31 protein-coding genes are annotated in these 43,318 nt (G+C 40.1%); 15 read left to right on the top strand and 16 right to left on the bottom strand.

Going from position 1 to position 43,318, the window contains the following annotated elements; all coding sequences use genetic code 11:
• The first annotated feature begins 387 nt into the window (after nucleotides 1–387).
• The gene (locus CW745_RS07090; RefSeq protein WP_101107968.1) at nucleotides 388–726 is read left to right on the top strand and encodes a hypothetical protein; all 339 of its coding nucleotides are present in this window, start codon (nucleotides 388–390) and stop codon (nucleotides 724–726) included.
• An 839-nt stretch (nucleotides 727–1,565) separates the two neighbouring features.
• Here the strand turns inward: CW745_RS07090 and priA are convergent.
• Nucleotides 1,566–3,806, bottom strand: a complete 2,241-nt coding sequence (priA, locus tag CW745_RS07085) for a primosomal protein N' (RefSeq protein ID WP_101107967.1) — start codon at nucleotides 3,804–3,806, stop codon at nucleotides 1,566–1,568.
• 90 nt (nucleotides 3,807–3,896) lie between these two features.
• Complete coding sequence (locus CW745_RS07080) at nucleotides 3,897–5,093, bottom strand: sugar efflux transporter (protein WP_101107966.1); 1,197 nt, start codon at nucleotides 5,091–5,093, stop codon at nucleotides 3,897–3,899.
• Nucleotides 5,094–5,212: 119 nt separating this feature from the next.
• On the opposite strand from CW745_RS07080, the gene CW745_RS07075 reads away from it, so the two are divergent.
• Complete coding sequence (locus CW745_RS07075; protein ID WP_101107965.1) at nucleotides 5,213–6,073, top strand: AraC family transcriptional regulator; 861 nt, start codon at nucleotides 5,213–5,215, stop codon at nucleotides 6,071–6,073.
• A 40-nt stretch (nucleotides 6,074–6,113) separates the two neighbouring features.
• Here the strand turns inward: CW745_RS07075 and udp are convergent, their stop codons facing one another.
• From udp to CW745_RS07005, 14 genes are all read right to left on the bottom strand, one after another.
• Nucleotides 6,114–6,869: a uridine phosphorylase gene (udp, locus tag CW745_RS07070; RefSeq protein WP_101107964.1), complete on the bottom strand. Its 756-nt coding sequence runs from the start codon at nucleotides 6,867–6,869 to the stop codon at nucleotides 6,114–6,116.
• Nucleotides 6,870–6,983: 114 nt separating this feature from the next.
• The gene (tkt, locus tag CW745_RS07065) at nucleotides 6,984–8,972 is read right to left on the bottom strand and encodes a transketolase (RefSeq protein ID WP_101107963.1); all 1,989 of its coding nucleotides are present in this window, start codon (nucleotides 8,970–8,972) and stop codon (nucleotides 6,984–6,986) included.
• A gap of 184 nt (nucleotides 8,973–9,156) precedes the next feature.
• Nucleotides 9,157–9,558, bottom strand: coding sequence for a cytidine deaminase (gene cdd / locus CW745_RS07060; RefSeq protein WP_101107962.1), 402 nt, complete (start codon nucleotides 9,556–9,558; stop codon nucleotides 9,157–9,159).
• Nucleotides 9,559–9,568: 10 nt separating this feature from the next.
• Nucleotides 9,569–10,192: a YgjV family protein gene (locus tag CW745_RS07055; RefSeq protein ID WP_101107961.1), complete on the bottom strand. Its 624-nt coding sequence runs from the start codon at nucleotides 10,190–10,192 to the stop codon at nucleotides 9,569–9,571.
• Between the two features lie 16 nt (nucleotides 10,193–10,208).
• Nucleotides 10,209–11,537 carry a thymidine phosphorylase gene (gene deoA, locus CW745_RS07050; RefSeq protein ID WP_101107960.1) on the bottom strand — a complete coding sequence of 443 codons (1,329 nt, stop codon included), beginning with the start codon at nucleotides 11,535–11,537 and terminating at the stop codon, nucleotides 10,209–10,211.
• Between the two features lie 87 nt (nucleotides 11,538–11,624).
• Nucleotides 11,625–12,416 carry an outer membrane protein OmpK gene (locus CW745_RS07045; protein ID WP_101107959.1) on the bottom strand — a complete coding sequence of 264 codons (792 nt, stop codon included), beginning with the start codon at nucleotides 12,414–12,416 and terminating at the stop codon, nucleotides 11,625–11,627.
• 95 nt (nucleotides 12,417–12,511) lie between these two features.
• The gene (gene deoD, locus CW745_RS07040) at nucleotides 12,512–13,222 is read right to left on the bottom strand and encodes a purine-nucleoside phosphorylase (protein ID WP_101107958.1); all 711 of its coding nucleotides are present in this window, start codon (nucleotides 13,220–13,222) and stop codon (nucleotides 12,512–12,514) included.
• Between the two features lie 106 nt (nucleotides 13,223–13,328).
• The gene (locus CW745_RS07035; RefSeq protein WP_101107957.1) at nucleotides 13,329–14,576 is read right to left on the bottom strand and encodes a phosphopentomutase; all 1,248 of its coding nucleotides are present in this window, start codon (nucleotides 14,574–14,576) and stop codon (nucleotides 13,329–13,331) included.
• Nucleotides 14,576–15,349, bottom strand: a complete 774-nt coding sequence (gene deoC / locus CW745_RS07030) for a deoxyribose-phosphate aldolase (protein ID WP_101107956.1) — start codon at nucleotides 15,347–15,349, stop codon at nucleotides 14,576–14,578. Before deoC ends, CW745_RS07035 begins: the two co-directional genes overlap by 1 nt.
• Nucleotides 15,350–15,428: 79 nt before the next feature.
• Nucleotides 15,429–16,694 carry a NupC/NupG family nucleoside CNT transporter gene (locus CW745_RS07025; RefSeq protein WP_101107955.1) on the bottom strand — a complete coding sequence of 422 codons (1,266 nt, stop codon included), beginning with the start codon at nucleotides 16,692–16,694 and terminating at the stop codon, nucleotides 15,429–15,431.
• A gap of 41 nt (nucleotides 16,695–16,735) precedes the next feature.
• Nucleotides 16,736–17,686, bottom strand: a complete 951-nt coding sequence (gene tal, locus CW745_RS07020) for a transaldolase (RefSeq protein WP_101107954.1) — start codon at nucleotides 17,684–17,686, stop codon at nucleotides 16,736–16,738.
• Between the two features lie 328 nt (nucleotides 17,687–18,014).
• Complete coding sequence (locus CW745_RS07015; RefSeq protein ID WP_101107953.1) at nucleotides 18,015–19,922, bottom strand: methyl-accepting chemotaxis protein; 1,908 nt, start codon at nucleotides 19,920–19,922, stop codon at nucleotides 18,015–18,017.
• A gap of 325 nt (nucleotides 19,923–20,247) precedes the next feature.
• Complete coding sequence (gene ushA / locus CW745_RS07010) at nucleotides 20,248–21,933, bottom strand: bifunctional UDP-sugar hydrolase/5'-nucleotidase UshA (RefSeq protein ID WP_101107952.1); 1,686 nt, start codon at nucleotides 21,931–21,933, stop codon at nucleotides 20,248–20,250.
• A 220-nt stretch (nucleotides 21,934–22,153) separates the two neighbouring features.
• On the bottom strand, nucleotides 22,154–22,846 hold the full coding sequence (locus tag CW745_RS07005; RefSeq protein WP_101107951.1) for a hypothetical protein: 693 nt from the start codon (nucleotides 22,844–22,846) through the stop codon (nucleotides 22,154–22,156).
• A gap of 164 nt (nucleotides 22,847–23,010) precedes the next feature.
• Here CW745_RS07005 and CW745_RS07000 point away from each other — a divergent pair, with 164 nt between their 5' ends.
• The 13 genes from CW745_RS07000 (at nucleotide 23,011) to CW745_RS06940 (ending at nucleotide 42,814) form a co-directional block, all read left to right on the top strand.
• Complete coding sequence (locus CW745_RS07000) at nucleotides 23,011–24,369, top strand: hypothetical protein (RefSeq protein WP_101107950.1); 1,359 nt, start codon at nucleotides 23,011–23,013, stop codon at nucleotides 24,367–24,369.
• Nucleotides 24,370–24,502: 133 nt separating this feature from the next.
• On the top strand, nucleotides 24,503–24,715 hold the full coding sequence (rpmE, locus tag CW745_RS06995; protein WP_101107949.1) for a 50S ribosomal protein L31: 213 nt from the start codon (nucleotides 24,503–24,505) through the stop codon (nucleotides 24,713–24,715).
• 180 nt (nucleotides 24,716–24,895) lie between these two features.
• Nucleotides 24,896–26,455, top strand: a complete 1,560-nt coding sequence (locus tag CW745_RS06990) for an AbgT family transporter (protein ID WP_101107948.1) — start codon at nucleotides 24,896–24,898, stop codon at nucleotides 26,453–26,455.
• A gap of 302 nt (nucleotides 26,456–26,757) precedes the next feature.
• Nucleotides 26,758–28,080 (top strand): hypothetical protein, encoded by a 1,323-nt coding sequence (locus CW745_RS06985; RefSeq protein ID WP_101107947.1) that lies wholly within the window; start codon nucleotides 26,758–26,760, stop codon nucleotides 28,078–28,080.
• Nucleotides 28,081–28,119: 39 nt separating this feature from the next.
• Nucleotides 28,120–28,863: a thermonuclease family protein gene (locus CW745_RS06980; protein WP_101107946.1), complete on the top strand. Its 744-nt coding sequence runs from the start codon at nucleotides 28,120–28,122 to the stop codon at nucleotides 28,861–28,863.
• A 92-nt stretch (nucleotides 28,864–28,955) separates the two neighbouring features.
• Entirely contained in the window at nucleotides 28,956–30,197 is a 1,242-nt protein-coding gene (locus CW745_RS06975) for a malic enzyme-like NAD(P)-binding protein (protein WP_101107945.1), read from the top strand.
• Between the two features lie 207 nt (nucleotides 30,198–30,404).
• Entirely contained in the window at nucleotides 30,405–34,967 is a 4,563-nt protein-coding gene (locus CW745_RS06970) for a biotin carboxylase N-terminal domain-containing protein (protein WP_101107944.1), read from the top strand.
• A 109-nt stretch (nucleotides 34,968–35,076) separates the two neighbouring features.
• Nucleotides 35,077–38,259, top strand: a complete 3,183-nt coding sequence (locus CW745_RS06965) for an ABC transporter substrate binding protein (protein ID WP_101107943.1) — start codon at nucleotides 35,077–35,079, stop codon at nucleotides 38,257–38,259.
• A gap of 5 nt (nucleotides 38,260–38,264) precedes the next feature.
• Nucleotides 38,265–39,023, top strand: a complete 759-nt coding sequence (locus CW745_RS06960) for a class I SAM-dependent methyltransferase (RefSeq protein ID WP_101107942.1) — start codon at nucleotides 38,265–38,267, stop codon at nucleotides 39,021–39,023.
• A gap of 375 nt (nucleotides 39,024–39,398) precedes the next feature.
• Nucleotides 39,399–39,743, top strand: a complete 345-nt coding sequence (locus CW745_RS06955) for a hypothetical protein (protein ID WP_101107941.1) — start codon at nucleotides 39,399–39,401, stop codon at nucleotides 39,741–39,743.
• 72 nt (nucleotides 39,744–39,815) lie between these two features.
• The gene (locus CW745_RS06950; RefSeq protein ID WP_101107940.1) at nucleotides 39,816–40,733 is read left to right on the top strand and encodes a manganese-dependent inorganic pyrophosphatase; all 918 of its coding nucleotides are present in this window, start codon (nucleotides 39,816–39,818) and stop codon (nucleotides 40,731–40,733) included.
• 114 nt (nucleotides 40,734–40,847) lie between these two features.
• Entirely contained in the window at nucleotides 40,848–42,200 is a 1,353-nt protein-coding gene (mpl, locus tag CW745_RS06945) for a UDP-N-acetylmuramate:L-alanyl-gamma-D-glutamyl-meso-diaminopimelate ligase (protein WP_101107939.1), read from the top strand.
• Nucleotides 42,201–42,208: 8 nt separating this feature from the next.
• Nucleotides 42,209–42,814 carry a flavin prenyltransferase UbiX gene (locus CW745_RS06940; protein ID WP_101107938.1) on the top strand — a complete coding sequence of 202 codons (606 nt, stop codon included), beginning with the start codon at nucleotides 42,209–42,211 and terminating at the stop codon, nucleotides 42,812–42,814.
• Nucleotides 42,815–43,318 lie beyond the last annotated feature (504 nt).

Genomic DNA, 43,318 nt, shown 5'->3' with positions numbered 1-43,318 from the left:
CTCCGCTGTGCTTCGTGTCGACACCGATGGTGATTTCTTTTTGATTGTTTGTGCAATTCATAATAAGCTGACTCCGCCTTGCTATTCGGGCTCGAGGCCCAGTTGACTATTCGAGTTTAATGCTTGGAGTCCTATACAACGTTCTCACTTGTTAACGGTCTCTCAAATGAGGAGCCTGCAATTTACCGAACTGTTGTATAAGAAGGCTTTGGTTGCAGCCAAAGCTTGGGCCTCACTTTACCTAAACGGGTTTAAAAGGTAACTATTGGGTGGGGTAATTATCCATACAAGTTATTTAAGAGAAAATTAACAGTTGCTATCGCTTGGTGATTATAACCAGCCATTTTCGTAGTTTAACAGGTGTTAGTTGTTTTAGAGGTTTATTGTATGATTCAGTTATCAGGTGAAAATTGGTATGGGAATTTACTGTTTGACACACAGTCGAAAGCCCGTGGAAGAGTACATGGATATTCGTGGTATTTACAGTCGAAAAATAATTCATTAATAATCGAGATTTCTGAAGATCCTTCTATTCCTCCTGAAGAGCTTCCACTAGTTGGCTATGGCTGTGGTGGTTGGTTATTTGAATGTGAGCAAATTAGTTTGGCTAATAATAAAATAGACTTTGTTAATTATATTAATGAAAAACTGTCGTTTGTATTTGAGCAGTTTAGCCAAAATAAGCTCAAGTATCTTGCGCCTGTAAGCTGCCCATGTAGTGAATAGATAAGCAACAAAAGTTAATGGGGTACTTAAACAGAATTAAAAAAGTGGGTTATGTTTCGCTTCTTCATTTGCTATTACTTTTTCTTGCTGGTGAGAGAAAGTAATACCAATTCCGCTAATATAGTGATCAAATATTACGCAGGAAAAAGGAGTTAGTTCAAGGCGAAAATTGATGCAAATGGTTGTTTCCTTTGCGAAATTTTTAACGCTGAAATAGCTTCTTTTAACCAGTAAGATTGATCAGTTATTTAGTGGAGTTGGTATAAGGTCGCCGATAAGGTGAAACCTCTGTATTTTAAGTTTAAATATCGACTGGATGACCGCAGACGAACAGTAAGTATTTCGCCCTTGGCGAGTAAGCGTTTTAGACTCGAAACATGTTTCGAAGGATAAATAAGCATGCTCTTTGAATGGCCGAAAGAAAAGAAACAAAAGAAAGGCCACCCCTACATTTTCTGATTTGCACGTCCTGATTGCACATAACGCACTTTCAAATAGTAAAACCTAGAATCATTTCCGGTATAAAAGCTCAATACGGATAAACAAAGTTTCCGTTTACGTTTTTCTTGATAAATCAATTTCTTTAGCAAGTTGAGGCATGGATGCCTCGACTAAATTCGGTTCCGCACATGGATGTGCGGTCCGATCTGGTGCGTATAAAGGAATTTATTTAGCAAGACAAAAACGTTTCGGAACGGCACTCTTTGCTTACTTTCTCTTGCTGTTGAGAGAAAGTAATGTCGCCGATAAGGCGAAACCACTGCAAAGTAAGTTTAACTACCGACAGGATGAGTGCAGACGAATGAGGTATTCAGATAATGAAAGATCTGGACACACTATCAAACAAAATCAATCGGATCAACATCGATTGACCATCTTACCTTTCGCCCTTCGGGCAATTTATCTAATGCAGGTAATGCTTGCTGTAACGTATTACTGATTAAAGCGCGGTTATCTGCTTGTAATAATAGTTGAAAGCGATATTTTCCGGCGCGTCGCTCCATTGAAGCAGGTATCGGACCTAATACAAATAGACGTGTCTCTATTTTATTAAGTGAGCTAATCTGTTCAATAATCTGCTTACACAAACCTAAAAAACTTTCCGCTAAAGTAGCGTTTTCAGATTCCGCGCGTAATAACGCTTGGAAAGAGTAAGGTGGCAGTTGCGCAAGTTGACGTTCGGTTAATGCATGACGTGAAAATTCGCTATAACCACTATTTACTAACTCTTGCAGTAAACTATGCTCAGGGTGATGGGTTTGTAATAACACTTGCCCACGTTTTTCAGCACGACCAGCACGACCCGATACCTGTGTGTAAAGTTGTGCTAAACGTTCACTTGCGCGATAGTCATTACAAAATAGCGCACCGTCGACATCAATTAATGCCACCAGTGTGACATCGGGGAAATGATGTCCTTTAGCGAGCATTTGCGTGCCTAACAATATTTTGTATTTACCGTTGTTAATATCGGTTAAATATTGATTAAAACTCTCTTTCTTGCGGGTATTATCGCGATCAATGCGTACTGTTGGATATTGCGGAAAAAGTTGTTTTAATGTTTCCTCTAACTGCTCTGTACCCACCCCGGTTGACATCAGTTGTGTTGAACCACAATCATGGCATTGATGTGGAATAGGGTGTGTTGATGCACAGTGGTGGCAGTGCAGGTAGTTTGCGGATTTATGGTAGGTATAAAACGCATCACAGCGACCACATTTTACTAGCCAACCACACTCATGACACATTAAAACAGGGGCATACCCACGACGATTAAGAAACAGAATTACCTGATTGTTTTTCTCAAGATGTTTAGTCATTAATTCAATTAATTGTGGCGATAGCCCTGATTGAAGCGGTAAACCGGCTAGATTAATTAAACTACTGCTTGGTGGCTTGGCATTACCAGGACGCTGCGTCAGATGCAGGTGCTGATATTTCCCTTGTAAGGCATTGTGCAGGGTTTCAAAAGCGGGCGTTGCGGAGCCTAATAAAATGGGGACCTGTTCAACATGAGCGCGTTTTATCGCAAAGTCACGCGCATGGTAACGAAACCCATCCTGCTGTTTAAAAGAGGCATCATGCTCTTCATCTAAAATAATTAACCCGAGATCTTTAAAGTCACTAAAAATAGCACTGCGCGTACCAATGATAATAGCGGCGCTACCCATTTTGGCATGACACCAACTGTCCAATTGTTCACGTGAGTTAAGCGCTGAATGTTTAAGAAAAACAGGCACATTAAAGCGATCTTGAAAGCGCTGTATCGTTTGTGGGGTGAGGCCAATTTCAGGGACAATCACTAATACTTGCTTACCCTGCTGTAAAATGGGTTTAATAATATTAAGATAAACCTCGGTTTTACCACTCCCTGTTATCCCCTCTAACAAGAAACAGTTAAAAGTATCGTTTTGTTGATTCACGGATGTGATGGCTAGCGCTTGCTCAGAAGTTAAATTAGGTTTTTCGTTGCTCTCTGTAAAATTATCTGCCCAGCTTAAGTTCACCTTCGGCTGTTTATCCAACGTCTCTATAATGCCTTTATCGTGCAATGCCTTCAGCGTAACACGCGTAATACCTTGAACTTTTAAATCGCTGGTGGATAAACATTGGTCGCCCAATAACGTCAATGCTTGATGTTGTTTTTTAGCGCGCTTTAGCTCATCAAGGTCGATATCACTCGCTGTACGTTGCCAATGTTCACTGCCTTTAAAGGTCGCCTCTTTGCCCTGGCGAAGGGCGGTAGGAATCGCTTGTTGGTAAACATCGCCAAAGGGGTGTTGATAATAAAACGCAGCCCAACGCAGTAATGACCAAAGCTTGTCGCTTAATAGTGGTTGTTGATCAATCAGTTGGGTGACTTTTTTTAGTTTCTCGATATCGTAATCAAGCGTTGGATTTACCTCACAAATCACGCCTACCATTTGTCGTTTCCCACCAAAGGGCACACGTACTCGGCAGCCGACTAACTGCGCTTCTGGCATACTGAGTTTTTCTGCTAGGTAGTCAGGTAATAAGTAATCAAATGCTTTATGTAGTGGAATCGCTAATGCGACACGGCAAATTATTGCTTTAGTCATCGGCTTTCATCAAAACGAAAAAAGACATTGTAGCGTTTTTCAGAAGGCCGATAATAGCTATTTTTTCTTAAAGCAATACTCAAGTGCCTATTAGGGATAAGCTTCACTGTTATCGGCTGAAGTTATCTGTTTTTCAGCTAAGACTAAAAATAGGATAGCCATGGCACAAAATGCAGATGAAACAATAAAAATAGCGTAATAACTAAAGTATTGTGCAATCAAACCAACCATTAAACTGCTCAGTAATATGCTTAACATTTGGCTATTGCTAAATAGCGTGGATGCGAGGCCCATCTGTTTTTTCATCAGGTCTTGCACTACGACCATACCTAAACAGGCATTAATGCCAATAAACAAGCCATTAAACAGCTGCAAAACCATAAACTGCCACGGCGCAGTGGCGATTAATAAGCCACCATGGAAAATAAGGCCACTAATACAAGCCACAAAAATAAGCTGCTGTGAGCCAAATCGGCGCGATAAATATCCGGCACTGAGCATGATAGGTATCTCAATAAAGGCCGCTATCCCCATAAAATATCCCGCCCACTTAGAGGCGAACTGTAGCTCTTGGGTGACATAAAGGCTAATCGAGGTGATGTACATACTATTCGCGCTGAAGGCAAAAAAGATACACAGTAAAAAGAATAGGACACCCGGAATCTGTTGCCATCGCACTAATTTCTCTGGGCGTTTAGAAACTTCAAGGTGCAGGTTGGGTAGCCCTGCAAAAACAATGATAAATACCATCGCCCCACAACTCGCTGCAATCAGGAAGGTTTGTGTAAATCCAAACAGATCATTGACTAAAAATGCTAAGGGTGGCGCAACAACCCAAGCAACAGCAATCGAAGCACGCATCATGGTGACAAAAAATACCGCTTTTTCACCTAAATACTTATCGGCATAGTTACGTCCCATGGCAAATATTTGCGGTAATGAGCAGGCACTAAAGGACATAAAGAAGATAACCGAAGCCAGTGCAATATAATAATTACGGGTCAGCGCCAAAATAACCGTCGACACCACAAAGCCAAGTTGGCCCATTAAAATAATGCCTTTTCGGCTTGCGCCTTGGTCTGATTTTTTTGCAAAGTATTGCGAAACGGCAACGCCACTTATTATCATCACTGCAATAAGGATACCCATACTAATCGGCGATACTTTTAACTCGTCGATAAGGTATAAGCTAAGCAGTGGCGAGATAAAGGCCGAGCTAAAGCCATTAAATAAACAGGCACATAAATAGATTAATGGGTGTCGGCGTAATAAGACCTTAAATGACATGATGTTTCCTCAGCGTTTTTGTTGCTTGCTAAGTTACGCCTTAATTGCCAGACAAGTGATAAATAAACACCATTTTCTGATACTATTGTTTCATTGTTAAGCCATTAAAAGAAGTTTTCATGAAACCAAGCATTGAGAAAATCAGTCATAAGCCTGACTTTGGTTGGCGAATTCAATATTATCATGGCTGTGATTCTCAGTTTGATTGGCACTATCATTTTGAGTATGAGCTGGCTTTACATCGGAATTTTAGTGGCCAAAAATTTGTTGGGGATTATATTGGCCCGATTGAACATAACGACCTTTCTCTTTATGGCCCTAAACTGCCACACACCGTGACTTTTGAAAACTGCCCTGAAAATGCAGATAACGAAACCTATATTATTTGGTTTAGTCAGAGCTGGGTGAATAGCTTAATAAATACTTTTCCTGAGATGCAACCATTAAAGGCGATGCTAGATGGAGCATTGCAGGGCATTCAATTTAGTAGCGAGTTATCCGAACGGGTCTTCTCATTATTAGTTAATCATCAGCGGCTTAGCCCTGCCTTAGCGGTCGCAAATATTATTGAGATACTGGTACTGTTGAGTGAGTCGCCACAGAGCAAACGCTTAAACAGCTATCACCAGCAAGGTTTACAAGAGCAGGGAGATAAAGAGTTAAAACTGGTAGAAAAAATTTCGTTATATATTGAAAAAAACTATCGCAATGATATTAAATTAGTTGATTTATGTAACCATATTCATGTCAGTAAAAGTACCGTATCACGCCTTTTTGAACGCCATTTTTTAAGTTCATTTTCGCAACACTTAGCAGAGTATCGCTTAGGAAAAGCCTGCGAGTTGTTGGTGAATAGTGATACCAGCATTGCAGTGATCGCTGATATGGTCGGTTTTAATAATATCTCTAACTTTAACCGCCACTTTAAAGTGAAAAAGCAGATGAGCCCTAAACAGTTTAGAAATTTATTTTCACAATAACTGGCTATTAACTGATTAGGGCTATTTTTAAGTTGCTTATCTAAAGCATCTTTTTCGCGGCTGCCACAACAATGGCAATGGCATTCACTTCGGTTTTCTTCATAGTTGCTTCATCCGGAATCTCCTGCTGGGTGCGGTTTACAATCACCCCTGCCACACAAGCTGCTTTCCAACCTTGTGATGCACACATAGTAAACAGAGTTGAGGACTCCATTTCGTAGTTTAGTACACCGAGATCTTGCCACTCTTGCATCGAACCTTTAAAGCGACGTGTTACTCGGCCAGATACCGTGTCGTATCGTTCTTGGCCAGGATAAAAAGTATCAGAAGAAGCCGTTATACCAACATGTGGCTCAATACCAGCATCGCGACAAGCCGCTACCATTGCGGTTGTCGCTTCAAAGTTTGCGACTGCCGGAAATTCCATTGGTGCAAAATGTAAACTCGCTCCATCAAGGCGAACAGCTGCTTGTGTAACAATGACATCACCGGGGTTAATATGCGATTGTATTGCGCCTGTTGTCCCGATGCGCAAGAAGCTGCGTACACCTAATTGTGCTAACTCTTCTACTGCAATTGAGGTAGATGGACCGCCAATGCCGGTAGAACAAACCACTACTGCTTTACCATCAATGTATGCAAGGTAGCTGGTATATTCACGATGACTGGCAAGGAAGGTTGCATTGTCCATTAGCTCTGCAATTCGTTTTACTCGCTCAGGGTCGCCCGGTACGATTGCAACGGTTGCACCATCTAACATTGCTTTTGTTAAACCTAAGTGAAATACATCTGACATATCAATATCCTTTTTCATTTTTGTAAATGTCCAAACTGCTGTATTAAAGTCTGCGCATTTACAATTTTTTGTATATAAAAGCACCGCAAGTATCGGTGCTGATTAAGTTACTATTTATAAACTATTTGCGTTATTAACAATATTTTCGACAGTAAAACCAAATATTTCAAAGAGTTGCTCTGCTGGAGCTGATTCGCCAAAGGTAGTCATACCAATCACTTTGCCGTTTAAGCCAACATATTTGTACCAGTAGTCTGCAATGCCTGCTTCAATTGCGATTCGTTTGGTAACTGTTGGTGGTAATACTGCATCTTTATATTCAGTGCTTTGCTTATCAAATTCATCAGTACATGGCATTGAAACAACCCTTACTGCTTTGCCTTTGGCTGTTAATTGTTGATGTGCTTGCACTGCTAATTGCACTTCAGAGCCCGTTGCAATTAAGATAATTTCTGGCGCGATTGATGAATCTAATAATATATATCCCCCTTTAGCTACATTCGCTAAGGTAGCTGCATCTCGTGGTTGAGGTTGCAGATTTTGGCGACTAAAAATTAATGAGGTGGGGCCATCTTCACGCTCAATTGCGCTTTTCCATGCAACGGCTGATTCCACGCTGTCACAGGGTCTCCAGCTATTCATGTTAGGCGTTAATCGTAAACTTGCAATTTGCTCAACGGGTTGGTGAGTAGGACCATCTTCACCAAGACCGATAGAGTCATGGGTGAATACTTGAATTGCTCGAATCTTCATGAGTGCCGACATACGTAATGCGTTACGTGCATATTCCATAAACATTAAAAATGTTGCACCGAAGGGTACAAAGCCTCTATGTAGCGAAATACCGTTAATGATGGCAGCCATGGCAAATTCGCGGACGCCATAGTGTAAGTAGTTACCTGATGCATCATCGGCTGTGATGGCTTTTGTACCTGACCACATGGTTAGGTTCGATGGTGCTAAATCTGCAGAGCCACCTAACAGCTCTGGTAAGATTTTAGCGAACTCTTCGATACAGTTTTGTGATGCTTTACGGGTGGCGATATTTGCTGAGTTTGCTTGTAATGCTTCGATATAATTGGTTGATTTCTCTTCCCACTCTTTCGGAAGTTGTTCATTAATACGGCGTGTGTATTGCGTAGCTAGTTCCGGATAAGCTTGCTCATAAGCAGCGAATTTTTCATTCCAGCTTTGCTCTAACCTTTGCCCTTTTTGCGTCGCATCCCAAGCTGCATAAATATCCTCTGGGATTTCAAAAGCTTGGTAATTCCAACCTAAGGCTTCACGAGTAGCAATGACCTCATCAGCGCCTAATGGTGCACCGTGGCAGTCATGTGTACCTTGCTTATTTGGAGAGCCAAAACCAATCACTGTTTTACAGCAGATCATGCTCGGCTTTTCTGTTTCAGCTTTAGCGCTAATAATGGCGGCTTTAATCTGCTCTGCATCATGGCCATCGACTTCAATAACTTGCCAGCCATATGAACGGAATCGAGCTGGTGTGTCGTCGCTAAACCACCCCTCCACTTCACCATCAATTGAGATGCCGTTATCGTCCCAAAAAGCGATTAATTTACCTAATCCCAGTGTACCTGCTAGCGAACATGCTTCGTGAGAGATCCCCTCCATTAAGCATCCATCTCCTAAAAAAGCATAGGTGTAATGATCCACTATTTGATGATCTGGTTTATTAAATTGTGCGGCTAAACTGTTTTCGGCAATCGCCATACCTACTGCATTAGCAATACCTTGTCCGAGTGGACCTGTTGTTGTTTCGACACCTGCAGTGTAGCCATATTCTGGGTGACCCGGAGTGCGCGAGTGTAATTGACGAAAGGCTTTAATATCTTCAATTGATAGCGAGTAGCCACTTAGGTGTAGGAGTGAATAGATAAGCATTGAGCCGTGGCCATTGGATAAAATAAAGCGATCACGATTAGCCCAATCTGGGTTATTTGGGTTGTGTTGTAAAAAGTCAGACCATAGCACTTGGGCAATATCAGCCATGCCCATCGGGGCTCCTGGGTGGCCTGAATTTGATTGTTGTATTGCATCCATGCTTAAAGCGCGGATTGCATTTGCTTGTTGTTGTCGCGTGGTCATTGTTCGCTCCTGAAATAAATGATGCAAGTAGTTTATTTATTGTTCAGGCTTGAAAATGAGATCTTGATCGAGGCTAGGGCGAATAAAGTTAAGATATTAATTACGCTTACAAAATGTGGTGTTTTAGACCTAACAGAAAAGAAAAGACTGTATTTAAATTGTTTAAATACAGTCACCTATGATTTTAAAGCTCAGCGCCCAAAAAGCCAAATGGCAGGAGTTCTGCAATTGTATGCTCTTTAACATCGCTTTCTGATGCGTAACAATAAATACGCGTATCGTTTAGTGATTGTTCTGCAATAACCTGTCGACATGGTCCGCAAGGGTAAGCTTGAACCAACTGTTTTGCTGCATTACGCGCCAAAATATGCACCTCCTGCAGATCGCCTATTTTAGCGCCCTCAGTGACGGCTGTTTGGATTGCGTTTCTCTCTGCGCAGTTTGTTGGTGAGTAGGCTGCAGACTCTACATTAACTCCCTTAAAGGTTCGTCCATCTTTTAATACTACGATTGAAGCAACATTAAAGCCTGAGTAGGGGGCGCATGATGCATCGAGTAATGTGTTTAATTGCTGAAAGTAGTTCATCTGAAGCCTCTTATAGTCTTTTTTGATAAAGTTGTTTGTCGTCGCGATTTTCACAGGTAAAGCCCATTTTCTGTAAATAGAAGCAGTGATCTTTATCGGTCGCGTAGGTTTTTAATCGGGTAATACCTTTCTCTTTTAAAAATGCTGGATGCTGATTAAAATAGTAATCTCCCAGTTTGTAATCACGATACTTGGTTGGTACAAAATCCACAAAAATAGTAAACGTCCCATCTTCCTCTTTAAAGCCCGCTAAAATACCGGCGATGTTGTCATCACGCAGCATGTAAAAAGAGGTGTTTACCTCGCTTAATGCTTTGATACTGACTTGTTTATTTATCTCTGTTTGATTAATCGCGATAAAGTGCTGGTAATAAGCTGAATCAATCTCTGCATCTAGCAATTTAAACTGCTCTTTAGTTTTATAGATTTGATATAAATAATAGACGTTAATCAGTGCAATACTGCCATTGGCGACGGCTACTGGCCATAATCCAGTGAGCATGCCGTAGTGTGCAAAAATGAGACATCCAAGAAAGTTAAAAATTCTTAGTTTGATAATCGAGCTCATGGTGAGTGAAATAAAGACCACTAACGATGCAAGATATCCGTACCACTCAATCCAATTTAATTCCATTTTTTCGTCCTATTTTTTATGATGCGCGTATGTGTTGATAAATTTGTGTTTCAGCTAATGGTTTCACTGCGCTGTAACTTACCGCTTGCTGAATAATGTTTGCCGAAGCTTGCCATTGTGCTTCATTGTTTGCATGGATCATCGCTAATGGCTTGTGTTCATCGACCTGTGCGCCAAGGCTGATGAAATCACTAAAGCCAACTGCATAATCGATGCTGTCAGTTGACTTCATTCGCCCACCTCCCATTTTGACGACTCCCATTCCTATTGCACGCGTATCCATCGCGTTGACATAACCTTGCTCAGTGGCATAAACAGGGCGGATAATCTTCGCACGGGGTAGATAAATTTCACTTTTTTCGACAAAGTCGTGAGGCCCACCTAAGAGCGCTATCATCTTCGAAAAGGTTTCCGCTGCTTTTCCATTATCAAGTACGGCTTGAAGTTTAGTTGTTGCTTCTGTTTCACTCTTGGCTAACCCACCTAGTAATAACATTTCACTGCACAACGCCATGGTGATTTGATGTAAACGAGGATTAACCTGTTTACCCGTTAAAAAGTTAACGGCCTCTTGCACTTCAGTGGCATTACCGGCACTGCTGGCTAAAAGTTGGTTCATGTTGGTGAGTAGGGCGGTGGTTCTACAACCTGCACCATTGGCAACACTGGCGATGCTAGTTGCAAGATCGGTTGCGCTTTCATAGGTTGGCATAAAGGCGCCACTTCCAGTTTTAACATCCATGACTAAAGCGTCTAATCCTGCTGCTAACTTTTTTGATAGGATAGAAGCGGTGATCAATGGGATAGATTCTACAGTGGCTGTCGTATCGCGAGTTGCATAAAAACGCTTATCAGCAGGGGCTAAATCGCCACTTTGTGCAATAATAGCAACGCCAACTTGGCTAATCGTTTGTCTAAATTTATTGGTATCTACACTGGTTTGATAACCGGGGATAGCATCTAGTTTATCGAGTGTGCCACCAGTATGTCCAAGACCTCGACCAGAAATCATCGGTACATAGCCCCCGCAGGCAGCGACCATTGGACCGAGCATTAAAGAGATAACATCACCGACACCACCCGTTGAGTGCTTATCAACAATTGGGCCGTTGAGTTGCAATGATGACCAATCAAGGACTTGCCCTGAATCGCGCATGGCGCAGACAAGTAAAATGCGTTCATCCATGTTCATATCTTGAAAGTAGGTGGCCATTGCAAAGGCTGCAATTTGGCTTTCGGTGATGGTGTTGTTGGTTATACCTTGGATGAAAAAGTTGATTTCCTGCGCTGATAAAGCAAATCCATCACGCTTTTTGGCAATTATTTCCTGTGCTAAGAATGTCATTGCGTTAACTCCTCTTTTTAATTTTACCGGCCATTGACGACCGGTAAAATATGACCCTTTTTGCAGGGCAAAAAGGGTCTTTAGGGATTAGAATTTGTAAGTTGCAGCGATGTAATGGCTGAAACCACTTGTTTTGCCTGCTAAACCGCCATCTTTAAGTGCATACACATCGTTGTAAGCTTTTAGGCCGTAACCCAGTGCGAAGTTATCTGAATGCCAGTAGATACCGTTAAACATTGCACCACCACTTGATGAATGTAATGCGTCAAATGAGTCGTCGTAACCAAACTGGTAATCAAGGTAACCTTGGTATGCGATAAATGAGCCGTTTCCAAAGAAATAAACAGGTTTGAACCAGTTAGTTGAAATTTGGTAACCGTTCCACTCTTTTGCATTAACATCGTAGTAGCTGTATAGGTTTAAGCCAATTTTACCTAACCATGGCACCATCACATCTGATCCTAGGCCAATCGAGAAGTTATTCACGCTACTATCTCCGTTTACATTGTAAACTGAGGCAACGTACCATTCTTGTATAGGCCCTACAGAAAGGTCTGTGCTAAACAAACCATCTAACGAAATACGAGGAGCTAGTTTGGCAAACATTTTTGCTTCTCCAGCTTTATCTGAGCTATCACTGTTGGTTAAGTTAAATACGTCAACATAACCGTAGTAATCTAATACTCCAGCACGGCCACCAAACTCAAGCTCTAGGTAATCGTGCGAAGATTCGCCCGGTAATTCATCTACCGCATACATTAAGTTTGCTTGCATCCATTTGTAATCGTTTTTACTTCTATCACCATCTGAGTAATCAGCAGCCAAAGCAGGTGCTGAACCAAGAGCGAATAAACTTGCTGCAATTATTGTTTTTTTCATTGTTTCTTCCTTGTTTTCCATCGTTTTTTAGAATGTGTACTTGAGCAACATTGCCGTATACATCTTGTTGCTTTTAATTTTTTAATACCTACCAGTTAAAATGTCACTGCGGCATCAAGTGCAATTAAAATCATTTCGTTAAAGCTTGTTTGACGCTCATCTGAAGTGGTTTTTTCACCCGTTCTGATATGATCTGAAACAGTTAAAATACACATCGCTTTCGCGCCATTCTCAACGGCCACTGCATAAATACCAGCGGCTTCCATTTCCACACCTAGAATGTCGTATTTTTCTAGAACATCAAAAATTTCAGGCTCTGAGGTATAAAAAGTATCAGCAGAAAAAATGTTACCGACTTTTACATCAATCTTACGTGCGCGTGCTGCGTTAACTGTTTTTTCAAGTAGCCCATAATCTGCAATGGCAGAGTAGTCGTGACCACCAAAACGGATACGATTACATTTTGAGTCGGTCGATGCGCCCATACCAATCAGTACATCAAGTACTTTTACATCTAGACTTACTGCGCCACAGCTACCGACACGAATAATATTTTTCACACCGTATTCGGTGATCAGCTCATGTGCATAGATAGAGCAAGAAGGAATGCCCATACCATGGCCCATTACTGAGATACGTTTACCTTGATAGGTACCTGTAAAACCGAACATGTTTCTTACATCGGTGACTTGCACCACATCTTCTAAAAATGTTTCTGCAATGTACTTCGCGCGAAGTGGATCACCCGGCATTAAAACGGTTTCTGCAAATGCACCATCGGCAGCATTAATATGAGGTGTTGTCATGATATCTCTCCAAAATTTGTCTAAAAAGTAAGCTAAATAGGGTTTTTAGCGTGCGTTAATTTAGCGCGAGGTATTTCCCCCTCACGCGATTGACTGTTTAAAAAAATTATTTAAATATGCTGGTGCCGTAATCTAAAGCAGGTAATGCGTGATAATCGGCGATAGATTGACCAATATCAGCAAAGGTATCGCGTAAACCAAGCGAGCCCGCTTTGACCTTCGCACCATAAAATATAGCGGGAATATGCTCACGTGTATGATCGCTTCCTGGCCAAGTGGGATCACAACCATGATCTGCAGTTAACACTAAAAGATCATCTTCGCCCATTAACTCGAACATTTCAGGTAGGCGTGAGTCGAAATATTCTAAGGCAGATGCATAACCGGATATATTACGACGATGCCCAAAATCGGCATCAAAGTTAACAAAGTTAGTAAAGATGATGGTTTGATCTTGCGCTTGCTTAAGTTCGCTTAAGCTAGCATCAAATAATCCATCTACTCCAAATGCTTTCGTCGCTTTAGTGATTCCTTGGTCAGCAAAAATATCGGCAATTTTACCAATACTAACAACATGACCACCGCTGGCTTTCATATTATCCAGTAAGGTTGCAGAAGGCGGTGTCACCGAATAATCGTGGCGATTTACCGAGCGAGCAAAATTAGCTGACTCTGTGCCGATGAAAGGGCGAGCAATAACGCGACCAATATTATATTCATCCACTAATTCACGTGCTAATTCACAAAGCTTATATAAGCGCTCTAAACCAAAGCTTTCTTCGTGGCAGGCAATTTGGAAAACACTGTCAGCAGAAGTGTAAAAAATGGGCTTACCAGTTTTGATGTGCTCTTCACCTAGCTCTTCTAAAATAACCGTACCCGATGAATGGCAGTTACCTAAATAGCCAGGGAGATCAGCACGTTTTACTAACTCATCAAGTAGTGATTGTGGGAAACTATTTTGTTTATCTGAGAAGTATCCCCAATCGAATAATACTGGCACGCCGGCAATTTCCCAGTGGCCACTAGAGGTATCTTTACCGGTAGAAAGCTCTTTCGCATAACCATAGGCACCAATTGGTGTCACTGTTTGATCACAACCCGCTGGGAAAACACCTGAGCTTTCAAAGCAGGCTTGACCAAAGCCAAGTTTATTAAGGTTAGGGATATTAAGTGGCCCACTTCGGCCTTCTTCAGCTTTGCCCTCTGCACAAGCTTTGGCGATATGGCCTAAGGTATTAGAGCCTGTATCATTAAACGTACTACCATCGGCATTTGTACCAATAAAAGTATGTGCATCTGCAGCACCGCCAATGCCAAATGAATCAAGTAATAAAATAATAGTGCGCTTCATTAGTATGCTCCTTGTTCAACAACAGCATCGCTGAGGTTTAGCTCGTTCAGTAAACTCACTAAAAGGGTTGATGCGCCAAAACGGAAATGGTCGGTATTTACCCAATCATCGCCCATGATATCGCGGGCCATTTGAAGATATTGCAGTGCTGTTTGTGCATCTTTAACACCACCAGCAGCTTTAAAGCCTACCTGTTTACCAGAGTCTTTAATTGCTTCAAGCATGACTTTGGTTGCTGCTAGTGTTGCATTTACCGCAACTTTTCCCGTTGATGTTTTAATGAAGTCTGCACCCGCTGCAATACAGATATCACTGGCTTGTTTAATTAACGCATCGGTTTTTAATTCCCCTGATTCGATAATTACTTTTAATACTACTTTTGCACCACAGATTGCTCGACAACCTGCAATCATTTGTGCGCCTATCTCACTGTTACCTGCAATTAAAGCTTGGTATGGGAAAACCACATCAACTTCATCTGCGCCGTAAGCAACAGCTGCACGGGTTTCAGCAAATGCGATATCCAGATCATCATTGCCGTGTGGAAAGTTGGTTACAGTAGCAATTTTTATCGTTGCGCTGTTTTGTAGTGCTAATGTTTTACGTGCAATGGGGATAAAGCGTGGGTATATACAAACCGCTGCCGTATCACCTGCTGCTGTTTTTGCGTCCTTGCATAACTGAATTACTTTCGCATCGGTATCGTTATCATTTAATGTTGTTAAGTCCATTAGTGAAATTGCTTCTTTTGATACATTTTGTAGTGTATTCATTATGTTATACCTGTTTTTTTGGTTGCCACCACATCAGTGGTGGCGAGATGATTAAACGTTATATTTGTTAGTTCATCGATTATGAAACTATCGCTGCGCCACTTAGTGCGAAGAAAATACCAACCAGTGTTGCACTCATGAAGTTAGATAGCGTACCTGCAAGTACTGCTTTAACACCTAAGCGTGCAATATCAGCGCGACGAGAAGGGGCTAGTACACCTAATCCACCTAATAAAATAGCCAGTGAAGATAAGTTTGCAAAGCCACACAGTGCAACAGTTACGATAACCTGAGAATGTGCGCTTAAAGAGTCACGCATACCGATGAAATCGATGTAAGCAACGAATTCATTTACCACTAGTTTCTGACCTAATAAGCTACCTACTTGTGTTGCTTCAGACCATGGAATCCCGATCAGGAATGCTACTGGTGCAAAGAGGTAACCTAAAATTTGTTGTAGTGATAATGCTTCTAGACCAAATACGCCACCAAAAGCACCTAACATGCTGTTAATTAATGCAATTAGTGCGATGAATGCGATTAACATACCACCTACGTTTAGGGCTAGATGTAGGCCAGATGAAGCACCTGATGCGGCTGCATCAATCACGTTTACAGGTTTGGCTTCTGCTTCTGGTGAATCATCTGCAATGATATTGTTATTTACTTTCTCTGTTTCAGGTAGCAAAATCTTGGCCATTAATAGACCACCTGGTGCTGCCATGAATGACGCGGCAATAAGGTAATCTAGACTGACACCTAATGATGCATAACCGACTAATACTGAACCTGCAACGGATGCTAAGCCACCACACATCACAGCAAAAAGCTCTGATTGGGTCATATTTTTAATATAAGGCTTAACCACTAAAGGCGCTTCGGTTTGGCCGACAAAAACATTAGCGGCTGCCGACATTGATTCAGTTCGGCTTGTACCAAGCATTTTCTGTAGTGCGCCACCGAAAATCTTGATGATAAACTGCATAATACCAAGGTAATAAAGTACACCCATAAAGGCCGCAAAGAAGATAATGACGGGCAATACTCTAAAGGCAAAAACAAATCCGCCACCGCCAAATACTTCAAACATTTTGCCTGAGACTAACCCACCAAATAGAAAGTTAATCCCTTCGTTGGCACTATCAATGACAATTTGTACACCGCCTGAAATAGACCCAAGAATGCTCGCACCGAAAGGGGTGAGTATTACAAAGGCTGCGATCGCGGTCTGGATGGCAAAAGCGCCCCCTACAGTGCGTAAGTTGATTGCTTTACGATTACTGGAAAAAATAATCGCGATTAATAAAAGGGAAATAATCCCTACTAGTCCCATTACAATATGCATGTTAACTCTCCGTTGTTGATAATAGTTGTATAAAATGGTGTTTAAAGACGATCTTTGATCATCTCTTCTAAGGTGTTTTGGTCAATCGCAAAATTACGAATGCCCTCTGCTAGTTTTTCCACCGCCATCGCATCTTGGTTATGTGCCCACAAGAATTGTGCTTCCGTTAACGGGGCTGGTTTTTCATCTAGCGTGTTTGCTGCAGTGAGTTGTGTGATTACCTCTCCCTCTGATTCACTTAGCTCCTGTAAAAGCTGTGGGCTAATAGTGAGGCGATCACAGCCTGCTAATTGCAATATTTCACCTGCGTTTCGGAAACTTGCGCCCATTACAACGGTTTTGTAGCCATGTGTTTTGTAGTAGTTATAGATAGAGGTGACTGATTTTACGCCCGGATCATTTTCTGGGGTGAAATCTTTGCCTTCGCTTTTTTTGTACCAGTCCATAATTCGCCCAACGAAAGGTGAAATAAGGTACACGCCTGCCTCTGCGCAAGCTTGTGCTTGTGCAAAAGAAAACAGTAAGGTTAAGTTACAGTTGATTCCCTCTTTTTCTAAAATTTCAGCTGCCCGGATACCTTGCCATGTTGCTGCTAATTTAATCAGGATACGTTCATTACCAACGCCTGCATCGTTGTATAATTTGATCAGTTGGCGCGCTTTACGAACACTTGCTTGAGTATCGTATGAAAGCTTTGCATCGACTTCTGTTGATATACGCCCCGGTACAATCTTTAAAATCTCTTTACCAATGTTAACGGCCAACATATCGCAACTGTCATCAATCTGTTGAGATTGGTCATCGCTTTGTGTTTTTGCATATTGGATAGCATTTTCGATGAGTGGTGCGTAAGCGCTAATTTGTGCTGCTTTTAAAATAAGCGATGGATTCGTCGTTGCATCTTGTGGCTGATACAATTTAATTGCTTCAATATCACCAGTATCTGCTACCACGGTGGTTACTTTTCGTAATTGATCTAATTTACTTTCCATGAATATCGCCTTTTACTTTGTTTGTTGTTTTTGTTTTGTTGATGTAAAACCTATGTTCTTTTATAAAAAACGTCCACTAATGTATATATATTTATCAACATAATTAGCGCTCTGTGCCTTTAATCATGGGCATTGTTTCCCAGTGCGAAACATACCTACTGTTTTTTGAATTGGACGTTGTTTTTGAGATGCAATGATTTTAGGTAGTTATTGCTGTAGAAATTGTGAGCTAGATCGAGCGTGCTGAACTTCTTTTAATAATTATTCTTTAACTTACAAAATGTGTTGTTTGAGGGGAAGTAAAAAAGGGGGCAGGGCCCCCATGCGGTTATAGTTTAAATGACCGCACTAAGCGGTCTAAATCCTTTGCCATCAAGCTGAGTGACTCACTTGACGTTGCTATATTCGCCGCGCTATTTGCACTCTCCTCACTGCTGTCGCTAATGCTGTGCACATGTGTATTTATCTCATTAATAACGACGGATTGCTCTTCTGTGGCTGTTGCAACTTGCGTATTTAAATCAGATATTTGCTGAATGTTTTGCACAATTTCGTTTAATGCTTGGTCAGTTTTTTGTGCGGATTGAACGCCAACTTCGGCACTTTTTTTTGTGTCTGCAACACTCTCAACAGCTAGCTGTGATTCATTTTGGAGTTGAGTGATCATTTGATTTATTTCATCGGTTGAATCACTGGTACGTTTCGCGAGACTTCTTACTTCATCGGCAACAACAGCAAAGCCTCGGCCTTGCTCACCAGCACGCGCTGCTTCAATGGCTGCATTGAGTGCGAGTAGATTAGTTTGCTCTGATATTCCTCTGATCACATCAATGACACTGCTAATTGCACTGCTTTTCTGTGCTAGTGAGCTGATATTAGTCGAAACAGAGTCCATATTTTTTGCCATGGCAAGGATGCTTTGCGTCGATTGATCGACAATGCTTTGCGCTTCGGATGCTTGATCGCTCGATTGATTGGTTACTTGAGACGCATGAGAGGCATTACTGGCAATTTCTGCAATGGTTGACCCCATCTCATTAATTGCCGTTGCAACTTGTGTCGCGATATCTCGTTGTGCTTGAGCGACAACTTTCGATTGGTTAGCATCCTGATATATAGTGCTAGATGCTTGGCGCACCTCGATGGAAGTATTCGCTACATCACCCACAATGGAGTGAATTTTACTAATAAAGCTGTTAAAACCTTCGCCAAGCCTTTTTACCTCTTCGCTACTATTGGTCGGTAAACGATAGGTCAAGTCGCCATCGGTTTCGCCTAGGTGCTTAAATAGTTGTGCAAGCGTGTTGATCGGTTTTATTAAGCTTTTAGCGAGTAAAACGCTGACAATTGCAAAGATAATCACAGTGACTAATAACCAGAACATCATATAATTTTGTGACTCATTCAGGGCTGAATAAAGCTCCGCTTTGGGCACTTCTGCGATAACGTACCAGCCCAGACTTGGGATATAACTGCTGGCGATAATTAATTGTTCTGTATTTTTAAAGGCGAAGTTTTGCTGCGATAATAAGGGTTGTGCATTAAATTGATAAAGTGCACCTAGGTTTTGTGTTTCACTGAAACTTTTATTTTGATGTACTTTCACTAGTCCATCTTTATCTACAAGATAAACAAAGCCTGTTTTTTCAATTTGGAAGCTATTTAGGTAATCGACCATATCATTAAAAGACTTTGATACGCCTGACATTCCTCGCCCATCAAGTTGCTGATAATTTACAAATACATCTACGTCGCCATTTTCATAGGTATAAGTGCTGGCGGACTCTTGTTGTCCACTGTCCCGTAAAGCAAAAAACCAGCCGTCTGCGCTATCATTCTTTAATACACGTAAAAAACCGTCTTGATTCCAGAATTTTGCACTTTGTCTATCGGCAAAGGAGGTATTACTAAATTGGTTGTCTTTACTTATTTGCGATAACGTTTGAACTATCAAAGGCTCTTCTGCGCTTGGTGCCCCTTGTGCTAACCATTGAAGCAATAGAGGGTGAGTGGCAATTGACTTACTGAGCACTTTCATCTCTGAAATATCCCCATCTACAGCATTACGTACACGTTGTAATAAATTAGGTAGATCAGATTGTTCTAATCGCTGTGTCAGTAGTGCCTTATTTTTTGCATTTCCGACAAAGCCAACAATACTCGCTGGAATAATGGTGGCCATTAACATCGCGATTAACAGCTTATTGCGAAGGGATAACGTGCTTAAAAAGTACATGAAGTGCTCCGTGATTAATTGAGAGGAAAAAAAATGTCGCCTACAGCGTAGTGGCGACATTACATTTTAGATAGGTATTGCGTACCGATTACTTAAAAAGCATTGAAATCGGCATTAATTAACCTCAATTCTGGTTAATGGAAGCGTTATGGCGTTTAAAATCATGATGTTGCTACTTTTATAATACAGTGCCGTTAGTTTTGCGTAGTTCAAGGAAAATTATCGTCGCAATAACGGGTTATTGGTAGATGATTTAACGCTGAAGTTCGCGGAAATAGCGGTATTGTATCGCTTTGCTTATCCAGAACTGAGGTTATTTAAGTATTTACAGCTGACAGCCGTGCACACTTAATGAGTTGCTATAAACAACGTTATTTGCTGGCGTGAACTCACCGGCAGTTATCGTTTTTTTGTCTTTTAAGAAGCTATATAAAACTTCTGCATCCACATAACCTGTCATTACCGGGTTTAATTTAGGGTAGCCATCGCCACCAGCTGCATTATAGCTTGGGACAGTAAAGCTGTATGACTCACTCGCGTTATAACCTTTGCCATTAATATCACTAATTTCTACGCTACCTGCGCTACAGTCTACAGTCATAGAGATGCCAACTAATTGTGCGTAAGCGCCTGAACCAATCTGTAATGTCGCGACAGTATTTAGGTATTCACTGATTTGTGCACCGGTCATTGTGCTTTTGGTTATGGTGTTTGCAAAAGGTTGTACGGTCAGTACATCTTTGTAGGTGATATCACCACTGGCAATTGAAGCTCGTACCCCTCCTGAATTCATGATACCAATGTCTGCGCCGACTTTTGCAGCTTGCGCTGTTGCCAGTAAGTGGCCTAAATTGGTCTGCATATAACGTACATTATTGCGTTCACCATCTAACAGTTCAGCAGTGCTGGCGATCACTTCGTTAAGTTGCTCTTGTCCCTGCTCTTGGTAGGTACGTAATGTCTCTAATAAATCGCTGTTTGGTGCGATTTCATCACCAATTAATACCCGATCACCCGCTTCATTCTTTTCTTTTAAATTTACCGGAATAAGGTTGTAACTGACTAAGTGCAAGGTATCGTTAAAGTATTCAAAATCTGCACGTCCAACATATTTCCCCCATTCATGCGCTTGCATGATGTAGGTACCATTTTGTTGTTCAGGTTTACACTCTCCACCGGGTGTAAATTCGGCATATTTATCACTTTCAGGCTCCATACAGACAGGGTTTTGAGAGTGCCCGCCAACCACAAGTTGCAAATCGCCTACTTCAAGTGCGCGCGCCATAGCCACATCGCCTGGTGCGTTACTGCCATGTTTACCATCTTCGTAGTGGCCCATATGTGTAGCAGCAAAAATAAGATCTGCACTGCCTGCATCATTGATCTCTTCAATCACTTTTTTGATTTCAGTGGTTGGGTTAGTAAACGTTAAGCCACTAATAAATTCTGGGTTACCAATTTTGACAGTATCTTCAGTAGTTAAACCTATTACTGCTATTTTGATACCATTGACCGTAAATATTTTGTAGGCATCAAAGTAGCGCTCACCGGTGCTTTTATTATAGATATTAGCCGCTAACATTGGGAAGTTAGCCAGCTCGCGTTGCATCTCGACAACACTCAGTGGGTTATCAAATTCGTGATTTCCGACTGCCATTGCATCGTAACCGATAGCGTTCATACCGATAAAATCGGGCTTTGCGTCTTGTAGGTCTGACTCAGGCACGCCTGTATTAATATCACCACCCGATAATAATAAGACTTCTCCGCCACTTTGTGCGACTTCATCTCTAATGTTATCAATCAGGGTTTTACGTGCAGCCATACCATATTCACCATGTGAGTTTTCCCAAAAACGACCGTGATTATCATTGGTATGTAATAGGGTAAATGTTTTACAGCTGTCGCCAGCTTCTGCACAGGTAGTAGGTGGTGTTAAATCCTTGCTATCACAACCAGCTAGGGCGATCAAAACCGCAACACTTAATAATCCTCGTTTTGCTCCATTCATGTTTATTCCTTTTTCATCAATTATTTAATAGGTTTGGTTTGTGCACAAAAGAGAGTTTATTTATTGAACAAAAGAGAAAAAGTGATGTAGATCGATAGAAAATTATTTATAAAAAATAATTGTAACTTAATTACAAAATCTGTTGTTGGGGGAGAGGAGTGATTGAATATGAGGATATTAGGCTAGCATTTGTAGTCTGCTAGCCCTGTTTATTAAATGCTTATTCAACCGGTGTAAACTGTGTACCATTTAGGTAGTAGTTAGTGCCGTTACTCGTATAATCAATTTCAATATTACTGCTATTTTTACCTTCAATAATAACTTTACCTGTGAGGTTATAATTACTGTCGATAACCAGTGAAGGGTTAGTGCTCACTGTAACTTCACCCACTAAACCAGGCAGGGCAATATCATAATCGACTTTGTAGGTCATGGTGGTTTTTGCGGAGTCACCTTTGACACTCATTTGGATATCCATATCGATATAATTGTCTGCAGTGACTGTGCGCATATCTCCTGACAGTGTGATTGAAACAGAGCTTAAATCCTCTGAAACATTGCCTTTACCGCTAATCTTACCATTTTGAACAGTGTCGATTTCATGCATACAATCAGTAAAGGTGAGGCCTGCTTCAAATGAGCCATCGCTATTTTCTGAGAAACTTTCTTCCATTGAACCACTAAATGCACATTCAGAAGATGTTTTAGTTCTGCTTATATTTGACTGGCTATCAATAAAGCTATCGCTGATCATTTCAAAGTTACTGGTTAGATCGATAAGTTCAGATGCATTACTTTCTTCGATTTCAATCAGTTTGGTATCTTCGATGACCTTAGTGATTTCGTTGTCACTAGAGCTACCACACCCGAATAATAAAGCCGGAACTAATGCGCTTAATAGTAATTTTTTCACTTTTTACTCCTTTATTTAATGATGTCGCATTTATACTTTGTTTACTATTTTTTTTCAATGATATAAGACAATAATTAATGTTATAGGTGACTGAGAAATATGGATTAACCCCGTTTTTTTGACTATGCTGTTTATACTTTATTCATTCAATATGTTGTTATTAAATGCTGAGATTTACGAAAGACTTTAACTGTTGTAAAACGGTCGCTTGCGAAAACTTTGGCGTAAGTGAAAGTGAAACCTATATACAACGCAGTGAACGTTTAGGTTATCTTTCGACTGAATGTAAACTGTGTGGCAGTAATCCACCTTGGATAAATAACGCGTTAGTTGAAGCGGTATTAGCTGAAAAGTTAACCCAACAATTTGGCGGTAAAGTGGTGGGATGTAAAAAATGTAGCCCATATTTTTTTCTCGCGCCTATTCCGCCAGCTAAATTACATGGTTTTACTTCGGCGGGCACACAGCGTAAAAAATGTAACCAGTGTGGTCATGTCTTCACTCTGCCAGAATTTAAAAATATCGATGCGTTAAAGTTAGTGCTTGCATCGGTGTTGAGTAAAAAAGAGATAAAAGTAGCAATTAAAGAGAGTGGGCTATCGGCGCGTTTGTATTATTTTTATTTGAATAAACTGGCGGTTATTTTATCAAACTTTAGTCGCTTGCGTGAACAGGTATTATTGAGCGCTGAATACTTGGGCTTGCACAGCGAAGGCCGGCTCATTCAACTGAGTCACCAGCGTGGTATCTACGGCCTTTTTACAGCGGAGATAACAAGCGGTTATATTCTGCTACAAACGAATAATTTAACTAATGAAACCATTGAAGATGCATTTCTTTATCAAGAAACAGAAAGTACGATGGTGGCTAACGTTGAATCAGGAAATATTGAAACGGTCATCTTGGATCGTTATCAAAGTAATTTAAAACGCAATCATTTCGAACAACTTATTGCTGGCGATCTTAAACCTATTTCAAACTGTAATGCTATTTATCCCGATAAAGTTGCTTATATTCACTTTCAGCTTTTAAAGATGTTTACAGAAAGTGTTGAGCGATATGAGCACTTTATTGAGCATGAAAGTACACTAAGAGCGGGGGCATTAATGTCATCGTTAGAAGCACTAAAAAGCAATTCTGCGGATGTTTACTTTTTTTTACCTTTTCAAGGAATAAAAGAAAACTTAACAGGCAAGCCATTAGGTTGGTGGAATGATATTTGGTTTACTAATCAAGTGGGAGGCTTTTGTCCTATTACTTGCAAATTAAAGGATTCACCAGACTTTGCATTAAAAAAAGGCGATGCGATTGAAAATTTTTATTGTTATTTAAGTGTGAATATTAATAAAAATGTAAACAGCATGCGGGTGATCGATAACTTATCGGAAATATACCGTACGCTCTATAATTACTGTGATATCAAAGATGAAAGAAGTACTGCAATGGCATTAGGTTTAACCGATAAAGTGTATCTGCCCGAGCAATTATTAGAAGAGGCGATTAAACAGTTAACGGGAAAATAATAGCAGTTGTATTTAGTGAAAAGCTTGTTTATAATTCGCGCCTTAAATTTTAATGATAAATACGTGTGGTACTTTGTTGATGAAATAGTTCATCAAGCTGAGCAGCGACACGGACCAATAGAGGTTTTCCAAAATGCAAAACGCAATTCACCCAGAATACAAAGAGATCACAGCAACTTGTTCTTGTGGCAACGTAGTACAAGTTGGCTCAACAGTTTGTAAAGATATCACACTAGATATCTGTGGCGCTTGTCACCCATTCTACACAGGTACTCAACGTGTTGTTGATACTGGTGGTCGTATTGACAAGTTCAAAAAACGTTTCGGTTCACTTTCTTCTAAATAAGATTGTTGAAACAAACGCATTAAAGGTATCTTCGGATACCTTTTTTTATGCCTAAAATTTACCATTCTTCTACGTACTTTTTTCAACGTATTCATAAGCAATATCAAAATTTCATTGAAAAGGTTAGTTTAGACTAGCCTGACTATTCACTTATCTGTAAACCTAATTCTAGGAGTCTTAATGAGTAAGCAAACGATCAACGGAAGTGTCACGGCATCAACCAAAGGAATGGATCGTTTTTTAAATTTTATAGAAAAAACCGGTAATAAAATCCCTGATCCCGCACTACTATTTTTTTGGGGGTTATTATTAGTCTGGGGATTATCTGCCATATTTTCACAGTTTTCATTTGGCTTAGTGCATCCGATCACAAATGAAGCGGTAGAAGTAAACAATCAGTTAACTGGTAGTGCATTAGCTAATTTTTTAGCGAATATGGTAACCACTTTTACCAGTTTTGCACCGCTTGGTATTGTATTGGTCGCGATGTTAGGGGTTGGTGTCGCTGATTCATCAGGTTTCATTAATACTGCACTTAAAAATATGCTTCGCTTTACGCCAGCTAAACTCTTAACGCCAATGCTTATTTTAGTGGCAATTATGTCACATACGGCCGCCGATGCGGGGTATGTATTGGTTATCCCACTCGGTGGTATTATCTTTCATGCTGCAGGGCGTCATCCATTAGTAGGAATAGCAGCTGCTTTTGCTGGTGTATCTGGTGGTTTCTCGGCTAACTTTATTCCTTCTGGTATTGACCCACTTATTGCTGGCTTCACACAATCTGCAGCTCAAGTTTTTGATGCTAATTATATTGTTAATCCGCTGTCAAATATCTACTTCACTGGACTCTCTTCTCTTTTGATTGTGGCCGTTGGTTGGTGGGTTACTGAAAAAGTGATTGAACCGCGTTTAAGCAAAATTGAGATCGATGAAGATGCAGAAGAGGTACAAAACCTAGGAGATATTAGTCCACAAGAGCAACGTGCATTTAATCGTGCGTTATTAGCAATGGGCGCGGGAATTGCACTTTTAATCGTGTTATTGATTCCAGAAACATCACCTTTACGCTCAAGCACTGGTGACCTTACCTCTTTTGATGCGCCCATTATGCGCTCAATTGTGCCTCTTATTTTTATCCTGTTTATTATACCCGGTGTTGTTTACGGGCGCATGATCGGAAAATTTAAAACCAATGATGATGTTATCAAATCTATGTCTCATACCATGGGGACAATGGGTAGCTATATTGTTATGTCTTTCTTCTGCGCTCAATTCTTGGTGGCTTTTAGCCAATCTAATATTGGTGTTATTCTCGCGTTATATGGTGCGCAATTTTTACAGTACCTTGCACTACCAGGCCAGTTCACAATTGTCGGTATGATTCTATTAACCGCTTTTATCAACTTAATGGTCGGTTCTGCTTCCGCAAAATGGGCACTAATTGGCCCTATTTTAGTGCCTATGTTGATGGCGGTAAATATCTCGCCTGAGTTATCACAAGCGGCTTACCGTGTGGGGGATTCCGTTTCTAATATCATTTCACCATTGATGGTATTTTTCCCGCTGGTGGTCGTTTACTGTCAACGTTACGTTAAAAGTACTGGTATTGGGACATTGGCTTCGATGATGATGCCATACTCAATTGCGATGCTGATTGCCTGGACACTGTTCCTTTTAGCATACTGGGGATTAGGAATTCCACTGGGCATTCAAGCTTCTTATACTTACCCTCTATAACGTATTAATAGCAAAAGAATTAAAAAGGTGATCAGTCTTACTTGCTAAAATTTACCCTACCTGTGTTGTGAGTTTTGAAGGGAGAATAACTAACTTCAAAACTTACGCCTTGGTAGTTAAAATTTTTCTGCGCAAGACTAGATCACTTTCTAAACTCTATTGGTATAACCTCTTTTTTTATAGCTTGAATTAGTCATATGTTATGATTGATGAGCACTCTGACTTGTAACTTTCATGGAGAGAAAGGCAAGGCAGTTTTTATTATTATCGATTCTTTGCAAGGCAATCATGGAGTGATCGCTATGTCAGTACAAACCTCTGCTATTCAAAATACCGTTACTCGTTCCCGATTGAGTTTATCTTCTTGTTTAAAAGTCATTGCATATACCATAATTGTTATCGGTATATTGTACCGTGTTGATTATATTATTCAGTTCAACCCCATTCATCAAATATGGAGCGATCCTGCTCGTCATTGGGAGCAAGGCATTGATACACTGCGCTTTGATCCGATGTCACAAACAGACCCGATTGGTTTTCAATTATATATTGCAACCCTTGCAAAATTAACACTTAAAATCCCCGCTTTAGTTGCCTTTTATACGAGTATTCTTGCTGTCATTACGCCTTGGATCTGGTATCGATTTATGCGTGAATTACAACCAAGTAAAAATGCAGCATTATTAGGCTGGGCATTACTTTCTATCACCCCTAGTTGGATTAGCATTTATGGTTACCTGATGCAGGAAACGCTATTTTTGCCTCTGTTAGGCGCAGCGCTGTTTGCAACGTGGCGTTGTAAACGTAAACAAACGCTAGCGACCTATATTGTGATGATTGTAGTATGGATGATGGCAGGGTTAACCAGAGGTGTTGCTATTCCTCTGGCGATGGTGGCTTGTAGTTGGTTATGGTTGATACAAGGCGATAAAGCGCCCAAAGCATTATTAGGCTTAGTTGTTCTGACTTTTGTACTGGCCCCATTGGCATATCGTAGTTATCAAATAATGCACATTTTTGCACCGCATGGCATAGGTCATATGAATATGATTTATGCTAAATCGGGGGCGCGATCAATAGAGATTCAATATCATCGCGAAGGAGCCCGTTGGGGATATATATTTCAGTCTCCCGCTGCTGAAGCAAAACCATTTGCCCCATTGAGTGAGTGGCAAAGTCAGCGAGAAGGGCGCGTTTATGCCTATGTTGATATCGATAAAGGCATGGTGGATTGGGATAATGAATTAGGTAAACAGAAGTTAACATTAGAGAGATATTTATGGTTAACCCGTGATAATTTAATTTTATTGTTTTTTAGTGAGTCTTGGCCTGATTCGAACCGTGGACGCTTTATTGGTGAAGTTAATTATCAAACGCGTTGGATATGGTTTTTTATGGGGCTTGCTTGTTGTATTGCATTTGTTGTGAAACGTAAACAGCAACGAAAATACCTGTTATTACCAGCGCTAATCGTTACTTGGTTTGTGGTGCAAGGTTTACTGCCAATTAGTGTCAACGAAGGGCGTTATCGTATGCCTTTTAATGGTTTGATTATTGCACAAATGGTGTTACTTATCGGCATGAGAAAAAATCCAGTGATAGCCCCACAAAAACAGGCGTTATAACCTACAGTATTAATTCACCTTTACGCCTTGGGAGTGATTATGCGCTATAGCTTTGCGGTTATGTTATTTTTTATCTCAATTTCAACTTGGGCTGGTTGCGAACGCGTTAATTGGGATGAAACCGTCACGCTAAAAAAGATAAACGATGGCGATACGGTAACGCTTGAGAATGGGCGCTTAGTGCGCTTTATCGGTATCAATACGCCTGAGATAAATCATCGTAATCCACAAAAATCTGATCCCTATGCACAACAAGCCAAAGCATTGCTTGAAAGGTACATTCGCCCTGGTGATAAACTTCACCTTGTATTTGATAAAAGTAAACAAGACAAATATGGGCGAAAACTCGCTTATGTTTACAGTAAAACGGGCCGAAATTTAGCTCTATTACAGTTACAAGCTGGTTTCGCAAAGCATTGGGTTATTGGTAAAAATGATAAGTTTTGGCAATGTTTTCAAAGTGCCGAACGGCAAGCGCGGTTACGTAAAAAAGCCATCTGGTCAGGCTTTAAACCATTAACCGCGAAGCGATTACAAAAATCTGATAAAGGGTATGTTTATGTCAAAGGGAGTATCTCTGAGCTTGAAGAGGACAAGAAGGGGTTACACATCACCTTAGATAAACAACTCTTTGTGTTTATTAGCCGTAAAAATTTAAAGCGATTTTTGGATGCCGATATTAACTTCTCTCGACACGATAAATTATTGATTACAGGAAAGTTAAACTTTTCCCGCAATAAAGCGAAACTGACGCTCTACCATCCCGCACAAATATTACCTTGAATGTAATTAAAGCTGTAAAAACGGTTAAAATTTGACTATTATCACACTTTATTTATGGTTTTATCGCTTCATATTATTAATGGAATTTAACAATGTCAGATTTACGCCAACAAGCCCTTGATTATCATGCATTTCCTAAGCCAGGAAAAATTAGTATTGAATTGACCACTTCTGCGGAAACGGCCGATGACTTATCACTTGCATATAGCCCTGGCGTTGCAGAGCCGGTACGTGAAATCGCAGCCAATCCTGATGATGTTTATAAATATACCGCGAAGGGAAATCTCGTTGCAGTTATCACCAATGGTAGCGCTATTTTAGGTCTTGGTAATTTAGGTCCTCTGGCTTCTAAACCAGTAATGGAAGGCAAAGCATTACTGTTCAAGCGTTTTGCAAACTTAGATTCGATTGATATTGAAGTAAAGCACCGTACACCGGAAGAGTTTATTAACACTGTGGCTAATATTGCAGATACTTTTGGCGGTATTAACCTTGAAGATATCAAAGCGCCAGAATGCTTTATTATTGAAAAGGAGTTAAAACAACGCTGTAGTATTCCTGTTTTTCATGATGACCAACACGGTACGGCTATTGTAACGGCTGCTGGTATGATCAATGCCTTGGACATTCAAGGTAAAAAAATAGAAGAAGCTAAAATTGTATGTATGGGTGCAGGGGCTGCTGCCATCGCTTGTATGGAGTTATTAATTCAATGTGGTGCGTTACGCGAAAAAATATACATGCTTGATCGCAAAGGAGTTATTCATACTCGCCGTGATGATATTAATGAATATAAACAACGCTTTGCGAATAATACTGACCAACGAACGTTACAAGATGTGATCACTGGAGCGGATGTTTTTGTAGGTGTTTCTGGACCTGATGTATTATCAGCCGAAGACGTAAAGTTGATGGCACCTAATCCGGTTATTTTTGCCTGCTCAAACCCAGATCCGGAAATTAAACCTGACGTTGCACATGCGGTGCGTGATGATTTAATCATGGCCACAGGACGTAGCGATTACCCGAATCAAGTAAATAACGTTTTATGTTTTCCATTTATTTTCCGCGGAGCGCTCGATGCGCGTGCGACAGAAATTAATGAAGAGATGAAGGTCGCTGCTGTACATGCGATCCGTGAAATAGCTAAAGAGCCTGTACCAGAGTCAGTATTAGTTGCTAGTGGGTCAACTTCATTAGAGTTTGGTAAAGGTTATATCATTCCTAAACCGATGGACCCACGTTTACTCAAAAAAGTTGCCGGTGCAGTTGCGCGCGCGGCGGTTGCAACCGGTGTTGCTCAAATTGAATTACCGGATGATTACATGGTTTAATCGCGCGAAACATTAAATCAGCATTCAATAAAAACCCATTGATTCAATATAATCAGTGGGTTTTTTGTTAATTTAGACACATAAAACAATTAATGCTCGTGCTTTTAGCACCTGAGTAAAATCAGGACTAGCATCATCTGTTAATAAGTTGTAAATTAGGCAGATCTAATTTTTAAATTTCTATTACTATATTTGTAAGGGTACTGTATGTCAGGAAAACCTTCCTCTTCTCACATTGAAACAAATAACATCGCTGATCCGTTATTTCTTCATGCTGAGCATATCGCAAAAGACTTTTCGTTATTTCCGGATAACTCGTTACCATCAAACACTGAAAATTTAGAGGGGTTGATTGAGCGTAAACGTATCAAATCAAACCTAAGCGCTATCAAGAAATTAGGCGTTGATGCTTATATCGCGCGAACTGTTCAGCCAGCAGAAGATAATAAACGTCCTGGCGTAAAAGCGATCGTTGAAGGCTTTAACGGTAAAATTGTTACCGAGCAACTTAATGGTGCATTTTATAGTGCTGAAATAGAACTCGACTTTGGCGGTTATACGCGTCGTATTGGTCTTATCGGTCAAGAGCGTAGCTCGAATAACGGTGCATGGATGCCTGAGCATCACTTGGCTGCAAGTAAAGCGATTCGTAAGTTTGCGGATCTTTCTTTACCAATCATCTATTTAATTGACACTCCTGGAGCTGACGCGGGTGAAGAGGCAAATAGCCAAAACCAAGCACATAGCATCTCACAAATGATCACTGAAAGTGCCAATGTAGATGTACCAACTGTTGGTATTGTTGTTGGTGTTGGTTACTCTGGTGGTGCAATCCCACTAGCAACCGCTAATATTCTGCTTTCTGTACGTGATGGTATCTTTAATACTATTCAGCCTAAAGGGCTACAGAGCATCGCGCGTAAATATAACTTATCTTGGCAGGAGTGTGCACAGTCAGTAGGTGTTTCTCCCGAAGAGTTGTACACCAATGGCTGTATTGATGGCATTATCGATTACTCGCCAGTAGACCAAGATGAGCGTCAACATAATCTGCAAAAAGCGATTGTTTCAAGTATTCTTTCTATTGAATCTACTTCTGTTGATTTTGTACGTAAATACCCTGACATCCTTGAGCATTACAACCGCAGTTTATCTCGTTACTTAGAGCCTTCAAGCAAGTTGCTTGCTGTTGAAAATGCCTCTGATAATGCACATTTGTTAGCGAAAAACCCGACTGTACATAATAATGCATTTGGTACTACATATCGTTACATGCGTTACCTAACACTGCGTTCTCGTATTAAAGCGATTCAGAAAAGCGAATATGGTCGTTTATCTAAATTGACGATTCCAGAAGGTGATCTAAAAGCACGTATTGAAGATGATCGTAAAAAAGTATTCGTTACTTGGTTAGAGAATCCAGACAAACTAATCTATGACGATACGTTGAACAAAAACTGGAAAACATTCCTCGCTAAACGCGAAGATAAAAGCGTTGAACGTAATGCGTTTACTAAATTAATTTTAGGTGAGCCTGTTGCTAACTACGATAATGCACGTAGTACGCTAATGATTAACCTAACATGGTCTTTATATAACCGTTGGAAGAGCAGTGCTGAAGATAACTTCCGTGCATTAATTGCTTACTTAGAAGATGAGAAGACACTTCCGTTAACGGAAGCGTGGCCTGAACTTGCTGATTTAACAATTATTGATGTAGTTAGCCACAAAGAGACGCGAGACTGTTTTATCGTTCATTGTCGTCATATGCTGGTCTTTAATGCATTATACGATAATACGATGGGGAACCTTGCCTCTATTGCTAAAGAAGCAATGGCAACCAAAGAGTTATCACGCGAATCAGTATCATCACTTGTACGCAGTTCTTTAAAAGGTGCCCTGAGTAAAGTTAGTGACGATGACTACGAAGAATTAAAAGCAAGCTTCAATGCTTGGATTCAATACTTTACCGATCAAAGTGATCGTGGTGAAATCTTAGCTAAAGTGGAAGAGTGGAAGAGTATTGGTGCGCCGCAAATGAATGCAAGTTTATTTGTAATCATTACTTATTTTTACGAAAAAATATTGCCTTCTTACTACGCAAGTCATGAAGATGCTTCACAGTATAATGGTGCGATTAACCCTGTACGTATCGGTCGTCGTAAGGATTTCTGGAACCGCTTAACAATGGGTTATCAAGACCTCTTAATCCAAGCTGTTTTACGCTCTGAAAAGAATAAGAAAAATAATTCTCATACTGCGATTCTAGATAAATTCTTTACTAACTTTAAAGAGTCTCGTGCTGATTTAATGACTGCGAACTTATTAGAGTTCCCAGGGTTCCGTTTATCAGTTGAAGATGCGTTAGATAAAAATATCAAGCCTTGTGGCTTAATTTCTGGTATTGGTGAATTTAAACTAGCAAACGGTGATACACAGCGTGTTGGTGTAGCTGTTTCTAATCTTGCTTTCCAAGCTGGTGCCTTTGATATGGCAAGTGCAGAGAAATTCTGTGCACTACTCGTTAAATGTGCAAAACAACATTTACCTGTTGTGGCCTTTATTAGCTCTGGTGGTATGCAAACAAAAGAGGGGGCTGCTGCCTTATTCTCAATGGCGGTGGTAAATGATCGTATTACGCGATTTATTCGTGATAATGATCTGCCAGTTGTTATGTTTGGCTATGGGGATTGTACGGGTGGCGCACAGGCAAGTTTTGTAACGCATCCTTTAGCACAAACTTATTACCTATCAGGCACTAATATGCCATTCGCAGGACAAATGGTTGTACCTGCTTACTTACCATCAACGTCAACACTGTCGAACTACTTATCTCGTTCTGCAGGTGCAATGGATGGTTTAGTCATTAATCCATTCTCTGATGATTTAAACGATAAGTTACGTGAAATTGATGAAAATATGCCAATGCCAACGATCACAATTGAAGAAACAATTGAACGTGCATTGACTGGGTTTGTTCCTGTTTGTGATATTGATGAAGATTCATTTTCACAGGCTGATCCCCGCGCATTAATGAAACCAGTGAAGAAAGTATTAGTACATGCTCGTGGTTGTACTGCGGTTAAATTAGTACGTAAAGCGCAAGATAACGACATTAAAGTTGTGCTTGTCGCTTCTGATCCAGATATGAAATCTGTGCCTGCTGATATGTTAGGTGAAGGCGATAAATTAGTTTGTTTAGGTGGTAACACTTCAGATGAAAGTTACTTAAATGCAAGTTCAGTACTAAAAGTTGCTGAATATGAAGAGGTTGATGCATTACACCCTGGTATCGGTTTCTTATCGGAAAGCCCACAATTTGCTGATTTATGTGTCAGTCACAACATTAACTTTGTTGGCCCAAGCATGACCAGCATGTTGACCATGGGTAATAAATCAAACGCAATAAAAACTGCGCAAGATAATGGAGTGCCGGTAGTACCAGGCTCACACGGTATCTTAACGGGTGCAGAGCAAGCTTTGGATATTGCTAACGGTATTGGTTACCCTGTTTTACTTAAAGCGGTAAATGGTGGTGGCGGTAAAGGCATATTAGTTATTGAAAAAGCAGAGGATATGTTTGCAGGTTTTGCACAGGTTTCTGCTGAAGCGCGTGGTGCATTTGGTAATGGTGACTTGTACCTAGAGAAATACATTACTTCGCTTCGTCATATCGAAGTTCAACTTTTACGTGATAAACATTGTAATACTAAAGTGCTGGGTATTCGTGATTGTTCTGTGCAACGTAATAACCAAAAAGTAGTTGAAGAATCTGCATCAACAATGCTACCTGCTAAATTAGAAGCAGAAGCGCTTAAACATACAGCTGCACTTGCTGATGCTGTTGATTATTTAGGTGCGGGTACCGTTGAATTTATCTATGACCTTGATGAAGATGCTATCTACTTTATGGAGATGAATACGCGTCTGCAGGTAGAACACCCTGTAACAGAAGCAACATCTTGTATTGATATTGTAAGTGCGCAATACAACATTGCATCAGGTGATAGTATTGCTGATATGAAGCCTGCTAATAAAGGTTATGCTATCGAAGTACGTGTGACTGCAGAGAAAGCTGCACTTGATTCTGATGGTGTGATGCAGTTGTTGCCTCATCCTGGTAAAGTGGTTGAGTATTTTGTGCCTGAGCAAGACGATGTTGAAGTGATTTCAATGATTGGCGAAGGTAAAGAAGTGTCGCCATATTACGATAGCTTAGTTGCACAGTTTATTTGTACCGGAAAAGATCGTAACGATACCGTTAAGAAGCTACTCGCCTTTTTAGATAAAGTAGTAATCAAAGGAATTGCAACTAATATTCCTTTGTTACAACGTATCTTGAAAGATGAAACTTTCTTGAAAGGTGTTTACGACACGACTTACCTACCAAAATTCATGGCACAACTTGATCAACAAACCATGATTGATGAGATGGAAGCTTCGGCGTCAACGGGTAGCAGTGCAGTATCAATTACTGTTGATGGCAGTAATGAATTAAAAGTTATTGCGCAAAGTGCGGGTATTTTCTATCGTGCATCATCGCCAGCTGAACCTGACTTTGTACATGAAGGTGATATTGTAAATATCGAACAGACGCTTGGTTTGATGGAAGCAATGAAAATGTTCTCACCGGTTTCATTATCGACATTTAATCGACAAGACTCCGTATTGTATGACCCAAAAACCAAATTCCGTGTTGAACGAATTATCAACGCAAACGGTCAACAGGTCTCAAGTGGTGATCTACTTTACATCGTAACCCCTCTATAGAGGTTGCCTTGTCACAAAAAAGCCAGTCAATTGACTGGCTTTTTTTATGTCTTTTAAAAAGAGAGTATAATAGCAATACTTCTCAAATTGCTTTTATGGACAAAACAAATTGTTTAATTGCTCATTTTTTCGTTCACTGCGCCTTATTTTTATTACCTTGCTATTTGTATGTAGCCCACCCCTGTTTGCAAAAGTCGCAGAAGTTTTAGTGTTACATTCTGGTCATCAAGGGAACCAGTGGACGCGTGATATACAAGATGGAATAGAGGAGCAATTTGAAGATGAAAATATTGCGCTTTATGTTACTTATCTAGATAGTTATCAAGTTCTCTCTGAGCAAGCATTGGCTCAGTATGTTGATTATTTTGCGCGTAAATTTGAACAGCGCGATTTTGATGCTGTAATTGTTAGTGGCGATAATGCCCTGAAGTTAGTGCAAAGATACGCAGACCGTTTGTTTCTAAATACACCAATTATTTTTACCGGTATCAAACGTAATAAAAAATCTTTACTTAATTTTACCCATAAAATATCCGGTGTTATTGAGTCGGAAAATATTCTTGGCACGGTATTATTATCGTTATCCCTGTTCCCAGAAACTCACTCGTTATTTATTGTCACTGGTAACTCGCGTGAAAGTAAAATAACCACAAAAAGTATTGCTAAATTTTCCAAGCAACTCTCGCAGAATGTGATCACCTTTAACGATGAAACGGAAGTATCGTTAAAACAAAAAGTCAGTAAATTAACCGCTAATTCAGTACTGATTTTTGATGATTTTTCACGCGATAGGAATGGTCAATTTGTCAACAGAAGCACCATGCTTAAATCCCTGATTGGGGTGTCTAAAGCCCCTATTTTTGTTGTAAACCAACATGACTTAGAAGACGGGGTATTAGGTGGGTTAGTTATCAGTGGCGTGACGCAAGGTAAGACGGCTGCAATTAAAGTTTTAGATCTACTCCAAGGCGTGCCAATTGAGGCCCTGCCAGTTGAAGTTAATGTGAGTGATAAATATTATTTTCAATATGAAGAGATGTTGCGCTGGAATATTAAAGAGTCAGATGTGCCGAGTAATAGTATTATATTAAATGTGCCAGTGACTAACTTTCACTTCACCGACTCTTTTACCATCGCATTACTCTCTTGTTTACTAATGATTATATTTGCATTGATACAATGGTGGAAAGTGCATAAAGTAAAATTAGAGAAAGCCGAAGTAAAAAGAAAAAGCGACAATATTGAGCATATTTTTAACGTTTCTTACGACTTTATTTTTATCTTAGATCTGCTTGGCAATATTCGAAATGTAAACCAAACAGCGCTTAATGCAATTGATCAAGAGATAGCTGAAATGAAAGGGACTCCTTTGTGGGATGCTCGATGGCTAGCAAATGATTTAGAAAGTCAGCAACGGTTAAAGTCTGCAATGGGAGTGGCGCGACTAGGTAATCAAATTCGTTTTGAATGTATGTTGCTTGATAAAGTAGGGGAGCGCCATGCTTTTGATTTGTCGATTCAGCCCATTAGAGAAGGTGATGAAGACTCAGAAATAACTTCAATTATTGTCGAAGGTCGAAATATAAATGAGATAAAAAGTGTCGAAGAAGAAGTGAGAAAAGCCAATAAACGCTCTAACTTATTACTCGATGAAAGTCCTTCTATGCTTCTTATGTTAAACGCACAGGGACTTATTTTATCTTGTAATAAATATGGTTGTAATCTCCTTGGCTATGATGATGGTGAATTGATTGGGCGTAACTTGGTTACGTTGTATTCACAACTGGTTAATATTAGTGATCTAAAAGAGTATTTAGAGCACTGTAATAGCGCTGATGGGATGTTGCTTTCTAGGGAGATATCATACTCCACGAAAGAGGGCAGAAAAGTTTGGATTAATGAGCGAGTTCGTAAACTTGCTGAACACGATCAGTATTTCTTAGTTTGTGAAAATATTACAGAACGTTATGAGCTTTCTAAAGAGCTCAACTACCGTGCTTCTCATGATTACTTAACAGGCTTAAAAAACAGACTGTTTTTTGAAAATCAACTTGATAAGTATTTAAAAGATCTTGCTTATCAAAGTGCACCTTATAGTTTGATGTACCTTGATATGGACAAGTTTAAAATTATTAATGATACCTGTGGGCATCAGGCTGGTGATGAAGTATTAAGGCAGATTGCTGCTATTTTAACCGAGAGTGTGTCTGCTCACTCCCTCGTTGCTCGGTTAGGTGGCGATGAATTTGCGATTATAATGCCACAAACAGAGTTAGTTGAAGCGAAGCAAGCTGCACAACGTATTATCGATGCTATCGGTAAACATTACTTTTTATGGGAAGGGCAACACTTTTCATTAGGAATTAGTATCGGTTTAGCGGAGTTAAGCGATGCAGGTCGAGGTGGTGTGCATGCGTTAAGTTGTGTTGATAGCGCGTGTTATACTGCTAAAGAGTCTGGCCGTAACCGTATTCATATCTACGAAGAAGATAAACAGGAAGAGTTACGCCGTGAAGAAGTTGTTTGGGTAAATAAAGTACAAGATGCACTTCGAGATGAGTCGCGTTTCTGTTTATATGCGCAACTGATTAAACCGGTTGATGGTGATAGTGAATACCTCCACTATGAAATATTAACCCGCATGATTGATGAAGCTGGAAACCTTGCTTCACCAGATAAATTTATTCCAATTGCCGAGAGTTATAACCTCGCAGATAAAATAGACATGATCATTATTACTAAAACGCTTTCATGGTTACGTAATCATCCTGAGCATGTTAGTAAGTTAGATATGTGCTCAATTAACCTCTCTGGTCAGTCTGTAGGGGATCCACAATTTATTGATGACTTGGTTGAGCTATTAAACGGCTCTGCATTACCGCTTCAAAAGCTCTGTTTTGAGATCACCGAAACTGTTGCAATTGGAAGTTTCAGTAATGCTTCTAAACTAATTCGAGCACTAAAAAAACTGGGCTGTAAGTTAGCGCTTGATGACTTTGGAACTGGACTTTCATCCTTTGGTTATCTAAAACGCTTACATGTAGATTACTTAAAAATTGATGGTGTATTTGTAAAAGATATGGCCAATGATGAGCAAGACTTTGGGATTGTAAAAAGTATTCATGAGCTGAGCCACCTTTTTGGCAAAAAGACAATTGCTGAATATGTAGAAGATGAAGTCATTATTGAAAAGCTAAAAGAGATTGGCGTGGATTACGCACAGGGGTATCATCTTGGTAAACCAGTGCCGATTGATATGATGGCGCTTTTATCCGATAGCATGAGTGAATAAATTTAATGAACATCCCTTTAATTTGTAATGATAGTGCGCTGAACGCCACAGCCAAAAAACTACGTGAAAAGTGGGGCTTTGTGAGTACGCACAGTGATGATTTTCGTTTACACCTACTCCCTGAGTACCTAGCACTTGAGCAACTCGATGATCCCAAGCAAGGCTTAGTATTTGTGGATTTTGTCTCTGGGGCAACGGCACATCGTCGTAAATTTGGTGGAGGTAAAGGTCAAGCTATTGCAAAGGCGGTAGGTCTAAAAGCGGGTGTGCAACTTAATGTTATTGATGCAACAGCAGGACTTGGTCGTGATGCTTTCGTATTAGCTTCATTAGGGTGTAATGTTACCCTCGTTGAGCGTTCCCCTGTAGCCGCGGCTTTATTAGATGATGGGCTACAACGTGCTTATATCAATGCTGAAATTGGTGAGTGGATGAAACAACGCATGCAGTTACGGTTTGGAGCTGGAGTAGAATACCTTAAAAATCATCAAACAGATGTAGTGTATCTGGATCCGATGTTCCCGCACAAGAAAAAGTCTGCACTCGTTAAAAAAGAGATGCGCGTTTTTCAAGGTGTTGTGGGCGCCGATCTTGATGCTGATGAGCTATTAGAAGTCGCATTGGCTGCTGCCAAATATCGTGTTGTCGTAAAACGCCCTGATTACGCCCCCTTTCTTAATGATAAAAAACCTTCTATGAGTATTAAAACTAAGAAAAATCGTTTCGATGTCTATGTAAATAAAGCGATTCCTACGGATAAGTAATCACACTTCCCTTTATAACAGTAGTTATGGCTAAACTAGGTGATATACCAAACGAAGTAAATAACCTCAGTTCTGGATAAGCAAAGCGATACAATACCGCTATTTCCGCGAAATTAGGCGTTAAATCATCAGCCAATAACCCGTTATAGCGACGATGATTTGCCTTGAACTAACTGCTTTTTCCTGCGTAATATTTGATCACTATATTAGCGGAATTGGTATAAGTCGTTTTTCTGATCAAAATTTAGACCATGTACTTAGTTTGATTGGTATAACTCATCTCAGTATCTTACAACTTAGGCTTTTAATTACCTGTAATTTATTAATTGAACAAATAGGTTATAGTTATAAATCATTCTCAGTATTGGAGTATCCATGAAAAATTTTTTATCGCTACTCATACCTGCTTTATTTCCTTGTATTGCTTTTGCTGGAACCATAACTATTGAAAAAAGTGATTCGTTAATTCGTAATGATGTTTTTGATCAAAAAAGAGCGCGAGCAGAAGAGTACAAACAACGTGAAGCTGAGCGTAATGTTGACAATGAATATTGGTCCACACAGATTGATCCAAGTTGTGGCCTCCTGAGAAATCGATACTTACTCTATTTTTGTGCATCAAACGGACGTTATTACAAAGGCTATGAGTCGGGAGAGCAACGCGAGTATCGTCAGTTATCTAACGCGGAAATAAAAAAAATAGTGGATGCAAAAGATTAATAGTTAAATTTTAAAGTTAGATCGGTTATTCTGCGCACAATTAATTAACAAATAAAAAAAGGTAATTTTAAGATGCTAGTACTTGGACACCAAAACCCAGATTGCGATAGCCTATGTAGCGCTATCGGCCTTGCTTCTCTTTTCAACAAAATGGGACGTCCTGCAACACCTATTTTACAAGGTGAGCCTAACCCAGAAGCACAATTTCTACTTGAGCAATCGGGTTTACCACAACCAGAAATTCGTACAGAAGTCGCTGGTGAAGATATTTTTATTGTTGATTACTCTGACTGGGGTCAAGGCACAGCGGATATGAAAAAAGCAAATATCTTAGGTATTGTTGATCACCATAAATTAGGTGATATCACAACGTCAGCACCACTTGAATGTTGGATTTGGCCTGTTGGTTGTAGTGCAACCATCGTTTACAACATGTATAAATTTAACAACCAAACGCCAGATGCTCCGGTTGCGAAGATGATGATGGGAGCAATTATTTCTGATACGGTTAATTTCCAAGGTCCAACAACAACAGATATTGATAAAGTTGCGGCGAAAGAGCTAGCTGAAATTGCAGGTGTTGCTGATATTGAAGCATTTGCAAATGCACAGTTTGAAGCAAAGTCTGATATTGCATCAGTTGCCGCAGGCGAGCTAATTTTACGCGATCAAAAAGTATTTGAAATGGCGGGTGAAAAATTAGCGATTGGTCAATTAGAGTTAACCTCTTTAGAAACGGCATTCAGCAAAAAAGATGAAATGTTAGTAGAGATGGGCCAGTTGCAAGCAGACAAAGGCTACCATTCAACTATCGTGCTGTTAACTGATATTAATAAGTTAGATACAACGGCATTAATTATCTCTAAAGATGCCGATAAAGTCGCTAAAGCATTAAACAGTGTTGCTCTCGACCATGCTATTGAATTACCTGGTGTGGTAAGTCGTAAGAAGCAAATCATCCCATTCTTACAAGAAGCGTTTGAAGCTTAATCAGTCAGCAAATAAATTTTTAAAAGGGCGAACATCGTAAGGTGTTCGCCCTTTTTTATTGTTTAGCTTTCAGTTACCCTCAGTTATCGTTTGAGATTTCTGTTTGAGGTTTATATGCATATTCATATTCTTGGTATCTGTGGCACCTTTATGGGGGGTGTCGCCATACTCGCAAAATCGTTAGGTTATAAAGTCACTGGATCAGATAAAAATGTTTATCCACCCATGAGCACTCAGCTCGAACGGCAGGGAATAGAATTAATTCAAGGTTTTGATCCGAGCCAGCTAGACAGTAATCCTGATCTTGTTGTAATAGGCAATGCGATGAGCCGAGGAAATGCCTGTGTTGAAGCCGTACTTGATAAACAACTTCCATATATTTCTGGGCCACAGTGGCTGTTAGAGCATGTATTAAAAGATAAGTGGGTTTTAGCTGTAGCCGGAACGCACGGGAAAACATCTACATCTAGTATGCTTGCTTGGATCTTAGAGCACGCAAACATGGCTCCAGGCTTTCTTATTGGCGGAGTACCTGAGAATTTTGGTTTATCAGCACGTTTAGGCGAAACACCTTTTTTTGTTATTGAGGCTGATGAATATGACAGTGCCTTCTTTGATAAGCGATCTAAATTTGTACATTATCACCCGAGAACCTTAGTGTTAAACAATCTTGAATTTGATCATGCAGATATTTTTGAAAATTTAAGCGCAATTAAAAAACAATTCCACCATTTACTTCGTACTGTACCTAGTAGTGGTCGAATTATTCTACCAAATCATGATCAAGCCCTTATGTCTGTTAAGCATATGGGCTGCTGGAGTGAAGTTGAGTATCTTGATAGTAATATCGATGGTAACTGGTCAACCGAAAAAGTAAAACAAGATGGCACACAGTTTGAAGTGTTTTTGAATGGCGAAAGGCAAGGGCAGGTAAACTGGTCTTTAATGGGAGACCATAATGTCGCAAATGCGTTAGGTGCAATTGCAGCAGCACGTCATGTTGGTGTGACACCTGAGATTGCCATTCAAGCGCTTGCTGAGTTTAAAAGCATAAAACGTCGTATGGAAGTAAAGGGTAAAATTAATAATATAACTGTTTATGATGATTTTGCGCATCATCCGACCGCAATTAAAACAACCCTTGCAGGGCTTCGCGCAAAAGTTGGCAATGAGCGTATCATCGCTGTACTAGAGCCTCGCTCAAATACAATGAAACTAGGAATTCATAAAGAAGCGATAGTTAATGCGCTTAACGAAGCTGATAAAGTGTATTGTTTTGAAAGCGCAGATATTAACTGGTCGATGCAAGAGATGTTTGATGAACAAGGCAAGACAGTGGATATTTCCAATGAAATTGATGAGCTGTGCAATAAGCTAGTTAATGAAGCGAAAGCCAATGATCATATACTTATTATGAGTAATGGAGGTTTTGCTGGAATACATCAAAAGCTCCTAGATAAATTATAGGAAAAAATATGTTTAGCGAAAAGATAACCTTAGGTGTAACAGGTGCATCAGGGAGTGGTTATTTCTTACATCTATTACAAGCGTTGGTAGATAGTAACCGTCAGGTGTATCTACTTTTGTCGGATGCTGCAAAAATAGTATTAAAAACAGAAGTGGGCGAAGATTGGCCAGATGATATTAAACACCTTAACCCATTCTTAGAGAATCGTTTCAATGCACAGAAGGATCAAATTATTGCCTTAAGCAGTAAAGATTGGTTTTCTGCTGTCGCGTCAGGATCTTCTGCACCTAAAAAGATGGTTATCTGTCCATGTAGTTGCGGTACTTTTGCTTCTATTGCACAGGGACTATCCAATAATTTAATCGAACGCGCTGCTGATGTTATTTTAAAAGAGCAGGGACAATTAATTATAACGCCACGTGAAACACCATTTTCAACATTACATTTACGCAATATGCTTACCTTGTCTGAGTTAGGTGTAACAATTATGCCCTTAGCGCCTGGTTTTTATCATCAACCTCAGTCTATTGAAGATTTACAAGCATTTATGGTCGCACGGCTATTAGATCATCTTAAAATAGAACACCAGGTCAGTAAAAGGTGGTGCGAATAACCACTTTAATCATTAAATTGTAATAACTGCTTGTTAATTGAACGTATTTATCAAGGTTTTAATAAACTCGCAGTTTATTATAAATTAACGCTTGCCAAGGCTTCCTCAATCCCTATAATGCGACCCCACAGACACGGACGGCAACGCAAGTTACCAACCAAGTCCGAAGCAACAAACTCCTTACTTTAAGGTAAGCGATTTTGAGTCAACTAAAACGTTTAAAGTAATTTAAAATAAACGATTGACAAGCTTCAAAGGTAGCGTATTATACGCACCTCGCTGATACGGCCTAGCCGGTAAGCACGCTCTTTAACAATTTAATCAAACAATCTGTGTGAGCATTGATAGTAGATTTCAAAATAGTCCTTCGGGACAAAAAATCAATATCAGTGACACACGAATTAATTCATTAATAGGTCGAAAAGATTTATCTTTTTGATGATTAACGAGACGTATTGAACTTGTTCAATCGTAGTTAATTCAGAATAACATTGTAAATCGGAA

The sequence above is a fragment of the Psychromonas sp. psych-6C06 genome (genome assembly GCF_002835465.1).
Lineage (GTDB): Bacteria > Pseudomonadota > Gammaproteobacteria > Enterobacterales > Psychromonadaceae > Psychromonas.
The sequence above is the reverse complement of the archived record's forward strand: the minus strand, read 5'-3'. Positions and strand labels throughout refer to the sequence as shown.

Coding starts and splice junctions, on each gene's coding strand:
- CW745_RS06955 (WP_101107941.1), top strand. CDS start 39,399: ATGAAAAATTTTTTATCGCTACTCATACCTGCTTTATTTCCTTGTATT.
- CW745_RS06985 (WP_101107947.1), top strand. CDS start 26,758: ATGTCAGTACAAACCTCTGCTATTCAAAATACCGTTACTCGTTCCCGA.
- priA (WP_101107967.1), bottom strand. CDS start 3,806: ATGACTAAAGCAATAATTTGCCGTGTCGCATTAGCGATTCCACTACAT.
- deoD (WP_101107958.1), bottom strand. CDS start 13,222: ATGACAACACCTCATATTAATGCTGCCGATGGTGCATTTGCAGAAACC.
- CW745_RS07015 (WP_101107953.1), bottom strand. CDS start 19,922: ATGTACTTTTTAAGCACGTTATCCCTTCGCAATAAGCTGTTAATCGCG.
- rpmE (WP_101107949.1), top strand. CDS start 24,503: ATGCAAAACGCAATTCACCCAGAATACAAAGAGATCACAGCAACTTGT.
- CW745_RS07075 (WP_101107965.1), top strand. CDS start 5,213: ATGAAACCAAGCATTGAGAAAATCAGTCATAAGCCTGACTTTGGTTGG.
- udp (WP_101107964.1), bottom strand. CDS start 6,869: ATGTCAGATGTATTTCACTTAGGTTTAACAAAAGCAATGTTAGATGGT.
- CW745_RS06940 (WP_101107938.1), top strand. CDS start 42,209: ATGTTTAGCGAAAAGATAACCTTAGGTGTAACAGGTGCATCAGGGAGT.
- ushA (WP_101107952.1), bottom strand. CDS start 21,933: ATGAATGGAGCAAAACGAGGATTATTAAGTGTTGCGGTTTTGATCGCC.
- CW745_RS06950 (WP_101107940.1), top strand. CDS start 39,816: ATGCTAGTACTTGGACACCAAAACCCAGATTGCGATAGCCTATGTAGC.
- deoC (WP_101107956.1), bottom strand. CDS start 15,349: ATGAATACACTACAAAATGTATCAAAAGAAGCAATTTCACTAATGGAC.
- CW745_RS07090 (WP_101107968.1), top strand. CDS start 388: ATGATTCAGTTATCAGGTGAAAATTGGTATGGGAATTTACTGTTTGAC.
- tkt (WP_101107963.1), bottom strand. CDS start 8,972: ATGACCACGCGACAACAACAAGCAAATGCAATCCGCGCTTTAAGCATG.
- tal (WP_101107954.1), bottom strand. CDS start 17,686: ATGGAAAGTAAATTAGATCAATTACGAAAAGTAACCACCGTGGTAGCA.
- mpl (WP_101107939.1), top strand. CDS start 40,848: ATGCATATTCATATTCTTGGTATCTGTGGCACCTTTATGGGGGGTGTC.
- CW745_RS06975 (WP_101107945.1), top strand. CDS start 28,956: ATGTCAGATTTACGCCAACAAGCCCTTGATTATCATGCATTTCCTAAG.
- CW745_RS06970 (WP_101107944.1), top strand. CDS start 30,405: ATGTCAGGAAAACCTTCCTCTTCTCACATTGAAACAAATAACATCGCT.
- deoA (WP_101107960.1), bottom strand. CDS start 11,537: ATGACATTCTTAGCACAGGAAATAATTGCCAAAAAGCGTGATGGATTT.
- CW745_RS06990 (WP_101107948.1), top strand. CDS start 24,896: ATGAGTAAGCAAACGATCAACGGAAGTGTCACGGCATCAACCAAAGGA.
- CW745_RS07025 (WP_101107955.1), bottom strand. CDS start 16,694: ATGCATATTGTAATGGGACTAGTAGGGATTATTTCCCTTTTATTAATC.
- CW745_RS06980 (WP_101107946.1), top strand. CDS start 28,120: ATGCGCTATAGCTTTGCGGTTATGTTATTTTTTATCTCAATTTCAACT.
- CW745_RS07080 (WP_101107966.1), bottom strand. CDS start 5,093: ATGTCATTTAAGGTCTTATTACGCCGACACCCATTAATCTATTTATGT.
- CW745_RS06960 (WP_101107942.1), top strand. CDS start 38,265: ATGAACATCCCTTTAATTTGTAATGATAGTGCGCTGAACGCCACAGCC.
- CW745_RS07055 (WP_101107961.1), bottom strand. CDS start 10,192: ATGGAATTAAATTGGATTGAGTGGTACGGATATCTTGCATCGTTAGTG.
- cdd (WP_101107962.1), bottom strand. CDS start 9,558: ATGAACTACTTTCAGCAATTAAACACATTACTCGATGCATCATGCGCC.
- CW745_RS07045 (WP_101107959.1), bottom strand. CDS start 12,416: ATGAAAAAAACAATAATTGCAGCAAGTTTATTCGCTCTTGGTTCAGCA.
- CW745_RS07035 (WP_101107957.1), bottom strand. CDS start 14,576: ATGAAGCGCACTATTATTTTATTACTTGATTCATTTGGCATTGGCGGT.
- CW745_RS07000 (WP_101107950.1), top strand. CDS start 23,011: ATGCTGAGATTTACGAAAGACTTTAACTGTTGTAAAACGGTCGCTTGC.